Annotated in this window: 55 protein-coding genes (1 of these 55 cut by a window edge); 37 read left to right on the top strand and 18 right to left on the bottom strand. The window is 71.1% G+C overall.

What is annotated here, in order from left to right; genetic code table 11:
* From WYO_RS19830 to WYO_RS19815, 4 genes are all read left to right on the top strand, one after another.
* On the top strand, positions 1–31 hold the 3' portion of the coding sequence (locus WYO_RS19830; RefSeq protein WP_007565797.1) for a DUF2163 domain-containing protein. Its footprint begins 845 nt before the window's first position; the window shows 31 of its 876 coding nt (coding positions 846–876); its start codon lies beyond the left edge, outside the window; it ends in the stop codon at positions 29–31.
* Entirely contained in the window at positions 28–555 is a 528-nt protein-coding gene (locus WYO_RS19825) for an NlpC/P60 family protein (protein ID WP_007565795.1), read from the top strand. Before WYO_RS19830 ends, WYO_RS19825 begins: the two co-directional genes overlap by 4 nt.
* A gap of 217 nt (positions 556–772) precedes the next feature.
* Entirely contained in the window at positions 773–4,669 is a 3,897-nt protein-coding gene (locus tag WYO_RS19820) for a glycoside hydrolase/phage tail family protein (RefSeq protein WP_007565794.1), read from the top strand.
* Positions 4,670–4,781: 112 nt separating this feature from the next.
* Positions 4,782–6,038: a DUF2793 domain-containing protein gene (locus WYO_RS19815; RefSeq protein ID WP_007565792.1), complete on the top strand. Its 1,257-nt coding sequence runs from the start codon at positions 4,782–4,784 to the stop codon at positions 6,036–6,038.
* A gap of 240 nt (positions 6,039–6,278) precedes the next feature.
* Here WYO_RS19815 and WYO_RS19810 read toward each other — a convergent pair whose 3' ends face one another.
* Positions 6,279–6,842: a GDSL-type esterase/lipase family protein gene (locus WYO_RS19810; protein ID WP_128755060.1), complete on the bottom strand. Its 564-nt coding sequence runs from the start codon at positions 6,840–6,842 to the stop codon at positions 6,279–6,281.
* A 44-nt stretch (positions 6,843–6,886) separates the two neighbouring features.
* Here WYO_RS19810 and WYO_RS19805 point away from each other — a divergent pair, with 44 nt between their 5' ends.
* From WYO_RS19805 to WYO_RS19710, 21 genes are all read left to right on the top strand, one after another.
* Complete coding sequence (locus WYO_RS19805; RefSeq protein WP_007565787.1) at positions 6,887–7,435, top strand: phage tail tip lysozyme; 549 nt, start codon at positions 6,887–6,889, stop codon at positions 7,433–7,435.
* Complete coding sequence (locus WYO_RS19800) at positions 7,432–7,956, top strand: hypothetical protein (protein ID WP_007565786.1); 525 nt, start codon at positions 7,432–7,434, stop codon at positions 7,954–7,956. Before WYO_RS19805 ends, WYO_RS19800 begins: the two co-directional genes overlap by 4 nt.
* A gap of 213 nt (positions 7,957–8,169) precedes the next feature.
* Positions 8,170–8,490: a hypothetical protein gene (locus tag WYO_RS19795; protein ID WP_039903452.1), complete on the top strand. Its 321-nt coding sequence runs from the start codon at positions 8,170–8,172 to the stop codon at positions 8,488–8,490.
* The gene (locus WYO_RS19790) at positions 8,487–8,687 is read left to right on the top strand and encodes a hypothetical protein (RefSeq protein WP_007565781.1); all 201 of its coding nucleotides are present in this window, start codon (positions 8,487–8,489) and stop codon (positions 8,685–8,687) included. Before WYO_RS19795 ends, WYO_RS19790 begins: the two co-directional genes overlap by 4 nt.
* 212 nt (positions 8,688–8,899) lie before the next feature.
* On the top strand, positions 8,900–9,271 hold the full coding sequence (locus WYO_RS19785) for a PepSY domain-containing protein (RefSeq protein WP_007565779.1): 372 nt from the start codon (positions 8,900–8,902) through the stop codon (positions 9,269–9,271).
* A gap of 35 nt (positions 9,272–9,306) precedes the next feature.
* The gene (locus WYO_RS19780; RefSeq protein WP_007565778.1) at positions 9,307–9,984 is read left to right on the top strand and encodes a response regulator transcription factor; all 678 of its coding nucleotides are present in this window, start codon (positions 9,307–9,309) and stop codon (positions 9,982–9,984) included.
* The gene (locus tag WYO_RS19775) at positions 9,981–11,144 is read left to right on the top strand and encodes a PrpF domain-containing protein (protein ID WP_007565776.1); all 1,164 of its coding nucleotides are present in this window, start codon (positions 9,981–9,983) and stop codon (positions 11,142–11,144) included. The genes WYO_RS19780 and WYO_RS19775 overlap by 4 nt, the downstream gene beginning before the upstream one ends.
* Before the next feature lie 69 nt (positions 11,145–11,213).
* The gene (locus WYO_RS31080; RefSeq protein WP_039903449.1) at positions 11,214–11,438 is read left to right on the top strand and encodes a hypothetical protein; all 225 of its coding nucleotides are present in this window, start codon (positions 11,214–11,216) and stop codon (positions 11,436–11,438) included.
* A gap of 58 nt (positions 11,439–11,496) precedes the next feature.
* Positions 11,497–11,874, top strand: coding sequence for a DUF2335 domain-containing protein (locus WYO_RS30055; protein WP_165486570.1), 378 nt, complete (start codon positions 11,497–11,499; stop codon positions 11,872–11,874).
* On the top strand, positions 11,871–13,289 hold the full coding sequence (locus WYO_RS19765) for a sensor histidine kinase (protein ID WP_007565774.1): 1,419 nt from the start codon (positions 11,871–11,873) through the stop codon (positions 13,287–13,289). Before WYO_RS30055 ends, WYO_RS19765 begins: the two co-directional genes overlap by 4 nt.
* 175 nt (positions 13,290–13,464) lie before the next feature.
* Positions 13,465–14,952 carry a c-type cytochrome biogenesis protein CcmI gene (gene ccmI / locus WYO_RS19760; protein WP_007565772.1) on the top strand — a complete coding sequence of 496 codons (1,488 nt, stop codon included), beginning with the start codon at positions 13,465–13,467 and terminating at the stop codon, positions 14,950–14,952.
* Between the two features lie 147 nt (positions 14,953–15,099).
* On the top strand, positions 15,100–15,615 hold the full coding sequence (gene ccmE / locus WYO_RS19755; RefSeq protein ID WP_007565769.1) for a cytochrome c maturation protein CcmE: 516 nt from the start codon (positions 15,100–15,102) through the stop codon (positions 15,613–15,615).
* 10 nt (positions 15,616–15,625) lie between these two features.
* Entirely contained in the window at positions 15,626–17,632 is a 2,007-nt protein-coding gene (locus WYO_RS19750; protein ID WP_007565767.1) for a heme lyase CcmF/NrfE family subunit, read from the top strand.
* Positions 17,633–17,877: 245 nt separating this feature from the next.
* Positions 17,878–18,300 (top strand): cytochrome c-type biogenesis protein, encoded by a 423-nt coding sequence (locus WYO_RS31075; protein WP_039903445.1) that lies wholly within the window; start codon positions 17,878–17,880, stop codon positions 18,298–18,300.
* A 97-nt stretch (positions 18,301–18,397) separates the two neighbouring features.
* Positions 18,398–19,054 carry a glutathione S-transferase family protein gene (locus WYO_RS19740; protein ID WP_039903464.1) on the top strand — a complete coding sequence of 219 codons (657 nt, stop codon included), beginning with the start codon at positions 18,398–18,400 and terminating at the stop codon, positions 19,052–19,054.
* 257 nt (positions 19,055–19,311) lie between these two features.
* Positions 19,312–19,797: a formate dehydrogenase subunit gamma gene (locus WYO_RS19735; protein ID WP_007565762.1), complete on the top strand. Its 486-nt coding sequence runs from the start codon at positions 19,312–19,314 to the stop codon at positions 19,795–19,797.
* Positions 19,794–21,353 (top strand): formate dehydrogenase beta subunit, encoded by a 1,560-nt coding sequence (locus WYO_RS19730; protein WP_007565760.1) that lies wholly within the window; start codon positions 19,794–19,796, stop codon positions 21,351–21,353. Before WYO_RS19735 ends, WYO_RS19730 begins: the two co-directional genes overlap by 4 nt.
* 10 nt (positions 21,354–21,363) lie before the next feature.
* On the top strand, positions 21,364–24,225 hold the full coding sequence (gene fdhF, locus WYO_RS19725; protein WP_007565758.1) for a formate dehydrogenase subunit alpha: 2,862 nt from the start codon (positions 21,364–21,366) through the stop codon (positions 24,223–24,225).
* A gap of 4 nt (positions 24,226–24,229) precedes the next feature.
* A complete protein-coding gene (locus tag WYO_RS19720) occupies positions 24,230–24,523 on the top strand; it encodes a formate dehydrogenase subunit delta (protein ID WP_007565756.1) in 294 nt (97 codons plus the stop codon).
* Between the two features lie 137 nt (positions 24,524–24,660).
* Positions 24,661–26,322, top strand: a complete 1,662-nt coding sequence (locus WYO_RS19715; protein WP_007565753.1) for an OFA family MFS transporter — start codon at positions 24,661–24,663, stop codon at positions 26,320–26,322.
* Positions 26,323–26,404: 82 nt separating this feature from the next.
* A complete protein-coding gene (locus WYO_RS19710; RefSeq protein ID WP_007565751.1) occupies positions 26,405–27,325 on the top strand; it encodes a LysR family transcriptional regulator in 921 nt (306 codons plus the stop codon).
* Positions 27,326–27,332: 7 nt separating this feature from the next.
* On the opposite strand, the gene WYO_RS32425 is transcribed toward WYO_RS19710, so the two are convergent.
* The 7 genes from WYO_RS32425 to WYO_RS19680 all read right to left on the bottom strand — a co-directional run bounded on the left by WYO_RS32425 (position 27,333) and on the right by WYO_RS19680 (position 33,095).
* Complete coding sequence (locus WYO_RS32425; RefSeq protein WP_007565749.1) at positions 27,333–27,461, bottom strand: hypothetical protein; 129 nt, start codon at positions 27,459–27,461, stop codon at positions 27,333–27,335.
* A gap of 180 nt (positions 27,462–27,641) precedes the next feature.
* Positions 27,642–27,809, bottom strand: a complete 168-nt coding sequence (rpmG, locus tag WYO_RS19705; protein WP_007565747.1) for a 50S ribosomal protein L33 — start codon at positions 27,807–27,809, stop codon at positions 27,642–27,644.
* 106 nt (positions 27,810–27,915) lie between these two features.
* Complete coding sequence (locus WYO_RS19700) at positions 27,916–29,106, bottom strand: MFS transporter (protein ID WP_007565745.1); 1,191 nt, start codon at positions 29,104–29,106, stop codon at positions 27,916–27,918.
* Positions 29,103–29,852 carry an NUDIX domain-containing protein gene (locus tag WYO_RS19695; RefSeq protein ID WP_007565742.1) on the bottom strand — a complete coding sequence of 250 codons (750 nt, stop codon included), beginning with the start codon at positions 29,850–29,852 and terminating at the stop codon, positions 29,103–29,105. Before WYO_RS19695 ends, WYO_RS19700 begins: the two co-directional genes overlap by 4 nt.
* Positions 29,803–30,273, bottom strand: coding sequence for a DUF983 domain-containing protein (locus tag WYO_RS19690; RefSeq protein ID WP_007565741.1), 471 nt, complete (start codon positions 30,271–30,273; stop codon positions 29,803–29,805). Before WYO_RS19690 ends, WYO_RS19695 begins: the two co-directional genes overlap by 50 nt.
* A gap of 23 nt (positions 30,274–30,296) precedes the next feature.
* Positions 30,297–32,618: a ribonuclease R gene (gene rnr / locus WYO_RS19685; protein WP_007565739.1), complete on the bottom strand. Its 2,322-nt coding sequence runs from the start codon at positions 32,616–32,618 to the stop codon at positions 30,297–30,299.
* A gap of 138 nt (positions 32,619–32,756) precedes the next feature.
* Positions 32,757–33,095 (bottom strand): hypothetical protein, encoded by a 339-nt coding sequence (locus tag WYO_RS19680; protein ID WP_007565736.1) that lies wholly within the window; start codon positions 33,093–33,095, stop codon positions 32,757–32,759.
* A gap of 115 nt (positions 33,096–33,210) precedes the next feature.
* Here WYO_RS19680 and WYO_RS19675 point away from each other — a divergent pair, with 115 nt between their 5' ends.
* Positions 33,211–36,297, top strand: a complete 3,087-nt coding sequence (locus WYO_RS19675) for an FAD-binding and (Fe-S)-binding domain-containing protein (RefSeq protein WP_007565734.1) — start codon at positions 33,211–33,213, stop codon at positions 36,295–36,297.
* Positions 36,294–37,190: a ketopantoate reductase family protein gene (locus WYO_RS19670; protein WP_007565733.1), complete on the top strand. Its 897-nt coding sequence runs from the start codon at positions 36,294–36,296 to the stop codon at positions 37,188–37,190. Before WYO_RS19675 ends, WYO_RS19670 begins: the two co-directional genes overlap by 4 nt.
* A 59-nt stretch (positions 37,191–37,249) precedes the next feature.
* Here the strand turns inward: WYO_RS19670 and WYO_RS19665 are convergent, their stop codons facing one another.
* The 6 genes from WYO_RS19665 to WYO_RS19640 all read right to left on the bottom strand — a co-directional run bounded on the left by WYO_RS19665 (position 37,250) and on the right by WYO_RS19640 (position 42,545).
* Positions 37,250–37,543 (bottom strand): helix-turn-helix domain-containing protein, encoded by a 294-nt coding sequence (locus tag WYO_RS19665; RefSeq protein ID WP_007565730.1) that lies wholly within the window; start codon positions 37,541–37,543, stop codon positions 37,250–37,252.
* Entirely contained in the window at positions 37,540–37,884 is a 345-nt protein-coding gene (locus tag WYO_RS19660; RefSeq protein ID WP_007565728.1) for a type II toxin-antitoxin system RelE/ParE family toxin, read from the bottom strand. Before WYO_RS19660 ends, WYO_RS19665 begins: the two co-directional genes overlap by 4 nt.
* A gap of 129 nt (positions 37,885–38,013) precedes the next feature.
* Positions 38,014–38,328, bottom strand: coding sequence for a hypothetical protein (locus WYO_RS19655; RefSeq protein ID WP_007565727.1), 315 nt, complete (start codon positions 38,326–38,328; stop codon positions 38,014–38,016).
* Positions 38,329–38,345: 17 nt separating this feature from the next.
* Positions 38,346–39,962 carry a hybrid sensor histidine kinase/response regulator gene (locus WYO_RS19650; protein ID WP_039903438.1) on the bottom strand — a complete coding sequence of 539 codons (1,617 nt, stop codon included), beginning with the start codon at positions 39,960–39,962 and terminating at the stop codon, positions 38,346–38,348.
* A gap of 142 nt (positions 39,963–40,104) precedes the next feature.
* On the bottom strand, positions 40,105–42,078 hold the full coding sequence (locus tag WYO_RS19645) for an AI-2E family transporter (RefSeq protein WP_007565723.1): 1,974 nt from the start codon (positions 42,076–42,078) through the stop codon (positions 40,105–40,107).
* A gap of 86 nt (positions 42,079–42,164) precedes the next feature.
* Entirely contained in the window at positions 42,165–42,545 is a 381-nt protein-coding gene (locus WYO_RS19640) for a response regulator (RefSeq protein ID WP_007565721.1), read from the bottom strand.
* Positions 42,546–42,785: 240 nt separating this feature from the next.
* Between WYO_RS19640 and WYO_RS19635 the strand changes: the two genes are divergently transcribed.
* On the top strand, positions 42,786–43,436 hold the full coding sequence (locus tag WYO_RS19635) for a glutathione S-transferase family protein (RefSeq protein ID WP_007565719.1): 651 nt from the start codon (positions 42,786–42,788) through the stop codon (positions 43,434–43,436).
* Positions 43,437–43,439: 3 nt separating this feature from the next.
* On the opposite strand, the gene WYO_RS19630 is transcribed toward WYO_RS19635, so the two are convergent.
* Both WYO_RS19630 and WYO_RS19625 read right to left on the bottom strand, forming a co-directional pair.
* Entirely contained in the window at positions 43,440–44,357 is a 918-nt protein-coding gene (locus WYO_RS19630; protein ID WP_007565717.1) for a pyridoxamine 5'-phosphate oxidase family protein, read from the bottom strand.
* Between the two features lie 8 nt (positions 44,358–44,365).
* Positions 44,366–44,992, bottom strand: coding sequence for a glutathione S-transferase (locus tag WYO_RS19625; RefSeq protein ID WP_007565715.1), 627 nt, complete (start codon positions 44,990–44,992; stop codon positions 44,366–44,368).
* Positions 44,993–45,089: 97 nt separating this feature from the next.
* Here WYO_RS19625 and WYO_RS19620 point away from each other — a divergent pair, with 97 nt between their 5' ends.
* The 3 genes from WYO_RS19620 to WYO_RS19610 all read left to right on the top strand — a co-directional run bounded on the left by WYO_RS19620 (position 45,090) and on the right by WYO_RS19610 (position 48,394).
* A complete protein-coding gene (locus tag WYO_RS19620; protein WP_007565713.1) occupies positions 45,090–45,986 on the top strand; it encodes a LysR substrate-binding domain-containing protein in 897 nt (298 codons plus the stop codon).
* Between the two features lie 177 nt (positions 45,987–46,163).
* A complete protein-coding gene (locus tag WYO_RS19615) occupies positions 46,164–47,075 on the top strand; it encodes an amino acid ABC transporter substrate-binding protein (RefSeq protein WP_007565711.1) in 912 nt (303 codons plus the stop codon).
* Positions 47,076–47,149: 74 nt separating this feature from the next.
* Complete coding sequence (locus WYO_RS19610) at positions 47,150–48,394, top strand: MFS transporter (RefSeq protein WP_081497009.1); 1,245 nt, start codon at positions 47,150–47,152, stop codon at positions 48,392–48,394.
* Between the two features lie 9 nt (positions 48,395–48,403).
* On the opposite strand, the gene WYO_RS19605 is transcribed toward WYO_RS19610, so the two are convergent.
* Together WYO_RS19605 and WYO_RS19600 are read right to left on the bottom strand one after the other, a co-directional pair.
* On the bottom strand, positions 48,404–49,645 hold the full coding sequence (locus tag WYO_RS19605) for an FAD-dependent oxidoreductase (RefSeq protein ID WP_007565707.1): 1,242 nt from the start codon (positions 49,643–49,645) through the stop codon (positions 48,404–48,406).
* A complete protein-coding gene (locus WYO_RS19600; protein WP_007565705.1) occupies positions 49,642–50,583 on the bottom strand; it encodes a LysR family transcriptional regulator in 942 nt (313 codons plus the stop codon). Before WYO_RS19600 ends, WYO_RS19605 begins: the two co-directional genes overlap by 4 nt.
* 182 nt (positions 50,584–50,765) lie before the next feature.
* Here WYO_RS19600 and WYO_RS19595 point away from each other — a divergent pair, with 182 nt between their 5' ends.
* The 6 genes from WYO_RS19595 to WYO_RS19570 form a co-directional block, all read left to right on the top strand.
* The gene (locus tag WYO_RS19595) at positions 50,766–51,821 is read left to right on the top strand and encodes a class 1 fructose-bisphosphatase (RefSeq protein ID WP_007565703.1); all 1,056 of its coding nucleotides are present in this window, start codon (positions 50,766–50,768) and stop codon (positions 51,819–51,821) included.
* Between the two features lie 22 nt (positions 51,822–51,843).
* Positions 51,844–52,704: a phosphoribulokinase gene (locus WYO_RS19590; protein WP_007565701.1), complete on the top strand. Its 861-nt coding sequence runs from the start codon at positions 51,844–51,846 to the stop codon at positions 52,702–52,704.
* Between the two features lie 207 nt (positions 52,705–52,911).
* Positions 52,912–53,163: an NUDIX domain-containing protein gene (locus tag WYO_RS19585; RefSeq protein ID WP_007565699.1), complete on the top strand. Its 252-nt coding sequence runs from the start codon at positions 52,912–52,914 to the stop codon at positions 53,161–53,163.
* Positions 53,164–53,239: 76 nt separating this feature from the next.
* The gene (rpe, locus tag WYO_RS19580) at positions 53,240–53,926 is read left to right on the top strand and encodes a ribulose-phosphate 3-epimerase (protein ID WP_007565697.1); all 687 of its coding nucleotides are present in this window, start codon (positions 53,240–53,242) and stop codon (positions 53,924–53,926) included.
* The gene (locus WYO_RS19575; protein ID WP_007565695.1) at positions 53,920–54,669 is read left to right on the top strand and encodes an HAD-IA family hydrolase; all 750 of its coding nucleotides are present in this window, start codon (positions 53,920–53,922) and stop codon (positions 54,667–54,669) included. Before rpe ends, WYO_RS19575 begins: the two co-directional genes overlap by 7 nt.
* A gap of 533 nt (positions 54,670–55,202) precedes the next feature.
* On the top strand, positions 55,203–56,776 hold a 1,574-nt coding region (locus WYO_RS19570; protein ID WP_052311435.1), incomplete at its 3' end, for a methyl-accepting chemotaxis protein.

Here is a 56,776-nt window from a genome sequence, read left to right as displayed (position 1 = left end):
CGTCCTCGACGGCGGGAGCCTGTTCCGATGAGCGCGATGCGGCGGGACATCGGCGTGGCGGCGCTGGGCGAGGCGCGGCTGTGGCTCGGCACGCCCTACCGGCACCAAGCCTCCCTGCGCGGCGTCGGCTGCGACTGCCTCGGGCTGCTGCGCGGGGTCTGGCGCGAGCTCTACGGTGCCGAGCCGGAGCCGGTGCCGCCCTACGCCGCCACCTGGGCGGAATCCGCCCCTCCGGGCACCGATCCGCTCACCGCGGCGGCGATGCGCCACCTCGTGCCGGTGGCCGGGTCCATGCCCCGGCCGGGGGACGTGCTGCTCTTCGCCTTCCGGTCCCATCTCCCGGCCCGCCACTGCGCCATCGCCACCGGCGACGGCGCCATGATCCACGCCCACGACCACGCCGCCGTCGCCGAGGTCGCGCTCACCCCCTGGTGGCGGCGGCACCTGACGGGTGTGTTCCGGTTCCCGGAGGATCCTTGCGGAGAGCCCATCGCCACGGTGAGCTTGACGCCGGGGGCGCAGATTGGGGCGTCCCCGCCGTCATCGCGAGCGTAGCGAAGCGACCCAGCGAACCGCTACGGCCTGGGATCGCGCGCTGCCCTGGGTTGCTTCGCTGCGCTCGCAATGACGGCGTGGGACGCGCCGCTCAGTGGTTCAATCAGTGGTTCAATCGGTAGCCGTATCGGGTGGCGGCGCGCATCACGACCAGCGTGTCGATCGCGTCCGGAGGCCCTCGCACCACACGTCGCCCACCCCAACCCCGGAGCCCGCCATGGCCACCCTGATCCTGTCGACCGCAGGCGCAGCGGTCGGGACCGCTCTGGGCGGGCCGATCGGGGCGGTGGTGGGGCGCGTGCTCGGGGCGGCCGCGGGGGCGGGGCTCGACGGGATGCTGTCGGGCTCCGGTCGGCATGCGCGCTTCGTCGAGGGGCCGCGGCTCGCCGATGTCGCCGGCCTGTCCTCCACGGAGGGCGACCCCATCCCGCGGGTCTACGGGCGGGCGAAGATCGGCGGCAGCCTGATCTGGGCGACGCGGGCCCGGGAGGTCGCCAACACGACGGTGGAGCGCGCGGCCTCCGCCTCCAAAGGCGCGGGCGGGCAGAAGACCGTGCGCACCCGCTACGCCTATTTCGCCAACCTGGCGGTCGGGCTGTGCGAGGGCGAGATCGCGATGGTCCGCCGGATCTGGGCGGACGGCAAGGAGATCGACCAGGTCGGGATCACCCTGCGGGTCCATACCGGCGGCCCGGACCAGGCGCCGGACCCGCTGATCGTCGCCAAGGAGGGGGCCGAGAACGCCCCGGCCTATCGCGGCCTGGCCTACGTGGTATTCGAGAACCTGCCGCTCGCCGAGTTCGGCAACCGCGTGCCCCAGTTCGCCTTCGAGGTGGTCCGTCCGGTCAACGGCCTGTTCCACCGGATCCGCGCCGTCGACCTGATCCCGGGGGCGGGCGAGTTCGCCCTCGATCCGAACCTCGTCACCGTCGATCTCGGGCTCGGCCGGACGCAGGCGGCCAACCGGCACCAGCTCCGGCGCGCCACTGACGTCACCGCCTCCCTCGACGCCCTCCAGGCCCTGTGCCCGAACCTGCGCCGGGTCGCCGTGGTGGCGACGTGGTTCGGCACCGACCTGCGCGCCGGATCCTGCCGGGTGGTGCCGAAGGTCGAGACCCGGGCCAAGCGCACCAAGCCGGAGGCCTGGAGCGTCGCCGGGATCACCCGCGACGAGGCCGAGGTCGTCTCGACGCTGCCGGACGGCACCCCCGCCTATGGCGGCACCCCGTCGGATGCCGGGCTGACCCGGCTGGTTGCCGACCTCGCGGCCCGCGGCCTCGAGGTGCTGCTCTACCCGTTCGTGATGATGGACGTGCCGGCCGACAACGGCCTGCCCGACCCCCGCGTGCCCGGCGCGACCCAGCCGGCCTATCCCTGGCGCGGGCGCATCACCTGCGATCCGGCCCCGGGCGTCTCGGGCAGCCCGGACGGCACCGCCGCGGCGGAAGCGCAGATTCAAAACTTCTTCGGGAACGGCTATCGCACGGAGGTGCTGCATTATGCCGGCCTCGCGGCGCAATGGGCGGCGCGCGGCGTGCGGATCGCCGGCTTCGTGATCGGCAGCGAGTTCGTCGGTCTCACCCGGGTGCGCGGCGCCGCCGGCTACCCGGCCGTGCAGGCGTTCAAAAGCCTCGCCGCGGAGCTGCGGTCCCGCTTGGGCGCCGGCGTGACGCTCGTCTACGGGGCGGACTGGACCGAATACGGCGCCCATGTCCGCGACGGCGGCGCCACGATCCGGTTCCCCCTGGACGACCTGTTCGCCGACCCGAATATCGGCGCGGTCGGGATCGACTGGTATCCGCCCCTCTCCGACTGGCGCGACGCGCCGGACCACGCCGACCTCGCGGTCTCGGGCGACATCGCCGACCGCACCTACCTGAAGGCCCGGGTCGCCGCCGGCGAGGCCTACGACTGGTACTATGCCGACGCGGCCGGGCGGGCGGCGCAGGCGCGTCTGCCGATCCAGGACGGCGCCTACGGCAAGCCCTGGGTCTTCCGGCCCAAGGACCTGATCGGCTGGTGGTCGAACCCGCATGTCGAGCGCGACGGCGGCGTCGAGACCCGGGCCACCGCCTGGGTGCCGAAGGCCAAGCCGATCTGGCTCACCGAGGTCGGGGTGCCGGCGGTGGACAAGGGCACGAACGGCCCGAACGTCTTCCCCGATCCGAAATCCGCCGAGGGCGCCTACCCGCCGCATTCCCGGGCCCTGCGCGACGAGCTGATCCAGCTGCGGGGTGTCGAGGCCGTGATCGCCCGGTTCGATCCGGCCGCGGCGGGGTTTTCGGATTCCGACAACCCGGTCTCGCCGGTCTATGGCGGCCGGATGGTCGATCCGGGATCGATCTTCGTCTGGTCCTGGGACGCGCGGCCCTATCCGGCCTTCCCGGACGTCCAGGCGGTCTGGGCCGACACCGCCAACTGGCGGGTCGGTCACTGGATCACGGGGCGGGTCGAGGGCTGCGACCTCGACCGACTGGTCCTGAGGATCCTGGCCGATTTCGGCTTTGACGCGCCGGTCGCCGTGGAGGCCGCCGCCTTCCTCGACGGCTACGTCGTCGACCGGCCGCTTTCCGCGCGCGCCGCCCTGGAGACCCTGGCGCAGGTTTACGGCCTCGACGTCTCGGCGGTGGCCGGCGCCCTGCACCTGCGCGGGCCCCGCCGCGACCGGCCGGTGGTGCTGGCGGACGCCGATCTGGTCCGGCTGTCGGAGGACAGACCGGTCCTGCGCCAGGTCCGGGCCGAGGAGAGCGCCCTGCCGCGCTCAATCGAGCTCGGTCTGACCGAATCCGAGAGCCCGGATTACCGCCGCGCCGCGGCCGCTGCGATCCGCCCGGTGGGCGAGCGGCGCCGCGAGACCCGGATCGAGGCGGCGATCGTCACCCGCCGGGAGACCGGCGACGGCCTCGCCGAGGCGATGCTCGACCGGGTCATCGCCGCCCGGGACAGCGCGGTTTTCACCCTGAGCCCGCGCCGCGTCGAGCTGGAGCCCGGCGACCTGCTGGCGGTGCCGGCCGAGGTGCCGGGCGGGACGGTATTGCGCAAGATCGACCGGATCGACGACGCCCCCACCGGGCGCCGGATCGAGGCGAGCGGCGTGCCGCCCCGGGGCGGCCCCGCGCGCGGCCTGCCCCGCAGCACGGCCCTGCCAATTGGGGCGACGCCGGCCTTCCCGGGGCCGCCCTTCGCGGTGGTGCTCGACCTGCCGGTGGATCGCGGCAGCCCGACGGTGCTGCAATACCTCGCGGTGGCGGCCGAGCCCTGGCCCGGGGCGGCGGCCGTCTGGCGGGCGGAAGGCACAGGCGCGCTCGCGCTTCACGGCCTCGTCGACTACCCGGCCTGCCTCGGCCACACTCTCACGGAGCTGCCGGCCGGGCCGCTCTGGCGGCTGCAGCGGGGCGTGCCGCTCGACGTCACCCTGCGCCGGGGCGGGGCGCTCGGCTCCATCGGCGAGGCCGCGATGCTGGCGGGCGGCAACCTGTTCGCGCTGATCGGGCCGGACGGCGCCGTGGAGCTGTTCTCTGCCGCCGGCGCGGTGCTGACCGGCCCCGACACCTACCGGCTCTCGGGCTTTCTGCGCGGCCTCGCCGGCAGCGAGGCCCAGGCCAGCCGGGCGACCCCGGCGGGCAGCCTCATCGTGCGGCTCGACGACGGCGCATTGGTGCCCCTGGTGGAGCGACTGGACGAGGTCGGCCGGAGCTTCCGCTACCGGGTCGGCCCGGCCGACCGGGACCCGGGCGATCCGGCCTATTCGGAGTTGTCCGCCACGGCCGGGCTCGCGGCTTTGCGTCCGCTGCGGCCGGTCCATTTGCGGGCGCGCCGGGACGCATCCGGCTTGCGCCTCTCCTGGATCCGCCGGGCCCGCCGGGACGGTGATGCCTGGGAGCCCGCCGAGATTCCCCTCGACGAGCCGGAGGCCTACGCGGTCACGGTCTATTCCGGCGCCGGCACGCCCCTGCGCACGATCCGGGCCGAGGCGCAGCAGGTCCTCTACGCCGACGAGGCGGCCGATTTCGGCGGTCCCCAGACCAGCCTCGACGTGGCCGTGGCGCAGATCGGCGCGGTAGCGGGCCCCGGCCCGGCCACCCGCGCGCGCATTCCCGTCCGCTCGGCCTGATTCCGTCTCGCATCAAAGCCCTCACCGTCATTGCTTCGCTGCGCTCGCGATGACGGCAAAGCACATCCGGCCGGGCGATCCGATCGGACACCGCAAGCCTTCCGGAGCCCCCATGACCGACGCCACGCCCCGCCTCGGCCTGCCGCTGATCGCGGCGAGCCAGGCCCAGAAGCACGTCACCCACAACGAGGCGCTCGGCCTCCTCGACGCCCTGGTCCAGCTCGCCTGCCTGGACAAAGACCTCACCGCGCCGCCCCAGAACCCCGCCGACGGCGACCGCTATCTCGTGGTCGCGTCGAATCCGGGGGGCGCCTGGGCCGGGCTCGCCGGCCAGGTGGTGCGCTACGCCGACGGGGTCTGGATCGGCGCCGTGCCCCGGGCCGGCTGGTTCGCCTACCTGATCGACGAGGCCGACCTCTACGTGTTCGACGGGAGCGCCTGGGGCAGCTTCCGCCGGACGCTCACGGCGATCCAGAGCGTCAGCCGGCTTGGCATCAACACCGGGGCGGACGTGACCAACCGCCTCGCGGTGAAGTCCGACGCGGCCCTGCTCACCTGGGACGACGCGACGCCGGGCTCCGGCGACATGCGGATGTCGGTCAACAAGCAGGCGGCGTCCCGGGATGCCGTCCTCATCCTCCAGACCGGCTACTCCGCCCGTGCCCTGCTGGGCCTCCTCGGCAGCGACGACTTCTCCTTGAAGGTCTCGCCCGACGGGTCCGCCTTCGCCACCGCGCTCACCGCCTCTGCGGCGAAGGGCGGGATCGATTTCGCCTCCACGGAGACCGTGCTGGCCTCGGCGGCGACCACGGATCTCGGCAGCAGCGGCACGCGGCGCGTGCTGGTGACCGGCACGGCCCGGATCACCCGCTTCGGCACCGGCGCCGACCGGGAGCGGCTCCTGCGCTTCGCGGGCGCCGCCACCCTGGTCCACGATGCCGAGCAGCTGGCCCTGCCGACCCGGGCCGACATCGTCACGGCCGCCGACGATACCTGCTTGGCCACCTCGGACGGCGCCGGCCGCTGGCGCGTGCGCCACTACCAGCGCGCCGACGGCACCCCGCTGGCGCTCGGCACGCAGGCGCTGGCTCCGGCCGGCTACGCCCGGCTCGCCAACGGCCTGATCCTGCACTGGGGGCTCGCCACGAGCACGGACGCTGACGTCTCCGTGTCGTTCGCGCCGGCCTTCCCCAGCGCCTGCCTGGGCGTCTGGGCGCAGCCCGTCGCCCGGGATGCCGGGACGCTCTACGCCAGCCAGGTCAGCGACGTGACCGCCGCCGGCTTCACCCTCCGCAACCGCCGCACGACCGGCGGCACGGTGACCGGTGCCGGGACTATTTCAACGTATTGGCTGGGATTGGGATCTTGAGGGGGGCGGACGCGCGTCTCGCTTTGAGCCGCCCCATCACCGCCGCTCTGGCAACGTCTGCGCTTCTGGCATGCCGAACTGCCGGATCCCCCGTTTACCGGACGGGGCTCCGGTCCCCTCTCCCGCACGGGAGAGGGAGCGCGTCGCGGTCGGCACAAGCCGATGTGTGAACGTCGGAAGGATGTCGGGCGAGGGGAAACGTCGCCGTCGCGATAGGCCTGTGGATCCGTCAGTCCCGCCTCACCAGTCATCCCCGGGCGCCAACGCCGCCAGCATCACCGGCTCGATCGCCGTGTAGCCGGCTTCGTTGAGGTGGATGCCGTCCTCGGTGAATTCCGGCCGGAGCGCCCCCGAACTCGTGGTGAGCGGCGCGTGATAATCGATCAGCGCCGCGGCGCTGGCGGTGCAATGGGCGCGGATCCAGCGGTTCAGGCCGTGGATGCGCGCCACGGGTCTTAGCTCCGGGCGCCACCCCCAAAAATCGCTCGGCGTCACGGTGCCGATCCAGAGCGGCAGCCCGGCCTCGAAGGCGAGCCGCGCCATGGCGGCGATGTTGTCCCGGATCGCCCCGTCCGAGACCGGGCCGCCGATCTCGGCGATGTCGTTGATCCCGCACAGCAGGTGGATGCCCCGGGCGCCGGCCGCGTCCCGCAGGAACCGGGCGCGGATCTGCCCGCTCGTCTGGCCCGGCACGCCCCGGGCGATGAAGCCGTGCCGGGCGAACGTCTCGGCCCGGGCGAGGCCCCAGCCGGCGGTGATCGAATCGCCGATGAACACCAGCGGCCGGTCCTGTCCGTGTCCCACGTGTCCCCCGTCCGCGTCGCGCGGACCCTGCCCGGAGAAGACCCATGCCCGCAACCACCGGTCCGGCCCGGGGGCCGGGCGACGCCTTCGCGGCCGGGTGCCGGAGCCTCGGGCCGCGCCTCATGCGCGATCTCGGGCTCACCGACTTCCAGGCCGCCGGCCTCCTGGGCAATCTCGGCCACGAGAGCGGCGGCTTCCGCAAGCTCCAGGAGGTCGCCCCTGTGGTGGCCGGGTCCCGGGGCGGCTGGGGGCTGGCGCAATGGACCGGCCCCCGGCGGGTGGCCATGGAGGCCTGGTGCCGGGCCCATGCCTGCGATCCCGCATCCCTCGACGCGCAGTACCGCTACCTCTGCGTCGAGCTGCGCACCACCGAGGCGACCGCGCTCGCCGCCCTGCGCCAGGCCCCGACCCTGGAGGCCGCCACCGAGACCGTGTGCCGGCTCTTCGAGCGGCCGGGAGTGATCGCGCTGGCGAGCCGGCTGGACTGGGCCCGCCGGGCGCTCGCGGCCCTGCGCGACGGCGCCGCGCCGCCCATCCCCGAATCCCGAGCCGGCCGGGTCCGCCGTGCGCGCAACACCGGAGATCGATCATGACGCGCTTTTTCCGTGCCGGGCTGGCGCTCGCTAGCGCCGCGATCCCGTTCGTCGCCCTGGTCTCCCCGGCGCTGGCCGCTGCGCCCACGGGCACTGTGGCGATCCCCTGGGGCGACTGGCTGGTCGGCCTGCTGCAGCCGGTCTCGGCGGTGCTGGTACCGATCGCCGCCGCGGCGGTCACCGCCGGTATCGCCCGTGTCGCGCCCTGGGCGGCCTCGCTCCTGACCCGGGAGCGCGTCGAGGCCGCGATCCGGGCCGGGGCCGAGTACGGCCAGAACGCCGTGGCCGGCGCCGCCCGGGGCCGGACCGTGAGCGTCGATCTCGGCTCCGCCGTGGTCGCGGCCGGCGCCCGGCACGTCCTGGCCACCGCGCCGGCCCATGTCGTCCGGCAGGCCGGCGGTGCGGAGGGCGTCGCGGCCCGGATCTTCCGGGCCCTGCCGCTCGACCCGCAGGCCAGCGTCGGCAACGTCCTGACCCCGGCGCTGGCGGCGCTGCGCGCGGGGGATGAGCATCGGGGCTAGCGGCCCGATCCGCCACGATTGGCGGTAAGCAGCTGAAGCTCCTCGCTTTTCCCCTCCGCTTTGCGGGGAGGGGCAGGGGTGGGTGTGCCGGATCGGGCGCAGCGGTGCCTTCTCCACGACCCCCACCTCCAGCTCCTCCCCGCAAGGGGAGGAGAGCGCGTCGCGTCTTGCATGGAGCGAGGTGCGACCATCGTCGGCCGGGGGCAGAACACTATGACCACCGCCCGTCACCCCGCGCGCCATCCGCCGGACCCCGGCGACCGGGCGCGCACCATCCGGTTTCCGCCCTTCTGGCACGCCTACGTGGCGCGCCAGACCGAGCCGCGGCTCGCCGTCCTCGACGAGCTCGTGGACGCGCATGTCGAGCGGCGGGTGCTGCGCCGCTATCTCCGGCGCCTCAAGCACGCGATCCTGTTCGCCTTCGTCACCGCGGCGGCGGGTGCGCACTGGTTCTCGGACCAGATCGCCTGGCTCACCGAGCGCATGCCCGCCCTGCGGGCGTTCTGGACCCTGATCACGGGAGGCCCGCGATGAGCCCGCATTGGAACCGGATCCTCGACCGAGTCTGGCTGGCCCTGTCCGGGGCGGCCGCGCTCGCGATCACGCTTCAGCTGGGGGCGCAGCTCGGGGCGCGACCCTGGTCGATCGATGCCGTCCTGGCCGCGCAGGCGGCCGCGCCGGCATACCCGGACCCGCCGGAACCCGCGCCCGGATGCCGGCACGCGCGCTAGATCCGGGGCTGCCGGGGTTGCGTCACCGCCTGTGCAGCGTGGCCGGGCCGGTGGAACCCGAAAAGCCCGTCGGCCGTAGAGCCCGCACGATGCCGTCCGCGATCAAACAGCTCACGCTTCCCCGAGGCAGCCAGCCGGCCGATCGCGCGTCGTCGCGCCTACAGCTACGTATTCAGGGCGCATTCAGTGCCCTCGGCGCAAATCTTCTGGCAATGCGCTACGCCATCACCCTCGTTGCCATCAGCCTGACCGCCGCGGCCCTCGCCGCCAGCGGCCTCGGCTCCATGGCCGATGACGGGCCGGCCCCGCAGGCCGCCCCGGTGGCGGATCCGACGCCCCTGCGAATCGAGACCTGCCTGTCGCCCGCCGACATGCGCGAGGAGGTCGGCGAGCGCCGGGTGATCGCCCCGGTGGCGGCGATCCGGGCGGCCCGCACGGTGATCCCCCGGGCCGAGATCCAGCGCGCCAGCCTGTGTCGCCACGAGGACGGCCTCGTCTACATGCTGACCGCCTTGCGCCGGGACGGGCATTTCGTGCACGTGATCGTCGACGCCCGCACCGGCAAGGTCGCGGGCCAATACTGACCGGGCTTCACACCCGCAGTGGAATGGAGTGAGCCGTGCGACTGCTCGTCGTGGAGGATGACCGGGACATCAACCGTCAGGTGGTCGCGGCGCTGGAAGAGGCCGGCTACGTCGCCGACAAGGCCTATGACGGCGAGGAGGGCGGCTATCTCGGGGAGAGCGAGCCCTACGACGCGATCATCCTCGACATGGGCCTGCCCAAGGCCGACGGCGTCTCAGTGCTGCAGAAGTGGCGCCGCGCCGGGGTGAAGACCCCCGTGATCATCCTGACCGCCCGGGACCGCTGGTCCGACAAGGTCGACGGCTTCGATGCCGGCGCTGACGATTACGTGACCAAGCCGTTCCACATGGAGGAGCTGATGGCCCGGGTCCGGGCGCTCCTGCGCCGGGCGGCCGGCCACGCCTCCAGCCAGATCGCCTGCGGCCCCGTCACCCTCGATACCCGCTCCGGCAAGGTCTTCGTCGACGGCGCCCAGGTGAAGCTCACCAGCCACGAATACCGGCTGCTCTCCTACCTGATGCACCATACCGGCCGGGTGGTCTCCCGGGCCGAGCTGACCGAGCACCTCTACGACCAGGATTTCGATCGGGATTCGAACACCATCGAGGTGTTCGTCGGCCGCCTGCGCAAGAAGCTCGCCGTCGACCTGATCCAGACCGTGCGCGGGCTGGGCTACCTCGTGGATCCGAACCAGCCCCCGGCGCGGGTGTGACGAGCTTGGCCACCGGTGGCACGCTGCCGGCCGTGTTCATGCGCGGCGGCACCAGCAAGGCGCTGATGCTGCGCCGGCAGGACGTGCCCGGGGCCATCGCCGCCTGGGAGCCCGCCTTCCTCTCCGCCATGGACAGCCCCGACCCGTTCGGGCGCCAGCTCAACGGCATGGGCGGGGGTGTCTCCTCGGTCTCGAAGATCTGCATCGTCGAGCCCTCGACCCGGCCGGATGCCGACATCGACTACACCTTCGTGCAGGTCGTGGTCCGCGAGGGGCGGATCGACCTGTCGGGCAATTGCGGCAACATGCTCTCGGCGGTGGGTCCCTTCGCGGTGGACGAGGGGCTCGTGGAGGTCGCCGACGGCCCGGTGTGCTTGCGGATCTTCAACACCAATACGCGCAAGCGCATCGAGGCCGGCTTCGAGGTCCGGGGCGGCCGCGCCGTCTATCGCGGCGACCTGGCGATCCCCGGCGTCACCGGCACCGGCGCGCCGATCCGCCTCGATTTCGTCGATCCGGGCGGCGCCACCACCGGAAGGCTGCTGCCCACCGGCGCCGTCCGGCAGGTTCTCGACGTGCCGGGGCTCGGCCCGATCGAGGCCTCGCTGGTGGATGCGGCCAATGCCTGCGTGTTCGTCCGCGCCACCGATCTCGGTCTGACCGGCACCGAATTGCCCGCCGCCCTTGAGGCGGTGCCCGGCCTCCTCGACCGGCTGGCGCGGATCCGCCTGGCCGCCTCCGTGGCGATGGGCATCGCCCCCGATCCCGACGCCGCCGCGCGGATCGTGCACGTCCCCTTCGTCGGCCTGGTCGCGCCGCCCCAGGATTCCTCCAGCCTGTCCGGGGCGGCGATCCGCGCCCCGGACGTCGACCTCACCGCCCGGGTGATCTCGAACGGCGTGCCGCACCAGGCCCTGCCGCTCACCGCCACCCTGTGCCTCGCGGTCGCCGCGCGGATCGCGGGCAGCCTGGTCCGCGAGGTCGCCCGCGCCACCGGCGACGCGGCGCTCCGGGTCGGCATGCCCTCGGGCATCCTCACCGCCGACGCCACCGTGGCGCGGGACGGCACGGGATGGCGGGCGGAGCGGGGCTCGTTCTTCCGCACCGCGCGGCCGCTGATGCGGGGCGCGGTGTACTATGATGCGGTGACACCGGGGTGAGTGCGGTTGTCCCGGTATCGCCGAAGAGTTACATCGCTCAGGGCTTCGCGCCACGGATTTGCCACCGCCATGACTTCCGCCGAAAGACCCGATCCGGCGCCGCGGACACGCTGGTCCCGCTACAGGGTCGGCCTGGATGCCCTCGCTTCGTTCTGGCCCGTCGCATCGGAACCGATCCGGTATCCGCACCGGGACGAAACTGAGGCTCTGCGCGGTGATTTTCGCCGCATCGGCGATGATCTGCGTGGCGTGATCGAGCGTGAGGCGGCGCGTGAGCCGATCAAGCAGGACTAGGACACCCGCGCGCCAGCCAGCTCCCACAGACCAGGGCACACTTACGAATCGCGGTGAGGTGCCGGTCGAGGTCGGACGCAGCAGCTTCTGGCAAGGACCTTTGCCGCCGCCTGCCGTGCTCGAAGGATTTGCCCGGTTGGTCCCTGATTCACCCGAGCGCATCTTTCGGCAATGGGAGTTGGAGGCCGATCACCGTCGGATCTACGAGCGGCAAGCTCTGGAGGCTGCCATTCGGCAGGACGTGCGCGGCCAGATCAGTGCGCTCCTATTTGCGCTCGCTGCTCTATCGGTTGCCGCCTTTGCACTCTGGCTTGGCCAGCCCTGGGTCGCAGGAACGATCGGGGGCGGCACGATCGCTTCCGTGGTCGGAGCATTTCTCTACCAGCGCGTCGCGGCTAAGGCGAAATCGCATCCCCAGTCCCCAGGCGGCCGATGAAAACCCTGATCGGTCTCTTCTCCCTGCGCCGCCGCTCGATCGCGGTGCGGCTGGCCGTGTCGGCGTTCCTGTCGAGCTCGGCGATCCTGCTGATCGCGGCCTGGATCCTCACGACGCTGTACCGGGAGAACACCGAGCGCGCCTTCGACAGCCGGCTCCTGGTCTTCACCAACAACCTCGCCACCGACCTCGTCTCGCCCAACGATCCCGAGAGCCGGACCTTCTCGCTCGGCGATCCGCGCTTCGATCTGCCCCTGTCCGGCTGGTACTGGCAGGTCGGCAAGCCCGACGCGAAGCCCCGGGACCTGCGCACCTCCCGCTCGCTGGTCGGCGTGCCGCTGGGGCCGGCCACCGATTCCGACGGCAAGGTCGGGGTCGGACAGATCCGGCAGGGCTACGGCAAGGCCCAGGACGGGCGGCTGCTGCGCATCATGGAGCGCGACGTCGATCTGGGTGAGGAGGGCCGCTACACCGTCCGGGTGGCCGGCCCCGCCGACGAGATCGTCAACGACGTCGACCGGTTCCGGAACTCGCTGACCATCACGTTCGGGCTGCTCGGCCTGTCGCTGGCGATCACCACCCTGCTGCAGATCCGGTTCGGCCTGGCGCCCCTGAAGAAGATGCGCGCCGCGCTCGGTGCCGTGCGCCGCGGCGAGGCCGACCGCATCACCGGCACCTATCCGCGCGACATCGCCCCGCTCACCGGCGAGGTGAACCTCCTGATCGAGACCAACCGGGAGATTTTGGAGCGCGCCCGCACCCAGGTCGGCAACCTCGCCCACGCGCTCAAGACGCCGCTCTCGATCATCGTCAACGAGGTCGGCGCTTCGGACGCCCCGGAGGAGCTCGCCCAGAAGATCCGCGAGCAGGCGGCAGTGATGCGCGACCAGGTGAATTACCACCTCGACCGCGCCCGCGCGGCCGCGCTCGCCGGGACGCTGGGCACCTCCACGGAGGTCGAGCCGGCCCTGGCCGGCCTCGTCCGGACCTTCGGCAAGATCTACCGGGACAAGGATATCGCCTACGATGTCCACGTTCCTCCGGGCCTGCGCTTCCGGGGCGAGCGCCAGGATTTCGAGGAGATGGTCGGCAACCTCGTCGACAACGCCTCGAAATGGGCCCACGGCCGGGTGGCGATCCGGGCCGAGGCGGTGGCCAAGCACGATTATCCCCACCTCGTCGTGGCCATCGAGGATGACGGCCCGGGCCTGCCCCCGGAGGCCCGCCAGGCCGTGCTCGGCCGCGGCCGGCGCCTGGATGAATCGAAGCCCGGCTCGGGCCTCGGCCTGTCCATCGTGGCCGATCTCGCCGCCCTCTACCGGGGCCGCTTCACCCTGGAACAGGCGAGCCTTGGCGGCCTGCGGGCGGTCCTCGAAGTGCCGGGCGACGCGCCGGTGGGCGCCGCCAGCCACTGATCGGAGGCGGGTTTTCCCGCCGCGGGACGCGGCTTCATGGTCCGGTTGCGCCCCTTGTCATCGCCCGGGAGTTGCGTGACACCGTGCCGCCGCCGGGGGCCGTCGTGGCATCTCGCGGCCGGCTCCACAGGGCGTGGTGACATGCGGGTCGGTCGGGCCCGCTGGCGAAGGTTCGATGACGGCGATCTGGTTCATCCTGGCGGGCATGACCGCGGCGACCGTGCTCGGCCTGCTCTGGCCGATGTCGCGACGCACGGCCGTTCCCGCCGGCGAAAGCGGTGCCTCCAGCGTCGATACCGAGACGGCGTTCTACGAGGACCAGATCGCCGAGATCGCGCGCGATCTGGAGCGCGGCCTCATCGCCCCGGACGAGGCCGAGACCGCCCGTGCCGAGGCGGCCCGCCGCCTGCTGCGGGCGAGCCGCGACGCCCGGCGCGACGCGGAGGATGCCGATGCCGACGAGGCCGCGCGCCCGGCCGAGCCGCGGCTGCGCCGGCGCCGGGCGGCCTCCGCCTTCGCGCTGTCCACGATCCCGCTGGTCGCGCTGATCGCCTACGGCCTCTACGGCTCGCCGGAACTGCCCGCGCAGACCGATGCCGACCGGCAGGCCGCCCGGGGCGGCACCGAGGACCTGATGAAGGCGGTCGGGCAGATCGAGGCGCGCCTCGCCCGCGACCCGAACGATGCCCGCGGCTGGGCCGTGCTCGCCCCGGTCTATATGCGCACCGGCCGGTTCGACGACGCGGCCCGCGCCTTCGCCAACATCGCGCGCCTGAAGGGCGAGAGCGCCGACACCCTGGCCGATTGGGGCGAGGCCCTGACGGCGGCGGGCGAAGGCACCGTCTCGCCCGAGGCCAAGGCCTTGTTCGAGAAGGCGCAGGCCAAGGAGCAGAACGCACCCAAACCCCGCTTCTATCTCGCGCGCGCCGCCGAGCAGGCCGGCGATACCGGCGAGGCGATCCGCCAACTCAGCGCCCTGGAGGCCGCGAGCCCCGCCGACGCGCCCTGGCTCGGGCTCGTCCGGCAGAACCTCGCCCGGCTCAAGGGCGAGCCGGCGCCGGCCGCTATGCCTCCGACGCCCCAGAAACTTCCGGCCGAGCAGCAGGCGGCGATCCGCGGCATGGTCGACGGGCTCGATGCTCGGCTCAAGACCGGGGGCGGCACGCCAGACGAATGGCTGCGGCTCACCCGCTCCCGGGCGGTGCTCGGCGAGCGCGATCAGGCGATCGATGCCCTGGCGCGCGCCCGGGTGGCGCTGGCCGGCGACCCGCAGGGGCTCGCCCAGGTCGAGGCCGGCGCCCGCATCCTCGGGCTCGATCCGGGTGCTCCGGCCCCACCGTCGGCCCCCGGGCCCATGGCGGGTCCCGCGCCCCGCTCCGACACCGAATCGGCTGCCGCGGCCATGCAGGCGATGTCGCCGGCCGAGCGCGACGTGGCGATCCGCGGCATGGTCGACGGCCTCGACCGGCGTCTCACGGCCCGGGGCGGCACGCCGGACGAGTGGCTGCGGCTCGTGCGCTCCTACAGCGCACTCGGCGAGCGCGACCAGGCGATCAAGGCCCTCGACCGCGCCCGGATGGCGTTGGCGACCAACGCCGAGGCGGTGAGCCGGCTCGACGGACTCGCCCGGGAGCTCGATCTGGCCCCGAGATCCAATCCCTGACCGTCGCGGCCGCTGTTCGTACGACAATCGGTCCTGCCCGACGCCCTTGACCGGCGCGGCTGCCGGGCCGACACCCTGCAAGGCTAGAATGAGAACGGTTTAGGTCTGTTCGGGCCCAGACCCGTCGGATCCCGGGGTGGAAGAGTCGTGACGCGTAAGAGCCGCCGCCTGATCCTGATCGCCGCCTGCGGCAGCGTCTTGGCGCTCGCCGTGGGGCTGATCCTGTTCGCCATGAGCGGGTCGATCGTGTTCTTCCGCTCGCCCACCGATATCGCCCAGCAGGGCATCGCCCCCGGCACCCGCCTGCGGCTCGGCGGGCTGGTGAAGGACGGCTCGCTCAAGCGCGGGCCCGACCAGACGGTGGATTTCGCCGTCACCGACACCAACGCCACCGTCGAGGTCCAGTACAAGGGCCTGCTGCCCGACCTGTTCCGCGAGGGCCAGGGCGTCGTGGCCGAGGGCATGCTGGAGCCGGGCGGCCGGTTCCGGGCCGACACCGTTCTCGCCAAGCACGACGAATCGTACATGCCCCGCGAGGTCGCCGACGCCCTGAAGGCGCAGGGGCGCTGGCAGGAGGGGGGCGACAAGGGCGCGCCTAAGGCCGGGCCGAAGCCCGTCACCGCCTCCAACGGCGGGACCCTCGGCCCCCGCAGCGAGCGGTAAGGAATCCGGCATGATCGTCGAGACCGGCCATTTCGCGCTCGCGCTCGCGCTGGCGATCTCCCTCGTCCAGATGGTGATGCCGGTCTGGGCGGCGCGCTCGGGCGACCCGGCCCTGCGCCAGGCCGCCTCGCAGGCGGCACTCGGCGCCTTCGCCTGCGTGCTGTTCGCCTTCGCGGCGCTCACCTGGGCGCACGTCACCTCGGACTTCTCGGTCCAGAACGTCGTCGAGAACTCGCACACCCAGAAGCCGCTGATCTACAAGGTCTCCGGTGTCTGGGGGAACCACGAGGGCTCGATGCTCCTCTGGGTCCTGATCCTGACCCTGTTCGGCGCCTGCGTGGCGGTGGCCCGGAACTCCGTGCCGCCGCGGCTGCGGGCCAACACGCTCGGCGTGCAGGGCCTGATCACCTTCGTGTTCGTGCTGTTCATCATCACGACCTCGAACCCGTTCAGCCGCGTGGTCCCGGCCCCGCTGGAGGGCAACGACCTCAACCCGCTGCTGCAGGACGTCGGGTTGGCGATCCATCCGCCGCTCCTCTACGTCGGCTATGTCGGCTTCTCGATCAGCTTCGCCTTCGCGGTCGCCGCCCTGATCGACGGGCGGATCGACGCGGTCTGGGCGCGGGCCGTGCGGCCCTGGACGCTGGTCGCCTGGTCGTTCCTGACCCTCGGCATCGCGATGGGCTCGTACTGGGCCTATTACGAGCTCGGCTGGGGCGGCTGGTGGTTCTGGGATCCGGTGGAGAACGCCTCCCTGATGCCCTGGATCGCCGGCACGGCTCTGCTGCACTCCACCGTGGTGATGGAGAAGCGCGACGCCCTGAAGGTGTGGACGGTGCTGCTCGCCATCCTGACCTTCTCCCTGTCGCTGATCGGCACCTTCCTGGTCCGTTCCGGGGTGATCACCTCGGTGCATTCCTTCGCCACCGACCCGACCCGCGGCGTCTTCATCCTGGCGATCCTGATCCTGTTCATCGGCGGCTCGCTGACGCTGTTCGCCTGGCGGGCGCCGCTGCTGCGGCAGGGCGGCTTGTTCGCGCCGATCTCCCGGGAGGGCTCCCTCGTGCTCAACAACCTGTTCCTCGTGGCCGCCTGCGCCACGGTGCTGGTGGGCACGCTCTATCCGCTGCTGTTGGAGATGCTGACCGGCGAGAAGATCACGGTCGGCCCGCCCTTCTTCAATGCGACCTTCATCCCCCTGGCGATCCCGCTCCTGCTGATCGTCCCGTTCGGCCAGGCGCTCGCCTGGAAGCGGGGCGACGTGCTCGCCGCCTCGCAGCGCCTGTTCGCGGCGCTCGCCGTCGCCCTAGTGGTCGGCTTCGCGGTCCTGGCCCTGACCTGGGGCGGCCCCGTGATGGCGCCGCTTGGGATCGGGCTCGGCGCCTACCTGCTGATCGGCTCGGCCCTGGAGATCGTCTCCCGGGCCCGGGGCTTCGGCTCCAGCCGGACGCGCGACCTCGGTCAGATCGGGCGCCGGGCCATCGGCCTGCCGCGCTCGGCCTGGGGCACCGCGCTCGCCCATGCCGGCGTCGGCGTGGTGGTGATCGGCATCGCCGCGCAGGGCTGGGCCACCGAGGGGCTGGCGACGCTCAAGCCCGGCCAGACCCTCTCGACCGGCCCCTACACGGCGACCCTCGACCGGGTCGCGCCCCGGGCCGGCCCGAACTACGAGGAGGCCGCGGCCTTCCTGACGATCCGCACCCGCTCCGGCGACGAGGTCGGCCGGGTCGAGACCGGCAAGCGGTTCTACCCGAGCCGCAAGATGTCGGTGACCGAATCGGGCCTGCTGACCATCGGGGCGAGCCAGGTCTATGCCAGCCTCGGCGAGATCGGCCAGGACGGCGGCGTCGGCGTGCGCCTCTACTACAAGCCGCTGGTGCTGATGATCTGGCTCGGCGCCGTGGTCATGGCGCTGGGTGGCGGGCTGTCGCTCACCGACCGCCGGATGCGCGTCGGCGTCCCGGCCAAGGCGCGGGCGCGGGCCATGCCCAACGCGGCCGCGGTGCCGGCCGAGTGATGGGTCGGGATATGGGATTGAGCGCGAGGTTCCGGCGGATATTCCCTCCCCCCTCTGCGGGGGAGGGTACCCTGCGCAGCAGGGGGGAAGAGGGGCAGCGCGACGGAGCGGGTTTCGGCTCCTGGCGCGATCTGCCCTGCACCGTCGCTCCCCTCTCCCGACCCCTGCTGACGCAGGGGCCACCCTCCCCCGCAGAGGGGGGAGGGAGGGCGCGTGGCCGCCTCGTCTTCGCGCTCCTTACCGTCTTGGCATTCGCCGCCCCCGCCCACGCCGTCCAGCCCGACGAGGTGCTGAAGGATCCGGTGCTGGAGCATCGCGCCCGGGAGATCTCGTCGGAGCTGCGCTGCCTCGTCTGCCAGAACCAGTCGATCGACGATTCCGACGCGCCGCTCGCCAAGGACCTGCGCGTCATCGTCCGCGAGCGCCTGCAGAAGGGCGACAGCGATCCGGCGGTGCTGCGCTACGTCGTGGACCGCTACGGCGAGTTCGTGCTGCTGCGGCCGGTCTTCGCCCTCCACACACTGCTGCTGTGGCTGACCCCGATCCTGGCCGTCCTGCTCGGCGGGTTCGGGATCTGGCGCCTCGCCCGCCGGCGGCCGGCCGCGCCGGTCCGGACCCTGTCGGCGGCCGAGGAGGCGGAGGTCGCCGCGCTGCTGCGACGGGAGTAATATTCGGCGCGTCGCGATTCGCCCGGATCGAATCGGCATGAGTCTTGGATCCGGCAGAACTGATCGCATGATCGGCGACGCGCCCGGGGTGAAGACGATGACCGCCGCCACGCTCACCATCTCCAGCCGGAACTACTCGTCCTGGTCCCTGCGGGGCTGGCTGATCTGCCGGATGGCCGGGCTCGCCTTCGACACCGAGGTCCTGTCGGGCACGGATGCCACCAGCCGGGCCGAGCTGCTGCACCTGTCCCCGTCCTTCCTGGTGCCGCGCCTGCGCCACGGCGACGTGGTGGTCTGGGACACCCTCGCCATCGCCGAGTATCTCGGCGAGACCTTCCCGGAGGCGGGCCTGCTGCCCCGCGATATTGCCGAGCGCGCCCATTGCCGCTCCATCGCGGGCGAGATGCATTCGGGCTTCGTCAACCTGCGCTCGGCGCTGCCGATGAACCTGCGCGCCTTCCATCCGGGCTTCCGGGTGTTCAACGGCGCCCGGGCCGATATCGAGCGTATCGTCACGATCTTCGACGATTGCCTGGATCGCTATGACGGCCCGTTCCTGTTCGGCCCGCGCCCGACGCTGGCCGACGCGCTCTATGCCCCGGTCTGCACCCGGTTCCGCACCTACGACGTGGCGCTGCCGCCCCGGTCCGCCGCCTACCGGGACACGATCCTGCACTGGGCGCCCATGGTCGAATGGGCCGAGGCCGCCGCCGACGAGCCGGACGAGATCGAAGAGCTGGACATGGAGTTCTGAGGCGCCGTCTGCCCGGGCGGATGCAATTTCGTGCATGGCACAAAGCGATGTTGCGGTGCACGCAAGATTTTCCGGCCGCCGCCGTGCATCGGAAATGAACGCTTTAAGAAAGACTTATCATGGTTTGTCGCCGCGACCATCGCGCGGGTGACAGTTCGACAGGGATCCTTTGTCGGTCCACCGGACTGCACGATTGATGGGGTTCGGCATTTCTGTTCCACTTCGCTTTAGAAAAGGAACAGACTGGGCTGGAAACCATGGCGCGTCACGAGCCCTGGAGCGCGGAACGCGCCTCCGGGATCATTGCAGAACATACCCATCTCGAAGGCGCGACGCTGCCGATCCTGCACGCGCTGCAGGCGACCTTCGGCTACGTCGATGGCGGCGCCGTGCCGCTCATCGCCGACGCGCTGAACCTGTCGCGCGCCGAGGTGCATGGCTGCATCACCTTCTACCATGACTTCCGCGCCCACCCGGCCGGCCGCCACGAGGTGAAGCTGTGCCGGGCCGAGGCCTGCCAAGCCATGGGTTCGGACAAGATCCACCGCGAGATCCTCGGCCGCCTCGGCTGCGGCTGGCACGAGACCACTGCCGACGGCAGCGCCACGGTCGAGCCGGTCTACTGCCTCGGCCTCTGCGCCAACGGCCCCGCGGCCCTCATCGACGGCGAGCCGGTCGCCCATCTGACCGCCGATTCCCTCGACGAGGCGCTGGCCGAAACCAAGCGGGAGACCCGCCAGTGAGCGTCACCCTCTACGTCCCCCGGGATGCCGTGGCTCTGGGCCTCGGGGCCAACAAGGTCGCCCGGGCCCTGTTCGCCGGCGCCGAGCGCCGCGGCCTCGATGTCACCATCGTGCGCACCGGCTCGCGCGGCCTGTTCTGGCTCGAGCCGATGGTGGAGGTCGCCACGCCGGAGGGCCGGGTCGCCTACGGTCCGGTCAAGGTCTCGGATGTCGACGCGCTGCTCGATGGCGGCCTGACCACCGGCGGCGAGCATGCCCTGCGCCTCGGCGACCCGGAGAAAATACCGTTCCTGGCCCGCCAGCAGCGGCTGACCTTCCACCGCTGCGGCGCGGTCGATCCGGTCTCGGTGGCCGATTACCGCGCCCATGGCGGCTATCGCGGGCTCGAGGCCGCGCTGAAGCTCGATGCCGAGGGCATCGTCGCGGCGGTGCGTGATTCCGGGCTGCGCGGCCGCGGCGGCGCCGGCTTCCCGGCCGGCATCAAGTGGAACACCGTGATGCTCGCCAAGGGCGAGCAGAAATACGTCGTCTGCAACGCCGACGAGGGCGATTCCGGCACCTTCGCCGACCGGATGATGATGGAGGGCGACCCCTTCAACCTCATCGAGGGCATGACCATCGCGGCGGTCGCGACCGGGGCCACGCGCGGCTACATCTACCTGCGCTCGGAATACCCGCAGGCCTTCGCCACCCTGAAGGAGGCGATCGCCAACGGCATCCAGGCGGGTGTCCTGGGCGACGACATCCTCGGCTCGGGCAAGACCTTCCACCTCGAGGTCCGGCTCGGGGCGGGCGCCTATATCTGCGGCGAGGAGACCTCGCTGCTGGAGAGCCTGGAGGGCAAGCGCGGCATCGTGCGGGCCAAGCCGCCGATCCCGGCGCTCAAGGGTTTTCTGGGCAAGCCGACCCTGGTCAACAACGTCATGACTTTCACGGCCGTGCCGTGGATCCTGGAGCACGGCGCCAAGGCCTATGCCGATTACGGCATGGGCCGCTCGCTCGGCACCCTGCCGATCCAGCTCGCCGGCAACATCAAGCATGGCGGCCTGATCGAGCTCGCCTTCGGCGTGACGCTCCGCGAGGTGATCGAGGATTACGGTGGCGGCACCCGTTCGGGCCGTCCGGTGCGGGCCGTGCAGGTCGGCGGCCCGCTCGGGGCCTACTTCCCCGATCATCTGCTCGACACGCCTCTCGATTACGAGGCGATGGCGGCCCAGAAGGGTCTCGTCGGCCATGGCGGCATCGTGGTGTTCGACGACACCGTCGACATGGCCGCCCAGGCGCGCTTCGCCTTCGAGTTCTGCGCCACCGAATCCTGCGGCAAGTGCACCCCCTGCCGCATCGGTGCGACCCGTGGCGTCGAGACCATGGACAAGGTCATCGCCGGCATCCGGCCGGAGACGAACCTGAAGCTGATCGAGGACCTCTGCGAGGTCATGACCGATGGGTCGCTCTGCGCCATGGGCGGGCTCACGCCCATGCCCGTGATGAGCGCGATCACCCATTTCCCGGAAGATTTCAGGCGCGCCGGCGATCTGCCGGTCGCGGCCGAGTGAGGAGACGTCGATGGGCCTGATCAAGGAGATCGACTACGGCACGCCGATCCGCGTGGCGGAGCAGACCGTCACCCTGACGATCGACGGCATGGACGTGACGGTGCCGGCCGGCACCTCGGTGATGGCGGCGGCGATGCATGCCGGCACCCAGATCCCGAAGCTCTGCGCCACCGACTCGCTGGAGCCGTTCGGCTCCTGCCGGCTCTGCCTCGTGGAGATCGAGGGGCGGCGCGGCACGCCGGCCTCCTGCACCACGCCGGCCGAGAACGGCATGGTCGTGCGCACGCAGACCGACAAGCTCGCCAAGCTCCGCAAGGGCGTGATGGAGCTCTACATCTCCGATCACCCGCTGACCTGCCTGACCTGCGCCGCCAACGGCGATTGCGAATTGCAGGACATGGCCGGCGTCGTCGGCCTGCGCGACGTGCGCTACGGCTACGAGGGCGACAACCACGTCGTGCCGACGGCCGAGAAGTATCTGCCGAAGGACGAGTCGAACCCGTACTTCACCTACGATCCGTCGAAGTGCATCGTCTGCAACCGCTGCGTGCGCGCTTGCGAAGAGGTCCAGGGCACCTTCGCGCTGACCATCGCGGGCCGCGGCTTCGACAGCCGCGTGGCGGCCGGTCCGACCAACTTCATGGAATCGGAGTGCGTCTCCTGCGGCGCCTGCGTGCAGGCCTGCCCGACCGCGACCCTCCAGGAGAAGTCGATCCACGAATTCGGCCAGCCCGAGCACGCCGAGGTGACGACCTGCGCCTATTGCGGCGTCGGCTGCTCGTTCAAGGCCGAGATGCAGGGCACCCGCGTTGTGCGGATGGTGCCGTACAAGGGCGGCAAGGCCAACGAGGGTCATAGCTGCGTCAAGGGCCGCTTCGCCTACGGCTACGCCACCCACAAGGACCGCATCACCAAGCCGATGATCCGCGCCAAGATCACGGATCCGTGGCGCGAGGTGTCCTGGGAGGAGGCGATCAACCACGCGGCCTCCGAGTTCAAGCGGATCCAGGCGACCTACGGCAAGGACTCGGTCGGCGGCATCACCTCGTCGCGCTGCACCAACGAGGAGGCCTACCTCGTCCAGAAGCTGGTGCGCGCCGCCTTCGGCAACAACAACGTCGATACCTGCGCCCGCGTCTGCCACTCGCCCACCGGCTACGGCCTGATGTCCACGCTCGGCACCTCGGCCGGCACCCAGGACTTCAAGTCGGTCGAGAATTCCGACGTGATCCTGGTGATCGGCGCCAACCCGACCGACGGCCACCCGGTCTTCGGCTCGCGGATGAAGAAGCGCCTGCGCCAGGGCGCCAAGCTGATCGTCGCCGATCCCCGCAAGATCGACCTGGTGAAGTCGCCCCATATCAAGGCCGACTATCACCTGCCGCTGAAGCCCGGCTCCAACGTCGCCTTCATCAACTCGCTGGCGCACGTCATCGTCACCGAGGGGCTGATCGACGAGGCCTATGTCCGCGAGCGCTGCGATCTCGCCGAGTTCGAGACCTGGGCCCGGTTCATCGCCGAGGAGCGCCACTCCCCGGAGGCGCAGCAGCAATTCACCGGCCTCGACCCGGCCGAGGTCCGCGCCGCGGCCCGGCTCTACGCCACGGGCGGCGCGGCCGGCATCTATTACGGGCTGGGCGTCACCGAGCACAGCCAGGGCTCGACCATGGTGATGGGCATGGCCAACATCGCCATGGCCACCGGCAATATCGGCAAGCTCGGGGCCGGCGTGAACCCGCTGCGCGGCCAGAACAACGTCCAGGGCTCCTGCGACATGGGCTCGTTCCCGCACGAGCTCACCGGCTACCGCCACGTCTCGGACGACGCCACCCGCGAGAGCTTCGAAGCCCTCTGGGGCGCCAAGCTCGACAACGCGCCGGGCCTGCGCATCACCAACATGCTGGACGAGGCCGTCGATGGCTCGTTCAAGGGCATGTACATCCAGGGCGAGGACATCGCGCAGTCGGATCCCGACACGCACCACGTCACGTCCGGCCTCAAGGCGATGGAGTGCATCGTCATCCAGGACCTGTTCCTGAACGAGACCGCCAAATACGCCCACGTCTTCCTGCCGGGGGCCTCGTTCCTGGAGAAGGACGGCACCTTCACCAACGCCGAGCGCCGCATCTCCCGCGTGCGCAAGGTGATGCCCCCGATGGGCGGCTACGGCGACTGGGAGGGCACGGTGCTGCTCTCCAACGCGCTCGGCTACCCGATGCACTACAACCACCCGTCCGAGATCATGGACGAGATCGCCGGCCTGACCCCGAGCTTCACCGGCGTGTCCTACGCCAAGCTCGACGAGCTGGGCTCGGTGCAGTGGCCCTGCAACGAGAAGGCGCCGCTCGGCACGCCGATGATGCATGTGGACCGCTTCGTCCGCGGCAAGGGCCGGTTCATGATCACCGAGTTCGTGGCCACCGAGGAGCGGACGGGGGCGAAGTTCCCGCTGATCCTGACCACGGGCCGGATCCTGTCCCAGTACAATGTCGGCGCGCAGACCCGGCGCACCGAGAACTCGCGCTGGCACGAGGAGGACGTGCTGGAGATCCACCCGTTCGACGCCGAGCTGCGCGGCATCGTCGATGGCGATCTGGTCTCCCTGGAGAGCCGGTCCGGCGACATCGCCCTCAAGGCCAAGGTCTCGGAGCGGATGCAGCCCGGCGTGGTCTACACGACGTTCCACCACGCCAAGACCGGCGCCAACGTCATCACCACCGACTACTCGGACTGGGCGACCAACTGCCCGGAATACAAGGTGACCGCGGTCCAGGTCCGGCGGACCAACCGACCCTCCGACTGGCAGGCGAAGTTCTACGAGGAGGATTTCTCGCTGACGCGCATCGCCCAGACACTCGACGCGGCGGAGTGAGCCGATGAGCGCGCAGACCCAGGAGGACAAGCTCCTCCGGATGGCGAACCAGATCGCCACCTTCTTCCGGTCCTACCCGGAAGAGGAGGCGGTGGCCGGGGTGCACAAGCACATCACGGCGTTCTGGACGCCCAAAATGGTCTCGAAGCTCGAGGCCGCCCTGCCGGAGATGGGCGACCGGGCCGACAGCCTGGTGCAGCGGGCCCTGCGCGGCGCCGAGCCCCAGGCCGAGAGCCCGGTGCGCCCGGCGACCCGCGATCCGCAGAAGCTGGGCGAAGGCGCCAGCGACGCCGGCTGATTGGCAATTCGCGCGCTCCAACCGGGGATTAAATCCCGGGTTGGAGCGTTTCGCGTGCTGGCAACCGGTACCCGGAACCGCTAGGCTTTCCGCGATGCATGACTCAGTCAATGAAGTCGTGCTCGGAGGAAGCTTCGATGCATTCAGAACTGGCGGGCGCGGTCGTGCCCGGAAGCGATCACGGCCGGCTGTCCCGTGAACGCATCGTCGCCAAACCGGGCTTCAACCGCTGGCTCGTTCCGCCCGCGGCCCTGGCGATCCATCTCTGCATCGGCATGGCTTACGGCCTGTCGGTCTTTTGGCTGCCGCTGACCCGCGCCCTCTCGGTCGGCCAGCCCGCGCCCGCCGCCTGCCCCGACATGGGCGTGATGACCGCCCTGTTCACGACGACCTGCGACTGGCGCGTCAGCGACCTCGTCATGGTCTTCTCCATCGGCATCGTGATGCTCGGCCTCTCGGCCGCCCTGTTCGGCGGCTGGCTGGAGCGGGCGGGCCCGCGCAAGGCCGGTATCGCGGCGGCCCTGTGCTGGGGCGGCGGCTTCCTGATCGGCGCGCTCGGCGTCTACCTCCACCAGCTCTGGCTGGTCTGGCTCGGCATGGGCCTGATCGGCGGCATCGGGCTGGGGCTCGGCTACATCTCTCCGGTCTCGACGCTGATCAAGTGGTTCCCCGACCGGCGCGGCATGGCCACCGGCATGGCGATCATGGGCTTCGGCGGCGGCGCGATGATCGGCTCGCCCCTGGCCGACGGCCTGATCAAGACCTTCCGCAGCGCCGAGTCCGTCGGCGTCTGGCAGACGCTCGCGGTGATGGGCGTTGGCTACATCGTGTTCATGCTGGGCGGCGCCTTCGGCTACCGGGTCCCGCCGCCCGGCTGGCGCCCAGACGGGTGGACCCCGCCGGCGTCCAAGAACGCCATGATCGCCTCGGGCCACGTCCATCTGCGGGACGCGCACAAGACCTTCCAGTTCTGGATGATCTGGCTGGTCCTCTGCCTCAACGTCTCGGCCGGGATCGGCGTCCTGGCGCTCGCCTCGCCGATGCTCCAGGAGATCTTCGGCGGCGCCCTGATCGGGCTGCCCGGCACCGGCTTCACCGCCCTCGACTCCGGCCAGAAGGCGCAGGTCGCCGCGATCGCGGCCGGCTTCGTCGGCCTCCTGTCCCTGTTCAACATCCTGGGCCGGTTCTTCTGGGCCTCGATGTCGGACCGGATCGGCCGCAAGCTCACCTACGCGATCTTCTTCGCGCTGGGCGGCGTGCTCTACGCCGCCGCCCCCTGGGCCGCCGGGATCGGCTCGCAGGCGCTGTTCGTCGCCTTCTTCTGCGTGATCCTGTCCATGTATGGCGGCGGCTTCGCGACCATCCCGGCCTATCTCGCCGACGTGTTCGGGACGCAGTTCGTGGGCGCGATCCACGGCCGCCTGCTCACCGCCTGGTCGACCGCCGGCATCGTCGGGCCGTTCGTGGTCACCAAGATCCGCGAGGCCCAGGCCGCCGCCGGGGTGCAGGGCGCGGATCTCTACGGCCGGACCATGTACGTGCTCGCCGCCTTCCTGGCCGCCGGGTTCGTCTGCAACCTGCTGATCCGGCCGCTGGCCGGGCGCTGGTTCATGTCGGATGCCGAGCGTGCCGCCCTGGACGTCCGGGCCGGCACGGCGTCGGTGCGCGCCTCGGGCTCGTTCGGCATCGGCCGGGGCGGGTTCAGCCCCGCGGCCGGGCTCGCCTGGGCGGTGGTCGGCATCCCGATCCTGTGGGGGATCGGCATCACTCTGTCGAAGGCGTTCATCCTGTTCCGCTGAGCGGCCGGTTGTGGCTGGACGGGTGGGTGATTACCTTCTGGCATGCCAAAGCGTGCCGGCATGAGTCGTTCGGAATGCCCCCGTGATCGACAAGCTGGATTTCCTGCTCGCGCTCGCCCGCGAGCAGCATTTCGGCCACGCGGCCGAGACCTGCGGGGTGACGCAGCAGACCCTCTCGGCCGGCGTGAAGCAGCTCGAGAACCGCTTCGGCGTGCAGCTCGTGCTGCGCGGCTCGCGCTTCCAGGGCTTCACCCCGGAGGGTGAGCGGGTCCTGGCCTGGGCGCGCCGGATCGTGGCCGACGCGCGGGCGATGCACGAGGAGGTCACCGGCCTGCGCCGCGGCCTGACCGGGCACCTGCGCATCGCCGCGATCCCCACGGCCCTGCCGATGATCGTGGACCTCACGACCCCCTATCGCGAGCGCCACCCGGACGTGCGGCTCACGGTCGAATCCGCCGCCTCCACCGACATCTTCTCGCTGATCGAGAACCTGGAGGCCGATGCCGGGCTGACCTATCTCGACAACGAGCCCCTGGGCCGGGTCGTGTCCGTGCCGCTCTACCGGGAGCGCTACCGGCTGGTCACGGCCGATGGCGGTCCGTTCGACGGCCGCGCCAGCGTCACCTGGGCCGAGACCGGCCAATTGCCGCTCTGCCTGCTGACCCCGAACATGCAGAACCGGCGGATCATCGACCAGCAGATCCGCGAATCAGGCGCCGAGCCGGCCGCGACCCTCGAATCAAATTCGATGATCGTGCTCATGACCCATGTCCGCACCCTGCGCTGGGCCTCGATCATGCCGGAGATCCTGGTCGACGCCCTCGGGCCGATGGCGGGGGTGCGGGCGATCCCGATCACCGCCCCGGACCTGGAGCACACGATCGGCCTCGTCGCCCCGCGCCGCGAGCCCTCGACCCCGATGGTGACCGCGCTCGTCGCCATCGCCCGGGCCCTGGCGCGGACGCTGGACCCGGACCTCGCCGGGGCGATGCCCGGCCCGTGAGGGTCGCTCAGGCCGGTACCGAGAGGCCCCGCAGCAGGAAGCGGGCAGCGCGATAGGGCAGGAGCGGCAGCTTCAGGACGCAGCGCGCCGCCAGGATCGCCAGGACGGTCAGCGCCATCAGCAGCATTCTCGACATCGCGCGCTCCGCCGCCCGAATCGGCCGAAGCCGGACCCTGGGCGCCCCCGTAAGGTGCGACGCTGGTCTGAAGCCGCCCTCCGATCCATCCGCGCATATGAAAAAGCCGCCCCGTTCCCGGAGCGGCTTGTCGGATCGGCTGAGGCCTGAGGGGGGGCTCAGACCTTACGTGATCCTGCCTTACTTGATCTTGGTTTCCTTGAACTCGACGTGCTTGCGCGCCACCGGGTCGTACTTGCGCATCGTCAGCTTCTCGGTCTGCGTGCGGGAGTTCTTCTTGGTGACGTAGAAGTAGCCGGTGTCGGCGGTGGAGATGAGCTTGATCTTGACGGTGACGGCCTTGGCCATGGCGCGGCGCTCCTGCAGGGTGCGGCATTCCGCGTGAGCGAAACGCAAATGGCCGGGAAAGCCCGGCCGAATACGGGCGGGTCAATGCCCGATCGGGCGGTTCAGGTCAAGACCGGGCGCCCGCGCGCTCCATCGTGACGAGGCTCACGGAGAAGGCGAGGAACAGCGCGAGCAGCGTCCAGGCGAAGCCGTGCGGCGGCACCAGGTCGAGGCCGCCGCCGATCAGGGGCGGTCCCAGCATCAGGCCGACATTGTACAGCACCACGAAGGCCGCGTTGGCGCCGGCGAGATCCGTGGCCGGCACCCGGTCGCCCAGGGTGGTCAGGCCGACCGTGTAGAGCGTGCCGGCGATGCCGCCCCAGGCGAACAGGACGAGGCCGAGGGCCACCGGCGATCCCGACGCCAGCGGGATCAGGGCGGAGCCCGCCGCACCGCCGAGGCTCGCCCCGAGCAGCACGGCGCGCCGGTCGAAGCGGTCGGCGAGCCAGCCGAACGGGATCTGGAACAGCACGTTGCCGAGCGCGATCAGGCTGACGAGGCCGGCCGCGCCCTGCGCGTCGTAGCCCAGGCGCAGGCCGTAGAGCGGCAGGATCGCGAAGATCCCGGTCTCGACCGCCCCGTAGGCGAGGGCGGCGAGCAGCGCCCCGGGGGCGAAGCGCAGATAGGCCAGGATGCTGCGGCCGGAGCCGTGCGCGATCGTCGGCGAGAGCCCCCGGGCGAGGACGATCGGCAGGCCGCCGGCCAGCATCAGGCCGGCGCCGGTCAGGTAGGGCGCCAGGCCCTCGGTCCCCACCAGCGCCAGGAGTGCCGGGCCGACCGCGAAGCCCGCCGCCAGCACGGTAGCGTAGATGCCCATCACGAGGCCGCGGCGCTCCGGCGGGGCGGCGGCGTTGATCCAGTACTCGGACAGCACGAACAGCGCGCCCAGCGTCGCCGAGAACACGAAGCGCAGCGGGAACCACAGGGCGATGCCCGGCAGGATCGGGAAGGCCGCCAGGCTCACCGCCCCCACGACCAGCGCCAGGCAGAGCAGCCGCGCGACGCCGATCCGCGCGGCGAGCCGGGGCACGAACGGCACCGTGCAGATGCTGGCGATGCCGGCGACCGCGGTGTTGAGCCCGATCAGGGTGCTGGACGCGCCGCGCCGCTCAAGCTCGATCGACAGGAGCGGGATCGACAGGCTCAGCCCGATCCCGACCACGGTGACGCAGGCGATGGCGGCGGTGATCGCCGCCACGGTGTCCGGCCCGATCCCGCTTCCCGCGACGATCCGGTCCGGCCTCTCGGAAACATTCACAACGCAACTCGTTCGCGGCGGCCGTAGCGCTCGTAGTGGAAGGGGATCATCCGGTATGGCGCGAAGTCGACGGCGATCTGCGCCTCGAGATCGTCCAGGATGGCCCGGGTGATGAACGGCAGGTCGAGCTTGCGCGCCGCATCGAGGCGGACCCAGGCGAGCTCGGTGAACTCGGAATCCGGGCTCACCCGGCCCAGCTCCTCGGCCGCGACCATCCGGCGGTCCACGGCGAAGAACCGCGTGTCGAACCGGCGCACGCGCTTGGGCGGGGTGATCGCCCGGGCCACGAGGTGCAGCGCCTCGAGGTCCGGCAGGATCTCATGGCGGGCGAAGGCTTCCCAGCCCGCCGGGGCGGTCTCGGGGGCGCCGTGCTCGCGCGTGCCGAGCAGCAAACCGGTCTCCTCGTAGGTCTCCCGGATGGCGGCGAGCGCCAGCGCCCGGCCGAGATGATGCGGCGGCCGGGAGACCTGGCGGGTGAGCGCGGCCTCGGCATAGTCGGGCAGGGCGCCGGCCACCGGCATGTGGCGGTCGCCGAGCTCGATCCGGCCGCCCGGGAACACGAACTGCCCCGGCATGAAGGCGAGCCGCGGGTTGCGGCGGCCCATCAGGACCTTGGGGCCGCCCTTGCCGCGCCGGTCGAGCACAATCAGGGTCGCGGCATCCCGCGGGCGCAGGCGCGCCGGGGAAGGCTTCGGCTCAGGGCTGTTCGGGATCTCGGATTCCTGCTGCGGCTCCGGCTGCGGCAAGGCGTGTCTCCTTCAGCCCCGAGACGGGGCCGCCCCGCGGTAACGTGGCGAAGCCGTGCATGCCAAGGGCGTATTGCAGCCCGACGACGGCCCCCTTGACCGGCTGGAGCAGGACGAGGGCGAACAGGAGCGTGAAGACCGGCCAGACGCCCATCTCGACCCAGAGGGGGACGTCGTAGGCGCTCTCGGTCTCCAGGATCAGGTAGCCGACCACGTGGGCGACGATGAAGATCACCACGTAGGGCGGCAGGTCGTCGGCCCGGTGATGGTGCAGCTCCAGGCCGCAGAGGTCGCATTCCGGGCGCACCTTGAGGAAGCGTCCGAAGATCCGGCCCTGGCCGCAATGGGGGCAGCGGCCGATGAAGCCGCGCGCCATCGCGGGGATCAGGCGGGTGCGCACGGGAATCGCGTCGATGGCCATGTCCAGGGTCTACACCGGACGGGTCACCGGCGCGAGCCGCGATGGCGCGTACCGGAGTTGCGGATGCCGGGCGGACGACCCGACGGCGCGGCCTTGAACGGGCGGCCGCCGGGCTTCCGGCCGCCGCTGTCCTTGCCGGACCCGGCGCGGGTCTTGCCCTCGCTGAGCAGCTCGAAGCGCAGCGCGCCGGCCACCGGGGCGGCCTCCACCAGCCGGACCTCGACCCGGTCGCCAAGCCGGAAGGTCTCGCCGCTGCGCTCGCCCACCAGGGCGTGGCGGGCCTCCTCGTGGCGGAAATAGTCGGCGCCGAGCTGCGAGATCGGCACGAACCCGTCCGCTCCGGTCTCGTCAAGCTTGATGAACAGGCCCGACCGGGTGACGCCCGCGATCTGGCCCGCGAAGGTCGCGCCGATCCGGTCGACCAGATGGTGGGCGATCAGCCGGTCGATGGTCTCGCGCTCGGCCGCCATGGCGCGGCGTTCGGCCGCCGAGATCTGCTCGCCGATCTGGGCGAGCTCGCCCAGGGACACCGCCGCCGGCAGGCCGTCGGAGCCGAGACGGCAGGCGGTGATCAGCGCCCGGTGGACGATCAGGTCGGCGTAGCGGCGGATCGGCGAGGTGAAATGCGCGTAGCGGCGCAGGTTCAGACCGAAATGGCCGAGATTCTCGGCGGCGTAGACGGCCTGCGCCTGGGAACGCAGCACCACCTCGTTGATGAAGGTCGCGTGCTCGCTGCCCGCCACCGAGCCGAGGATGCGGTTGAACAGAGCGGGGCGCAGCGCGCCCTCCTTGGGCAGCTTGATCCCGACCGAGGCCAGGACCTCGCCCAGAGCCTGCATCTTCTCCTGCGCCGGCTCGTCGTGGACCCGGTAGATCAGCGCCTGCTTGGCCGCCTCCAGGGTCTCGGCGGCGGCCACGTTGGCCTGGATCATGAACTCTTCGATCAGCCGGTGCGCGTCGAGGCGCTCCGGCACGATCACCCGGTCGACCGCGCCCTCGGGCGACAGCAGAACCTTGCGCTCGGGCAGGTCGAGGGCGAGGGGTCCGCGGCGGTCGCGCGCCGCGCGCAGGGCGGCATAGGCCGTCCAGAGCGGGCGAAGTGCCGGCTCGAGCAACGGCCCCGTGGCGGCGTCCGGCTGGCCGTCGATGGCGGCTTGCGCCTGCGCGTAGGCGAGCTTGGCGCGGGAGCGCATCATCACCCGGTGGAACGTGTGGCGACGCTTCTCGCCGTCGGCGGTGATCACCATCCGGACCGCGATGGCCGGGCGGTCCTCGCCTTCGCGCAGGGAGCAGAGGTCGTTCGAGATCCGCTCCGGCAGCATCGGTACGACGCGGTCGGGGAAGTAGACCGAGTTGCCCCGCTCCAAAGCCTCGCGGTCGAGGCTCGAGCCGGGGCGGACATAGGCCGCGACATCCGCGATGGCGACGGTGAGGATGAAGCCGCCCGGATTGGCCGGGTCGGGATCGTGCTCCGCCATCACGGCGTCGTCGTGGTCCTTGGCGTCCGGCGGGTCGATGGTGAGCAGCGGACGGTCGCGCCAATCCTCGCGGCCCGCCAGCGCGGCCGGCTCCGCCTGGTCGGCCTCGGCCAGGGTCGCGTCTGAAAAAACGTGCGGGATGTTGTGCAGGTGGAGCGCGATCAGGCTCACGGCCTTCTCGGAGCCGAGCGAGCCCAGCCGTTCCCGGACCCGGCCCCGCGGCAGGCCGAAGCGGGTCTCGCGCTCCAGCGACACGGCGACGAGGTCACCGTCCCGGGCCTGGCCCTCCTCGCCGGGCGGGATCAGGATCTCGCGGCCCTGCGAGCGCTTCTCCACGGGCACGATCCGGCCGCCCTGCGCGCCGGCGCGGTAGACGCCGATGATCTCGGCCTTGTTCTTCCCGATGACCTTGATGACCCGGCCGGTATAGCCGCCCTCGGCGTCGCGCTCGACCCGGACCAGGGCGCGGTCGCCGATCCCGGCGGCCGGCCGGTTGCCCTTGCGGGGGCCGCGCGGCTGGGTCAGCACGATGGATGGCGGCTTGCCGGTGCCGGTCCATTCCACCGGGATCGCGAGGAAATCGCCGTGCCGGTCGCGGCTGCGGATATCGGTCAGCACCACCGGCGGCAGGCGGCCCGCGGTCGCGAGCCCGCCGCGCCCGCGATCGACGGCGCCGTCCTCCTCGATCTCCTTGAGGATCCGCTTCAGGTCGATCTTGGCGGCACCCTTGATGCCGAACGCCTTGGCGATCTCCCGCTTGCCGACGGGTTCGGTCGCCTCCGCCACGAAGGCGAGGATCTGCTCGCGGGTGGGGAAGGGCGGGGGAGCGGCGGGCTCGGCCGCCTCTGCGCTGATGCGTCGTGCCAAAAGGTGGTGCCGGACAGTTCTCGAAAACGATGTGCGCCCGAAATCGGGCGCCGGACCGCTGATTCGGTCTTGTCATCCCAAGATGGGGTTCCGGTCGGTCCGCGGCAACGGCGGCACGCGCGTCCTCAACAGGCGCGATCAGCCCGTGGAGGCGGACTTCCGAATGCGATCGACCGCGAGATCCAGGTCGAAGCCGGGATCCAGGATCTCGTCGAGGGTGAACGGGCAGGCGCGCGGCAGCGTCAGGTTCACCTGGCCCTCCTCGGGCGCCAGCTCCGGCGTCTCCGCCTGCTGGATCGCCAGCGTCCAGGCGCCGTCCATGCGCAGGCTTCCGGCCTCCGGCGGCTCGGCCGCCAGCGCGGCGAGCTTGTCCCGCCCGGCCTCGCGGCAGGCAAGGCTCTTGCCGTCGTCGGAGATGAGGGCCGCCTTGATCAGTTCGGCCAGGGCATCCCGGACCCGTTCGACGCTCGCGTTCATGGGCATCCGCTCCGCATTCGCGCCCGCCGGGGCAAGCGCGGTGCCAGCACCCATCGGGGCGGCGCGACATAATCGCGGACCTTCCCTCGGGACCCGCCCAGTGTAGAACGCTTCCATGATCCCGGTCCTGACCCGCCAAACCGAGGCCGTGCCGCTCTACGAGGCGGCTGTCGCCGAACTGCGCCTGCGCGGCTTCGAGGGCGACCTGACCCTATCGGCCGCCGACCGGACGGTCTTTTCCACCGACAACTCGATCTACCAGGTCGAGCCAGGGGCCGTGGCCTTCCCGCGCTCGCGCGACGACCTCGTGCGGATCGCCAAGCTGCTGGACGACCCGCGCTTCACCGAGATCGTGATCCGCCCGCGCGGCGGGGCGACCGGCACAAACGGCCAGTCGCTCGGCCACGGCCTCGTGGTCGACACCTCGCGGCACATGAACCGCATCCTGGAGATCGACGTCGCGCGCCGCACCGTCCGGGTCGAGCCCGGGGTGGTGAAGGACCAGCTCAACCGGGCGTGCGCCGCCCACGGCCTGTTCTTCGCCCCCGAACTCTCGACCTCGAACCGCGCCACCATCGGCGGCATGATCTCCACCGACGCCTGCGGGCAGGGCTCCTGCCTCTACGGCAAGACCCGCGACCACGTCCTGGCCCTGACCTGCGTGCTCGCCGACGGTACGGTCTGGGAAGCCGAGCCGCTGGACGAGGCCGGGCTCGCGGCCGCCAAGGCGCGCAACGACCGGGTCGGCGAGATCCACCGCACCGTCGACACCGTCGTCACCGAGAACGCGGCGCTGATCGCCGAGCGCTTCCCCAAGCTCAACCGCTGCCTCACCGGCTACGACTTGGCCCATCTGCGCGACGCGTCCGGGCGTTTCGACCTCAAGAGCGTGATCTGCGGCTCGGAGGGCACCCTGGCGCTGATCGCCGAGGCGCGGCTCAACGTGCTGCCGATCCCGAAGGCCTCGGTGCTGGTGGCGCTCTCCTACGTGGATTTCGATGCCGCGCTCCGCGACGCCCAGGCCCTGATGCCCTTCGGCGCGGCCTCCGTGGAGACCATCGATTCCACCGTGCTGGGGCTCGCCCGCCAGGACCCGATCTGGGCCGAGGTGCAGGCCTTCTTCCCGGACGATCCCGGCGGGCGCCCGGTCCACGGCATCAACCTCGTGGAATTCGTCGGCGACGACGCGCAGGCCGTGGACGCCGCACTGGCGCGGCTCACCGCCATGCTGGAGGCCGAGCGCGGCACGGAGACCAAGCGTCTGGGCTTCACCATCGCCCGCGGCGCGGCGATCGAGAAACTCTGGACGATGCGCAAGAAGGCGGTGGGCCTGCTCGGCGCCGCCAAGGGCGACGCGCGCCCGATCCCGTTCGTCGAGGATACCGCGGTTCCGCCGGAGCGGCTCGCCGACTTCATCGCCGAGTTCCGGGCGCTGCTCGACGCCAAGGGCCTGCGCTACGGCATGTTCGGCCATGTCGATGCCGGCGTGCTGCATGTCCGCCCGGCCATCGACCTGAAGGACCCGAACCAGAACGCCCTGATCCGCGAAGTGACCGAAGGCGTGGTCGCGCTCACCGCCAAGTATGGCGGCCTGCTCTGGGGCGAGCACGGCAAGGGGTTCCGCTCCGAATTCGTGCCCGCGACCTTCGGGCCGCTGATGCCGGCGCTGGAGGCGGTCAAGCGCGCCTTCGACCCGGGCGACCGGATGAACCCGGGCAAGATCGCCTCGGCGCGCGGCGGCGCGCTCACCCGGATCGACGGCGTGCCCCGCCGGGGCGAGCAGGACCGCACGATCCCGCCGCCGGTCCGGCAGGATTTCGACGAAGCCCTGCACTGCAACGGCAACGGCGCCTGCTTCAGCTTCGACGCGGACGAGGCGATGTGCCCGTCCTGGAAGGCGACCCGGGAGCGGCGGCACTCGCCGAAGGGCCGGGCCTCGCTGATGCGCGAGTGGCTGCGCCTGGCCGCCCAGGCGGGGATCGACCCGGCCGCCGAGCTGAAGCGCCAGCGCGCCGGCTGGCTGCCCGATGTTTTCGCGACTTTGCGGCGTGGTTTCCGGCATCGCGCCGAGGCGGATGACTTCTCCCACGCCGTCAAGGAGGCGATGGACGGCTGCCTCGCCTGCAAGTCCTGCACGGGCTCCTGCCCGATCAAGGTCGACGTGCCGACCTTCCGGGCCAAGTTCCTGGCGCTCTACCACGCCCGCTACGCCCGGCCCCTGAAGGACCATCTGGTGGCGGCGCTCGAGCCGCTGCTGCCGCTGGCGGCCCGGATGCCGCGCCTGAGCAACGCGGCCCTGGCCAACCCGCTCGCCCGGAAGCTGCTGGCCAAGGCTGGCCTGGTCGGGATCCCGGCCCTCTCCTCCATCGATCTCACGGCGCGACTCGCCGGGCTCGGCGTCGCCGCCGCGACCCCGGAGGCGCTGGCCCGGCTCGCCCCGGCCGAGCGGGAGCGCGCGGTGCTGCTGGTGCAGGACGCCTTCACCAGCCATTTCGAGGCGGCCCTGGTGGTGGATGCCTGCGCGCTCCTGATCGCGCTCGGCTTCAAGCCCTGGCTCGTGCCCTACCGCCCGAACGGCAAGCCGCTGCATGTGCACGGCTTCCTGGCCCGCTTCGCCGCGGTGGCGCGCTCCAACGCCGCGATGCTGCGGGCGCTCGCCCGCTCGGGCGTGCCGCTCGTCGGCCTCGACCCCTCGATGACGCTGACCTACCGGTCGGAATACGCCCAGGCGCTGGGCGGCGACGACCTGCCCAAGGTCCAGATCCTGCAGGAATGGCTCGCCACGCAGCTCGACCGGATCGCGCCCCGTCACGGCGGCGCGACCCTGCGGCTGCTGCCCCATTGCACCGAGCGCACCAACGCCCCCGGCGCGGTGCGCGACTGGCAGGCCGTGTTCGCCCATCTCGGGCTGCGGCTCGACGTGCCGGCCGCGGGCTGCTGCGGCATGGCCGGGACCTACGGCCACGAGACGCGCAACCGCGCCACCTCCGAGGCGATCTACGGCTTGAGCTGGGCCCGCCACGTGGCCGATGCCCCCGCCGGCACCCTGCTGGCGGACGGCTATTCCTGCCGGTCGCAGGTCAAGCTCGTCGACGGCGTGCGGCTGCGCCACCCGGTCCAGGCCCTGCTCGACCACGTCCGGACGAGCGCGGTGGGTGCCGCGCCGTTCCATCCCGAGCGCGCCGCGGCTTCGGCCCGATGAAGGTCGCCATCCTCGGGGCCGGGGCGGTCGGCTGCTATTACGGCTTCCTGCTGGCCCGGGCCGGCCACGCGGTGACGCTGATCGGCCGCCCGGCCCTGGTCGAGGCGGTCCGGCGCGGCGGGCTGGTTCTGGAGAGCGTGGCCGGGCGCGAGACCGTCCCCGTCGAGGCGACCGCGTCCGGCGCGGGCGTCGCGGGCGCCGATCTGGTTCTGGTCTGCGTGAAGTCGGGCGATACGGAAGCGGCCGGGGCGACGATCGCTCCACATCTCAGCCCCGCGGCCACGATCCTCAGCCTCCAGAACGGCGTCGACAATGCCGAGCGCCTGGGCGCCGTGCTGGGGCGGCCCGTGGTGCCGGTGGCGGTCTACGTCGCCACCGAGATGGTCGGGCCGGCCTGCGTCCGCCACAACGGAAGGGGCGACCTGGTGCTCGGCGCCTCGGAGGCGAGTGAAACGATTGCCGTTGCGTTCGGCGCGGCCGGGATCCCGACCACGGTCTCGGAACGCGCGCTGGACGCCCTCTGGGGCAAGCTGATCCTGAACTGCGCCTACAACGCCCTCTCGGCCCTGACCCAGCTGCCCTACGGCCGCCTGGTGCAGGGCGAGGGCGTGATCGCCGCGATGACCGACGTGGTGCAGGAATGCGTCGCGGTGGCGAACGCCTCGGGCGTGTCGGTGCCCGACGACATCCGCGACACGGTGCTCGCGCTCAGCACCAGCATGGCCGACCAGCGCTCCTCCACGGCCCAGGACCTCGCCCGGGGCCGGCCCAGCGAGATCGACCACCTCAACGGCTATGTGGTGCACAGAGGCGCGGCGCTGGGCATCCCGACGCCGGCGAACCGGATGCTGCACACGCTGGTCAAGCTCGCGGAGCGGCAAAATGAAAGCTGAGGGATCGGGGTGAGATCCGGCGCGGGGTGCTGTCTGTTTCACGCCGCTTGCAGAAAGATTTAGACCGGCGCTGGTTCGCGCAGCTCGATCACCAGCTTTCGTCCAACAGCCTCTGCCGCTTTTTGGATGGTATCAATCTGAACAGCCATATTTGTTGGATCGAGCAGCCGGTCGAGCTGGCTACGGCTGGTTTTCATCTTCTTCGCCATCTGCGTTTTGGACATGTTCTGCGCTTCCATGGCCTGTTCGATCTGCCATGCCAGAACACGCTTGGTTGCCGCCGCGTAGATGTCTTCCTTGCTTCCCGTTTCGTTGAGGAAGCTCTCAAAAGAAGATCCGATGCGTTCGCTCATCGCTGAAGCTCTTTCTGGCGCTTGGTGGCGATACGGATGTCGGACAACGGGGTCTTCTGCGCCTTCTTCACGAACCCGTGCAGTAGGACCATCTGACCCTGATGCATGACGAAGATGACTCGCCCAATCTTCCCGCCGGTCAGATCGCTGCGGACCTCCCAAAGCCCATTGCCGAGCGATTTGCAGGTCGGCATCCCGACAAGCCAGCCGAACTCGACGATCGCGATGTCAGTACCGACAATCTTCCGGTCGTCAGCCGACAGGCTAAGGATCCAGTCTCGCACCGGTTCGGTGCCGGTGGTCGTCCTATAGAATGAAGCGGGAACTTTTTTCTGCGTCACTGACGGTCCGTACCGTACGCGGTACACAGTGCCGTATACGGTACAAATCCGTCAAGCAATTTCGTGCCCGGTTTGGCTGGTTCCAGACATTGAGAATGAGCCGCTGACCCTTCGGCTCACTTCAGCCCATCACGCGCTCGCCGCGGCATTCGCCTTGCGCGTCGCCGCCGCCTTCTTGGCCGAGGCCGAGCGCTGTTCCGGTGTCCGGCTGGCTGCGGCCTTGCCGCCCGTGGCGCCGCCCTTGTGGGCCGCCGGGTGTCCCGTATCCTTGCCGCGGCCGGAGCCGCCCGGCTTCTTGCCGCCGCCGTCGTCCTTGTTGACGGTGGCCCAGGCGCGGGATTCCGCCTCCTTCTCCGGCACGCCGCGCGCCTCGTAGGACTCGGCGATGTGCTCGGCCTTGCGCTTCTGCTTCTCGGTGTATTTCGCCTTGTCTCCCTGCGCCATCGCGCCTCTCCTCACGCTCAGCCTACGCCGGTCGGACCGTCGAGGATCGCCCGCACGCGGCGGACCAGTTCCGTGCGCCGGTAAGGCTTGTTGAGAAGGTCAAACTCCGAACCGCCGATATCGGTTCGCTCCAAACTCGCCTCCGCGTAGCCCGTGGCGAGCAGGACCTTGAGCTTGGGCTGGCGGCGGCGCGCTTCCCGGGCGAGCAGCACGCCGTTCATGCCGCCGGGCATGATCAGGTCGGTGAACAGCAGGTCGATGCGCTCGCTGGAATCGAGGATCTCCAGCGCCTCCCGGGCATTGCCGGCCATCAGGGTGGTGTAGCCGAAATCCCGCAGGATGGTGCGGGCGAGCTCGGCCACGTCCTCGCGGTCGTCGACGATCAGGATCGTCTCGGTGCCCTGGCGGTCCACCGCCCGGTGCGAGACCTTGGACGGGGCATGCGCGTCGCCATCGGTTGCCGGGAAGGACAGGCGTACCGTCGTGCCGGCGCCGACCGCGGACTCGATCTGGGCGGCGCCCCCCGATTGCTTGGCGAAGCCGTAGACCATCGACAGGCCGAGTCCGGTGCCCTTGCCCTCCTCCTTGGTCGTGAAGAACGGGTCCATCACCCGGGCGAGCACGGCAGGCGGGATGCCGGTGCCGGTATCCTGGATGGCGATGCTGACGTAGCGGCCGGGGCGGAGCGGCCCGATCTCGCCGCTCGACACGACCTCGGTGTTCTTGGTGGTGATCCGGACGGTGCCGCCCTCCGGCATCGCGTCGCGGGCGTTGATCAGCACGTTGAGGATCGCGACCTCGGCCTGGGTCGGGTCGACGCGGCAGTTCCAGAGGTCCTGGGCGAGATCCAGCTCGATCGTCACCACTTCGCCCACCGAGCGGGCGACCATCTCGCGCATCCCCTCGATCAGCGTGTTGAGGTTGACCGCGCGCCCGTCCAGCCGCTGCTTGCGGGCGAAGGCCAGGAGCTGCTGCGTCAGCGTCGTCGCGCGCTCGGCCGCCTGGCGGATGTTGTCGGTGGCGCGCCCCAGCCGGGCGCGGTCGGCATCCGGCTTCTCCAGCCCGGACGCCAGGATGTCGACATAGCCGACGATCACCTGCAGCAGGTTGTTGAAATCGTGCGCGATGCCGCCGGTGAGCTGGCCCAGCGCCTCCATCTTCTGCGCCTGGCCCAGCGCCTCCTCGGCGTCGCGGCGGCGCGAGACGTCGAGCTGCGAGCCGAAGAAATACACCAGCTCGCCGGCCGAATTGTACACCGGCGAGACGAACAGGGCGTTCCAGAAGCTCGAGCCGTTCTTGCGGTAGTTCAGGATCTCGGTCGCGAATTCGCGCTTCTCGGCGATCGCCGTGCGGATCTGGTCGACGGTCTCGCGGTCGGTCTCGGGCCCCTGCAGGAACCGGCAATTGCGGCCGACGAGCTCCTCCGGCGTGTAGCCGGTCATCGCCAGGAACGCGCGGTTGGCGAAGATGATCGGGTTGTCCGGCTGGCGCGGATCGGTGACGATCATCGGCATCCGGGTGGTTTCCACCGCGGCGAAGAAGATGTCGCTGGTGCGGTCGGAGACGTCGCTGGCCGCGCCGTCCTGGACCACGGCGCTCGGTCCGATCGGGGGTTTTTCGGGAGAGTCGGACATGCCGCGCGGTCTTGATTCTTTCGGACTTGGACGGAGCGGATGTCGGTAGCGACCGACATCCGGCAGCGACTCTAGGGGGCCCATCGACGTTGTCGACGGCGCCAATGTCGCGCTTGCCGCGCGAGGCGCAGTCGTGGGCCGGCTAGGCCGCCGCCGTCCGGGCCGGGCCGGGCAAGGCCTTCACGGGCGCCGCGGCGACCCGCGTCGGCGCCGGCTCGCGGCAGGCGGTGAGGACTGCCGAGAGCGCCTCGTTCAGCGAGGTGACCAGAAAATCCGCCGAGGTCGCCCGGCGGAGGCGGTCCAGGGTGGCCGGGTCGCGCTCGCGCCAGAAGCCCACCAGAATGCGCACGCCCGGCACCGCTGCGCGGGCCTGCCGCACGGTGAAGCGGATCTGCGACAGGCTGACCGGCTCCAGATAGGAGAAGCAGATCAGCGCGAGGCCCTCCGGCTTCTCCGGCCGCTCGCCGGCGCGGATCGCGGCCATCGACAGGGTCTGCGAGGCGAGCCCGTGCCGGGCCAGGATCTGGCTGAGCATCAGCGTCGCCGCCTCGTCGAACGGGCCGCGGCTCGACACGCACAGGACCGGCGTCTCGCTGCGCCAGGCCGGTGCCAGATCCTCGCGGGCGAGCACGATGCCGGCCACCTGCCGGTCCGGACCGATGGCCGCCAGAGCCGCGGCGGTCTCGGTGTCGGGCGAGCGCGCCGATCCGCGCCAGGTCCGCCGCGCCACCGGCGCGGTCCCGAGCCGCGCCACCACGGTGCGGATCGCGGCGCCGACCTCGTCCTGGCGGGCGCGGTCCAGGGTGCCGCGTGAGAGGTCCTCCTGCGCGAGCAGCAGGCCGGCAAGCGCCACCTCATCGTAATAGGTGACGAGGGCGCGCTCCTTGAGGAACTGCCAGCCCTGGTCGATCGCCTCGGCCGGGTCGCCCGCGAGCATGCGCTGATAGAAGATCTCCGGCGGCGCCAGGGCGGGCCGGTCGCCGAGCAGCACGTCGAGATACCAGAGCCGCTCGACGTGCCGGCCGAGCACGACCAGGCAGACGGTGAGCGGGGTGGCCAGCACCAGGCCGATCGGCCCCCACAGGAAGGTCCAGATCGTGGCCGCCAGGATCACGGCGATCGGCGACAGCCCGGTCGAGTGGCCGTAGAGCAGCGGCTCGATCACGTGGCCGGCGATCGGCTCGACCACCAGGAACAGGGCCGCGGTGGCGATCACCATGGTCCAGCCGGGATCGACCGCGGCGGCGAGGATCAGCGGCAGCAGGGCGCTGATCGCGGCGCCGATATAGGGGACGAAGCGCAGGATCGCGGCGAGCACGCCGAACAGCGTCGGGCTCGGCACGCCGATCAGCCAGAGGCCGACCCCGATCACCACCCCGAAGGCGATGTTGAGGGCGAGCTGGGCCAGGAAGAACCGGCTGAGCCGGCTGGTCGCGTCGTCGATCGCCGCCGTGACCCGGCGCAGGTCCCCTGAGCCGCCCGCCAGCCGGATCGCCCGGTTCCGCAAATCCTCGCGCTGGAGCAGGATGAAGATCGTGAAGATCAGGATCAGCCCGGTGGTGGCCAGCGGGTGCAGGATCGGGCCCGCGAAAGTCTGAAACGTCTCGACGACGCTCGCCCGGGCGGGGCTGATCTCGACGGTGAGCGGGTGCGTGCGGGTTCCCGGCTCGCCCTTGACCTCGATGGCCGGGGGCGGCTGCAGCGTGGCGCTCAGGTCCTGGACCATGTCCACCATCCGCGACAGCGTCCCGGCTCCCGCGGTGGCGCCGCGCAGGTCCTTGATCTTGGTGCGCATCACCTGGGTGTAGCGCGGCAGGTCGGAGGCGAGCTGCGACGCCTCGGTGGCGATGAGGCTGCCGATCCCGAACAGGGCGCCGAACACGATCACGACGACCAGCAGGACCGCCGCCGCCCGCGGCACGCGGATCCGCCGGAGCACCCGCACCGCCGGCACCAGGACGAAGCTCAGCAGGATCGCCAGCGTCACCGGCACCAGGATCTCGCGCCCGAGATACAGGGCCGCCATGATCGACACGACGAGGAGCGTCGAAGCCAGCGCGACGATGACCGGCAGGCCCTGCTTGAGGCGCTGGGCGGTGACGGGATCCTCGCTCACGGGTACGCTCCACTCTTGATCGAACTCTGGGACATGGCCGCCCGCGGAAGCGGTGCGGTTCGGGGAGCCTGCCGTGCCGGCCGAGCTCAGCCCGCTTGCGCGGTCTCGCCCAGGGCGGCGCTGATCTGGCTGAGCAGCTTGGAGAAATCGACCGGCTTGGGATGGTAGTCGTCGCAGCCCGCCTGGATTGCCTTGTCCCGGTCCCCGGACATGGCGTGGGCGGTGAGCGCGATGATCGGGATCGCCCGCGTGTCGGATCCGGATTTCAGCGCCCGCGCCGCCGACCAGCCGTCGAGGATCGGCAGGTTCATGTCGAGCAGGATCACGTCGGGCTGGCCCGACCGGGCCTGCTGGACGCCGGCCTCGCCGTCATGGGCCAGGATCACCTCGTAGCCACGGCGCTTGAGGCGTCGGGACAGGAAGTCCCAGATCTCTTCATGGTCCTCGACCAACAGTATCTTCGCCATCAGAACTCGAATCCCCGGGTCGCGCTGAGCCGGCCGGCAGCCCAACGCGCGGCAACGCACAAACGCCCAACGTCCCTGCCGCGATTCCGGTCCCTGCGGAAGAGAGGTCCCCGTACAGAACGGCATCGGCCACGCCGGGATGTTCTGCCGGGCCGGATCGGCGCGCTGCACGATTGACCCGCCTCGCCCGCGGGACGAAGCGTGTCGCGCCGCGAGTCAGAGAATTCTGGAGGATCATCCATGACGCTTACGCCGGAGATCGCGTTCTATCACGCGCCCAATACGCGCTCGACCGGTGTCCGCGTGCTGTTGGAGGAACTGGGCGCGCCGCATCGCCTGCACGTGCTCAACATGCGGGCGGGCGAGCATCTCGGAGACGCCTATCGCGCGATCAACCCGATGGCGAAGGTGCCGGCGATCCGCCACGGCGAGGCGCTGGTGACCGAGCAGGCGGCGGTCTACCTGTATCTGGCCGACCTGTTCCCCGAGGCCGGCCTCGCGCCCGCCCTCACCGATCCCGCCCGGGGGACGTATCTGCGCTGGATGGTGTTCTACGGCTCCTGCTTCGAGCCCGCCGTCATCGATCGCCATCTCAAGTGCGAGCCCGGGCCGCGGGCCATGTCGGCCTATGCCGATTACGACAGCGTCATCGCGCGCATCACCGAGGCGCTGAAGCCGGGCCCGTACCTGCTGGGCGAGCGCTTCAGCGCCGCCGACATCCTGTGGGGCAGCGCGCTCGGCTGGACGATGGGCTTCGGCCTGGTCGCGCCCGATCCGGTTCTGTCCGCCTATGTCGCCCGTGTCCGCGGCCGCCCGGCCTTCCAGACCGTCGCGGCCGCGGATGCGAAGCTCGCCCAGGAACACGAGGCTGCGGCTGCCGGCGCGGCCTGACGATCAGACCCGCTCGGCCTCGGCCCAGATGCCGGTGCGCGCGAGTTGCGGCGCCGGCTCGGGCGCGCTCCAGCGCAGGGGAACGGAAGCCCGGCGCCGCCAGCCTCCCGTCACCGTGAAGGACCAGGAGCGCTGCGCGCCGAGGAGACCCGTCGCGCCCGTCCAGTCGATCTCGGTGCGCCCCTGCAGGACCAGCAGGTCGCCCCTGGTGAAGTCGAGGAACAGAAGCGCCGCCCGCGGCTCGCCGATCAGGTTGCCCAGGGTGTTGAAGTAAAGGTTGCCGGAGAAATCCGGCACCGTCAGCACGTCGCCGCGGCGCCGGACGAAGCCCGGCCGCCCGCCCCGATGCGAGATGTCGGCGCCGCCCTCCCGAAGGCCGTCCCGCGACCGGGTCGCCACGAACAGCGTGTCGGCGGCATCGATCAGCGCTCCGGCTTCCGGATCCAGGGCCGACAGGATCTCGGTCGGGCCCGGCTCGCGCCGCACCGGCTCGACCACGCGCCGCTGGATGTATTGCGGGCAATTGCCGAAGCTCTGGTCCACCGCCACGGTCAGGCCGCCCCGGTCGCGGCTCACGATGCGGCCGTTGGCGCGGTTGCGCCGCCGGGTCGCCAGATCGATGCCGAGGATCCCGGCCTCGGAACCCGGCTTGAGGAACTCGGCCGCCGGATCGGCGGGGTCGAGCACCGCCGTGATGGCGAGATGCGTCGCGTCCGGGCTGTGCACGAAGCCGGGCGGCCCTGTCAGGAGGGTCGCGACCGGCGCGCCGGCGGCGTCCGCGGTCCCGATCAGGAGATAGGGGAGTCCCGCGAAGAACAGGCGATGCTGATCGGGCATGAACGGCCGGATCGCCGGGGTCCCGCCCAGGATGTGCCCGGCATGGGCCTGGGCGATGAGTTCGTCTGCGTGGAAATCGGCCATGGCGCACCTCACGCCTGTTCGGGGATGGCAGAGGCCGGCATCGGGATGAAGCCCGGCAGGGCCTCCACCCGGGCGATCCAGGCCGGCACGGCCGGATAGGGCGCGAGCGAGACGCCGCCCTCGGGGGCGTGGGCGACGTAGGAATAGCAGGCGATGTCGGCGAGCGTCGCCCGCTCGGCGGCGAGATACCGGCGCTCGGCCAGATGCCCGTCCATGAAGGTGAGGATCCGGGCCGCGGTCGCGTGGACCGCCGCCCGGTCGGCGGTCGCGCCGAACACCACCATCAGCCGGGCCAGGGCGGGCCCGGTGCGGACCTCGCCGGAGGCGATCGAGAGCCAGCGCTGGACTTCCGCGGCGGCCAACGGATCGGCCGGCATCCAGCCGTTCTCCGGCGCGTAGCGCGCGGCCAGGTAGACCAGGATCGCGTTGCTGTCAGGGATCACCGCCGCGCCATCGGTCAGGACCGGGATCTGGCCCAGCGGGTTGAGGCGCCGGAAATCGGCGGCGGCCCGCTGCTCCGCGCCCGCCACCTCGACGAAGCGATAGGGCAGCCCCAGCAGGGACAGGAACAGTTCCGCGCGGTGCGAATGGCCCGAGAGGCGCAGGCCGTAGAGGGTCAGGTCGGGGTCGGACATGGTCGGGGTCTCCAGCGAGGCCCGAATATGGCTCTTGCAAAGTGCAGCGATAATCCGGAACCTGTGGCAGTCAGAATTTCACCTTGTAAAATGATCCATGGACCGGCTGGACGAGCTCGCCCTCTTCGTCGCGATCATCGATGTCGGCAGCCTCGCCGGGGCTGCGCGCCGGTCGCGCCGCTCGGCCGCCGCCGCGACCCGAGCCTTGGCGAGCCTGGAGACGCGGGCCGGGACCCGGCTGGTGGAGCGCACGACCCGGCGCCTCGCCCCGACCCCGGCGGGGCTCGAACTGGCCGAGCGGGCGCGCAGCCTGCTTGCGGGCTACGAGGCGGCCGTCTCCGGCGCGGCGGGCGACGCGGTCCGCGGCCTGGTGCGGGTCACGGCCCCGGTCCTGTTCGGGCGCAAGCATGTCGCGCCGATCGTGTCGGGCTTCCTCGACGCCTACGCGGAGGCACAGGTCGAACTGGTGCTGGCCGACCGCAACCTCGACCTGGTGGAGGAGGGCATCGACGTCGCCCTGCGGATCGGGCAGCTGGCCGAATCCCGCCTCGTCGTGCGCCGCGTCGGGCAGGTGCGCGAGGTCGTAGTGGCGAGCCCGAGCTACCTCGCGGCGCGGGGCACGCCCCGGACGCCCGCCGACTTGAGCGACCACGATACGATCCTGGGCATGGTCCGGGCCAATCTGCGCGAATGGCGCTTCGGGGCCAACCGCGTGCGCTTGGCACCACGGCTGATCGTCAACGAGATCGAGGCGGCGCTGATCGCGGCCCGAGCCGGCCGGGGCATCGCCCGGGTGCTCTCTTACCAGACCGCCGAGGACATCGCCGCCGGTCGCCTCGTGCGCCTGCTCGCGGCCCACGAACCGCCGCCGATGCCGGTCCAGCTCGTGACCCCGAGCCAGGGGCTCCGGCCCGCCCGGGTGAACGCCTTCCTCGATTACGCCACCGCGGCCCTGCGGACGTTGCCGGTGCTGCACGCGGATGAATCCGGGTGATAACCGGCATCAGGCGGCCCGATGTGATCGGAAACGGGTCTTCGGCCGACCGTTCGGCATTGTCGCGGCCGGACTCTTGCTGAGGGATGGACGGGCGCCCGTTCCGGCACGCGGTCGGGCACCCCGCCGGCCAGCTCGGACGGCGCCCCGATGCACGATCCCGGAGCCCGCCAGCCCATGCGCCTGCTCACCCCGATCCTCGCCGTGCTGCTCGCGATCCTACCCCCGGCGGCGCAGGCCGACCCGCTGACCGGCACCCTCAAGAAGATCAAGGACAGCAACCGGCTCGTGCTCGGCGTGCGCGATAGCTCGCCGCCGTTCAGCTACCTGGACCAGAACCAGAAGGTGGTCGGCTTCGCGGTCGATATCTGCCGGACGATCGCCGATGCCGTGAAGCGCGAATTGAAGATGCCGGGGCTCGAGGTCGCGATGGAGTTCGTGAATTCCTCGTCCCGCATCCCGCTGATGACCAACAACACCACCGATCTCGAATGCGGCACCACGACCAACAACGCGGAGCGCAAGAAGCAGGTCGCCTTCACCAACACCCACTTCCTGACGGCAACCCGGTTCGTGTCCCGGAAGGACCAGAAGTTCGCCAGCCTGGATGATCTGCGCGGCAAGGTGGTCTCGTCGGTGGCCGGCTCGACCAACATCCTGATGCTGATCAAGGCCAACAACGAGCGCAAGCTCGGCATCACGGTGATCGCCGCCAAGGATGTGCCGGAAGCCTTCCTGATGGTCGAGACCGGCCGGGCGGCGGCCTTCGTGATGGACGACGTGCAACTCAGCGTCGTGGCGGCCCAGTCGAAGGATCCGGCGGCCTACGTGATCAGCCAGGAGACCCTGTCCGATCCGGAGCCCTACGGGATCATGCTGCGCCGGGACGACCCGGCCTTCAAGGCGGTGGTCGATAAGGCCACCGCGGATCTCTACCGCAGCCCCGCGATCATGACGATCTACGAGACCTGGTTCCTCAAGCCGGTGCCGCCGCGGGGGCTGACCTACAACATCCCCCTGTCCTCGGCGCTCCGCTGGGCGTTCGAGCATCCGAGCGACAATTCGGACCCGGCCTTCTACGTGCACTGATCCCGGTGGGGTTCCGCTTCGGCCAAGGAGATGCGATGCCGCATCGAGTTCCGCCCGCCTTGCGAATCCGCCCTATGCTCGACCGCCAAGAGCCGGCCCTCACGCCGCCCGCGACCCGCGCGCCGGAGCCGGCAGCCGGCTCGATCCCGCGCCTGATCGTCGTGCTGGCCTGCGCCGGGTTCGGCAGCACCTTCGCGCTGCGCTCGGTCGAGCCCCTGGTCGGCGTGCTGGCCCGGGACCTCGGCAGCGACGCGCATACGGTGGCGCTGCTCTCCACCGCCTTCGCGCTGCCCTACGCCTTCATCCAGCCGGTGCTCGGCCCGGTGGGCGACGCGCTCGGCAAGGAGCGGGTGATGAGCGTCTGCCTGGCGGTGCTCGCGGGCGCCCTCGTCCTGTGCAGCCTGGCCCCCAATATCGGCGCCCTGTTCGGCCTGCGGATGCTGGCGGGGGCGGCGGCGGGCGGCTGCATCCCGCTGTCGCTGGCGCTGCTGGGCGACCGGGTGCCCATGGACCGGCGGCAGGTGGCGATCGGGCGCTTCCTGGTGGCGGCGATCCTCGGGCAGCTCACCGGCTCGACCTTCGCGGGGCTGATCGAGGTCGCGATCGGCTGGCGGGGCGTGTTCGCCGTGACCGCGCTGGTCGCCGCCATCGCCTGCGCCGCGACGGTGTTCGGCTTCGACCGCACCGGCCGCGCCCCCGCCCGCCGCCCGGCCTTCGGGCAGGCGGTGCGGCGCTACCGCACCATCCTGGCCAATCCGCGCGCCCGGATCCTGTTCTCGGCGGTGTTCATCGAGGCAATCGCGATCTTCGGCGTGTTCCCGCATCTCGCCCCGCTGATCGAGGCCCGCGGTGAGGGCGGCCCGCGCGAGGCCGGCCTGGTGCTCGCCGGCTTCGCCATCGGCGGCCTGCTCTACTCGGCCCTGGTCGGCCTGCTGGTGCGGCTGCTCGGCATGCCCCGGATGCTGATCGGCGGCGGGCTGATCTGCGGCGCCGCGCTCACCGTGGTCGGGCTGGCCGGAAGCTGGCAGGTCGATTGCGCGGCGCTCACCGCCATGGGGCTCGGCTTCTACATGCTGCACAACACCTTCCAGACCCAGGTGACCGAGGTCGCGCCGACCGCCCGCGCCTCCGCGGTGGCGCTGCACGCCTTCTCGTTCTTCTGCGGTCAGGCGCTCGGGGTCGCGGTCCTGGGCCAGGCGCTGCTGCAGCTCGGGCAGTTCGGGGCGCTCGCCACCTGCGCGGTCACGATCCTGGCCCTCGGGATCGCCACGGCGGCGGCTCTCCAGCGGCCGGGCCCGAAGATCGCCTTCTCGGATTGACCGGGCCGGTCAGGGCCGCGCCATCGCCAGCGCCTTGAGGTCGAAGCCGGGATCGGCCGCCTGCTCGGGGGTGAGCCGCGTGCCCGCCGCCAGCAGGCGCCGGGCGATCATGTGGTCGGCGGCCCGGTCGACCGATTCCACGGCGCTCAAGGCCCCGTCCCGGAAGCGGAACACCGAGAATGCCGGGCCGGAGCCCCGGACCACGCTGGTATCGCCGGGCCCGGACAGGCCGGCGATCTGCAGCTTGTGCGGGCCCTGGTCGCTCCAGAACCACGGCAGCGCCCCGTAGGCCGCCGGCTTGCCGTTGAGGCGCGCGGCGAGGCAGCGACCCTGGTCGATGGCGTTCTGCACCGACTCGATCCGCACGGTGCCGTCGGGGCTGAGCCCGTGGGCGAACGGGCTCGGGAAGCGGACGCAATCGCCGATCGCCGAGATCGCCGGATCGGGCGTCGCCAGGAACGCGTCGACCCGCACCCCGTCCTCCGCCGGAAGTCCGGCCTCCGCGGCGAGCTCCCGGTTCGGCAGCACGCCGATGCCGATCAGGATGAAGTCGGCGGGCAGCTCCCTTCCATCGGCCAGGGTGATGCCGGTGGCGCGGCCGTCCCGTCCGGTGACCGCGGTCACGCCGGCCCCGAACGCGAAGCGCACGCCCATCGCCTCATGGGCGCTGCGGAAGAACTGCGCGATCTCCGGCGAGACCGCCCGGGCCATCGGCCGGTCGGCCGCCTCCACGACGGTCACCGACAGGCCCCGGGCGGCGGCCACGGCGGCGAATTCCAGCCCGATGAAGCCGGCGCCGATCACCACGATCGCCCTGGCCTCGCCGAGCGCCGTCCGGAGCGCGTCGGCATCTGCGAGCCCGCGCAATTGGCGCACATTCGGGAAATCGGCCCCCGGCACCGGCAGCGGCCGGTTGCGGGCGCCGGTGGCCAGAACGAGGTGGTCGTAGGCGAGGCTCTGGCCGTCCGAGAGATGCAGGCGCCGCCCGGCCCGGTCGATCGCGACGGCCCGGATCCCCGGCCGGTGGGCGATGGCGTGCTCGGCGAAGAAGCCGGGCTGGCGCAGGAACAGGCCCTCCGCGTCGGTCTTGCCGGCGAGATAGGCCTTGGACAGGGGCGGCCGCTGGTAGGGCAGGGCGGTCTCGTCGCCGACCAGGGTGATCGGGTCCCGGAAGCCACCCTCGCGCAGGGAGGCGGCCAGCTGGAAGCCCGCCTGGCCGGCGCCGGCCACGACGATGCCGGCCGCGCTCATGCCTTGGCTCCGGCGGCGTCCGGTAGCGCCACGCCCGGCAGCATGCGGGCGCCATCGCTCATCAGGTAGGACCAGACCGCGGAGGCCGCCGGCCCCAGCACCTTGTCGGCCCGGCGCACCGCGTACCAGTCGCGCCGGATTGGCAGGCCCTTGACGTCGAGGAGGGCGAGGCGACCGCTCTCGACCTCGGCCGCCACGGAATGCACGGACAGGAGCGCGATGCCGAGCCCGGCCATCACCGATTGCTTGATCGTCTCGTTGGAGCCGGTATCGATGTCGAGGAGCGCGCGCTTGACCAGGATGCCGCTCATGAACTCCTCGAAGACCGTGCGCGTGCCGGAGCCCTCTTCGCGGAAGAAGAACGGCTGGTCGGCCAGGTCTTCGCGGGACAGGCCGGTCCGGCCGGCGAGCGGGTGGCTGGGAGCGGCCACCAGCACCAGCGGGTGCGGGCCGAAGGTCGCGGCCTCGATCGGGAAGTCCCGGGGCGGGCGGCCCATCACGGCGAAGTCGATCTCGTAGCCGCGCAGGGCCTCGACGGTCTGGCCGCGGTTGCGCACCGACAGGCTGATCTCGACGCCCGGATGCTTCTTGACGAAGCCGGCGATCACCTGGGGCGCGAAGTACTTGGCCGTCGAGACGACGCCGAGCGCGACGCGCCCGCCTTCCGCGCCGCGCAGGGTCCGCAGCCGGTCGGTGCAGGTCTCCAGCACGGTGTTGATGCTGTCGATCGCCCAGAGCATCTCGCGGCCGGCATCGGTGGGCTTGAGGCCGCCCGGCGTCCGGTCGAACAGCAGCAGGCCGGCCTCCTCCTCGAGCTGCCGGATGCGCGCGTAGAGCGCGGCCGAGGTGACGTTCAGCTCCTGGGCCGCCCGGGTCATGGTACCCAGGCGGGCCACCGCCGCCACCGCCTGGAGCTGCTTGAGGGAGAGATTGCGCATGGCGGAGGTCTCGTTTTTTTTGTCCTATGACACAAGATCCCCCAGAAATCTTGAGCGTGGCGTCTCCGGTTCTTGTCGATCGGGGCGCGCCGCCCGCTATCATGGTGATAGAGGGGTCGCTACAGACCCGGCGCGGAACGCGCGATCCCGGCAGGCGGGATCCCAGCAGGAGAGATAGGCCGATGGCAATTTCAGCAGCGATCGGGACGCCTCTCGAGACCTGCCTGGCGCAGGCGGTCGAGGCCAACCCGGCGTTGAAGGATGCCGCCGCGGTGATCCGTGCGATCGCGGGCTCGGCGGTGGAGATCAGCGCCCTGATCGGGCGCGGCGCGCTCGGCGGCGACCTCGCGGCGGCGGGCGATCACAACAGCGACGGCGACGTGCAGAAGGCGCTCGACGTGATCGCGCACGAGAGCGTGACCGCCGCCCTGCAGGGCGCCCCCGTGGCCGAGGTCGCCTCCGAGGAGGCCGAGGAGGTGATGCGGCTGAACCCGGACGCGCCGCTGGCGGTGGCCATCGACCCGCTCGACGGCTCGTCCAACATCGGCGTCAACATGGCGGTGGGGATGATCTTCGGCATCCGCCCGTCGATCAAGGATCCGGCCAACCCGCTGGCCTCGTTCACGACCCCCGGCACCGCCCAGATCGCCGCCGGCTTCGTGACTTACGGCCCGGCCACCGCGCTGATCCTGACCCTGGGCGACGGCACGCAATCCTACGTCCTCGACCGCGCCGAGGGCGTGTTCCGCCTGACCAGCCCGGCCATGTCGGTCCCGGCCTCGGCCAAGGAATACGCGATCAACGCCTCCAACGCCCGGCACTGGGACGCCCCGGTGAAGGCCTATATCGAGGATTGCCAGCGCGGCACCGAGGGGCCGCGCGACAAGGATTACAACATGCGCTGGCTCGCCTCGCTGGTGGCCGACATCCAGCGCGTGCTGACCCGGGGCGGCGTGTTCCTGTATCCGGGCGACGCCCGCAAGAACTACGCCCGCGGCCGCCTGCGGCTGCTCTACGAGGTCGCCCCGGTGGCGATGCTGGTCGAGCAGGCCGGCGGGGCGGCGACGGACGGCCAGACCCGCATCCTCGACCTGGTGGCCACCGGGATCCACGAGCGCGCGCCCCTGGTCTGCGGCTCCACCGAGGAGGTCGATTGCGTGGCCACCTACTATGCCGGCGGCAAGCCCGATGCCGGCCGCTCGCCGCTGTTCGGCCAGCGCGGGCTGATGCGGTCGTAGACGCAACGCGAAGTCCAAAACCATGTCGGCGCGGCACCCCATTATCTCGGTGACCGGCTCCTCCGGGGCCGGCACGACCTCGGTGCGCAACACCTTCGAGCAGATCTTCCGCCGGGAGGACGTGCGCGCGGTGTTCATCGAGGGCGACGGCTTCCACGCCTTCGACCGGGACACGATGCGGGCCATGATGGCGCGCGAGCCGACGCTGTCGCATTTCGCGCCCCGGGCGAACCTGCTGCCCGAGCTGGAGGCGGTGTTCCGCAGCTACGCCGAGAGCGGCACCGGTCGGACCCGCCACTACGCCCACGACCAGCACGACGCCCGGGCCTACGGCATCCCGGAGGGCAGCTTCTCCCCCTGGGAGGCGTTCCCGCCGGATTCCGACCTGCTGTTCTACGAGGGGCTGCACGGCTGCGTGGCCGACCCGGATGTCGACATCGCCCGCTACGCCGACCTGAAGATCGGCGTCGTGCCGGTGATCAACCTCGAATGGATCCAGAAGCTGCACCGGGACCGCTCGTTCCGGGGCTATTCCACGGATGCGGTGACCGACGTGATCCTGCGCCGGATGCCCGATTACGTGCAGACCATCTGCCCGCAATTCTCGTTCACGGACATCAACTTCCAGCGGGTTCCCACCGTCGATACCTCGAACCCGTTCATCGCCCGCTGGATCCCCACCGCCGACGAATCGATGGTGGTGATCCGGTTCAAGGATCCGAAGGGGATCGACTTCTCCTATCTCGTGTCGATGATCCACGACAGCTTCATGAGCCGGGCGAATTCCATCGTGATCCCGGGCGGCAAGCTCGATCTGGCCATGCAGCTGATCCTGACGCCGATGATCATGCAACTCGTGGAACGCCGCCGCCGTCTGGCGTGATTTTCTGGGATGGGGCCTCCCTGATTGCAGGGAGTGGGGCTCGCCTCCATCGTTTCGGAATGACGGAGCCATGCAACTTGCCCTTGGTCCTGCACCGGTCCCTCAGCCAATCATTCCCCGCCGTCATTGCGAGCGCAGCGAAGCAACCCAGGGCAGCGTGCGCTCCCAAGACGTGGCGGATCACTGGGTTGCTTCGCTGCGCTCGCAATGACGATCCTGGCTACCGACAGAGCCGAGCCGGAGGTCGGGCATTGGGGGCTGGCGGGTGGGAAGGTCGACCTGTTCGAGCCCGTGGCCGACGCGGTGAAGCGCGAGGTCGCCGAGGAACTCGGCATCGGGATCGAGCCGGACAAGCACGACGGCCTGGACTGGTTCGCCCTGGAGGCACCGCCCGAGCCCCTGACGCTGGCAGCGAAGACCGCCATCGCGCTCATCCGGCAGGGCCAAACGCGGGGGTAGGAACCGCCGGCGAGGCGACGTAAACGGGGCGAACCCTGTCGGCCTGTATGCGCGCACGCCCGATCCCGGATATCCCATGCTCCCTCCCGTCATCGCCCCGTCGATCCTGTCCGCCGATTTCGCCCGCCTCGCGGAGGAGACCCGCGCGGTGGACGCGGCCGGGGCCGACTGGATCCATCTCGACGTGATGGATGGCCACTTCGTGCCCAACATCACCTTCGGCCCCCCGGTGGTGAAGGCATTGCGCCCGCACACGCAAAAATTCTTCGACGTGCACCTGATGATCGCGCCGGCCGACCCGTATCTCGCGGCCTTTGCGGAGGCCGGGGCCGACGGGATCACGGTCCATGCCGAGGCCGGGCCGCATATCCACCGCTCGCTCCAGACCATCCGCGACCTCGGCAAGCGCGCCGGCGTGGCGATCAATCCCGGCACCCCCGCCGCCCTGGTCGAGCCGGTGCTCGACATGGTCGATCTCGTGCTGGTGATGACCGTCAATCCCGGCTTCGGCGGGCAGAAATTCCTAAAAAGCACCATGGAGAGCGTGGCGCGGATCCGCGCCATGGTGGCCGGGCGCGACATCCGCATCCAGGTCGATGGCGGCATCGACGCCGAGACCGTGAAGGCGGCGAGCCGCGCCGGCGCCGACACGTTCGTGGCCGGCAACGCGGTCTTCAGCGGCGGTCCCGACGCCTATGCGGAGCGCATCGCGGCGATCCGGGCCGGCGCGGAGGGCGCCTCCGGCCGCGACCTCTCGTGCTGAGGGCGCTGATCTTCGACGTCGACGGCACGCTGGCCGAGACCGAGGACCTGCACCGGCAGGCCTTCAACCGCGCCTTCGCGGCGCTGGACCTGCCCTGGCGCTGGGACCCGGCGCTCTACGCCGACCTGCTCACCGTGATGGGCGGCAAGGAGCGGCTCAGCCACTACATCGATACGCGCCATCCCGGCGAGGCCGCGTCCTTCCACGCGCAGGCGCCCGAGATCCATGCCCGCAAGACGATCGCGTATGGCGACCTGATGGCCGAGACCGGGCTGCCCCTGCGCCCAGGGATCGCCCGGCTCATCGCCGAGGCCCGGGCTGGCGGCCTGCGGCTGGCCATCGCCACCACCACCAGCCGGCCGAATGTCGATCGGCTGCTGGCGGCGAACTTTCCGGCCTCCGATGCGCCCTTCGCGGTGATCGCGGCCGGCGACGAGGCCGACCGCAAGAAGCCCGCCCCCGACGTCTTCCTGCTGGCGCTCGACCGGCTCGGCGTGCCGGCCTCGGAGTCGGTGGCCTTCGAGGATTCCGCCCCCGGCATCGCCTCGGCCCGCGCCGCCGGCCTGCCGGTCCTGGCGACCCGAAGCCGCTACACCGACAGCCATCGGCTCGACGGCGCCTTCTCGGCACTCTCCGACCTCGGCGAGCCCGGTCACCCGCACCGGCACCTGGCCGGGCTGGAATGGCCGGACCGGGTGGTGACGCTGGCCGCGCTGAGGGATTGGCACGCGCGACTGCGCTGAGGCGGCGGTCCACCGGCTTGCACGGAGCGCGATGCTTACGCCTCCCGGGGCTTGGCCGGGATCGCTCGAGCGGTTCGGTCATCTCCGGCATGGGCTGCCGAGCGGGAGGCCCGGATCGTAGCGGGGCAGGGGGAGCCCCGTGCATCCGGCACCGCTTCGAGCCGTCATCGCCCGCTTTGCCGCGCGCTTTCGCACGCCCGAAGGTGGGCCGCCCGGATCCGGCTTGGTCCCGCGCGGGTTCCCGGCGACGCCGGATCGCAGAGCAAGGGTGGGCGAAAAGCCCGGCCCGACTCTCGGACGACAAGTTTCCAGCCCCCATCCGATCAATCATGGATGCCGGTTACCCGGATGCGTTTCTATATGAAGTTGTATCTCGATTGGCGTAGTGATAAGTTTTTGCGATATGGCGATCATTACTATCGGATGTTGAAAATAAAGTTGGATCACAAAATTCTAGACATGAGATAAGCTTAGATTTATACGAAGGTATCTACTGAGACGGACGGCCGACCATGCCTAGAATAACGATTCGCATGCTTCTCATGGCGATCGTCTCGCTTGTCGGTCTTCTGGCTATCGTCCTGGCCGCCCTGCAGGTCGGTGGAAACAGGAGGAAATCCGATATTGCGACGCAGGTCGCCCAGCACATGGCGATCGACCGCGACCTCTTCGCCAGCCTCAACCAGCTTCGGACCGAGCGCGGATGGACCAAGATCGCGCTTCTGGATGAAGCCGATGCCCTCCGCCTCCACCGGCAGACCGCCCTCGAGGGGCGCACCGCGTTCGACACGGCCGTCAACGCGGCCCTGGCCGAGCTGGGCGACGTGCGCGACGGCGCCCTCAAGGCCAAGGGCATCGACCTCCAGGGTCTCGTGGACGCGTGGCGGCGGTTGCGTCCGGCCGTGGACGCGGCGTTCAATGTGCCCGTCGCGGCGCGGGACCGGGCCCTGGGCATCAAGCTGGACGAGCTCTGCGACCGCTTCCTGGCCGAGCTCGAAGCCGCATCCGACATGACCGAACGGACGATCCAGGCGCTCGACCCCGCCTTCGGCAGCTTCATCGATGCCCGGGCGGCGACGTGGCTCTCACGGACGAGCAGCGGCCGGACCGCGTCCCTGGTCGGCGAGATCATGGCCAGCGGTCGTGTCCCCACGCCCGCGGATGCGGTCCGGTTGAATGCCGCCGAGACGGAGACCCTCACGGCCTGGCGGGTCGCCGAGCGCGTCATCGCGATCGGAGATTTCGACGCCGCCGTGAAGGAGGCCTATGCCCGCGCGAAGGCGGCCCACGCCAATCCGCAATGGGTCCAGGTCCAGGCGTCGGTCGCGGCCGATTTCGCGGCCGGCCGCAAGATCTCGGTTCCGAGCGCGGACTGGGATGCAGGGATCTTCAGCCGCCAGAAGGCGGTCTCGGAGGCGGCGGCCGCGGTCATCGGCTCTGCCGTTGACAAGGCGCGGGCGGCCGCCGCCGAAGCCAGCCAGGACCTCGCCATCGCCGTCACGGCGATCGTGTTCGCTGCCGGATTGGCCGTGCTGGCAATCCTGATCGTGCAGTTCCGCGTCGTCCGGCGGATCGTCGGCCTGGCGGCGGCCATGCGGCGCCTCGCCGACGGAGAGCTCGGGACGGAGGTGCCCGGCCTCGATCGCCGGGACGAGCTCGGCTCCATGGCCGGGGCCGTGCAGGTGTTCAAGGACAACCTGATCCGGACCAAGGCCCTGGAGGCGGAAACCGCGGAGGCCCGGCGTGTCGCCGAGGAGCAGCGCCGCGGGGCGATGCACCAGATGGCCGACGTGTTCGAGCAGGCCACCAGCGGAATCGTCGGTACGCTCTCGACCTCGGCCGGGGCGTTGCAGGCCACCGCGCAGACCATGGCGTCCACCGCCGCCGATACGGCGGAACGCTCGACCACCGTCGCGGCCGCCGCCGAGCAGGCCGCGTCCAACGTGAACACGGTGGCGGCGGCCGCCGAGGAGCTGGGTGCCTCGGTGCAGGAGATCGGCCGTCAGGTCTCGGGCTCGGCCGATCTGGCCCGGACCGCGGTGGGCGAGGCGGACCACACGGCCGCACTCGTCACCGCGCTCACGAAGAGCGTCGCCAAGATCGGCGA

This window comes from Methylobacterium sp. GXF4 (genome assembly GCF_000272495.1).
GTDB classification, from domain to species: domain Bacteria; phylum Pseudomonadota; class Alphaproteobacteria; order Rhizobiales; family Beijerinckiaceae; genus Methylobacterium; species Methylobacterium brachiatum.
This window is presented reverse-complemented; position numbering and strand designations above follow the sequence as displayed.

Excerpts from the sequence above, each read along its gene's own strand:
- WYO_RS19825 (WP_007565795.1), top strand. The coding sequence starts at position 28 with ATGAGCGCGATGCGGCGGGACATCGGCGTGGCGGCGCTGGGCGAGGCG.
- WYO_RS19820 (WP_007565794.1), top strand. The coding sequence starts at position 773 with ATGGCCACCCTGATCCTGTCGACCGCAGGCGCAGCGGTCGGGACCGCT.
- WYO_RS19815 (WP_007565792.1), top strand. The coding sequence starts at position 4,782 with ATGACCGACGCCACGCCCCGCCTCGGCCTGCCGCTGATCGCGGCGAGC.
- WYO_RS19805 (WP_007565787.1), top strand. The coding sequence starts at position 6,887 with ATGCCCGCAACCACCGGTCCGGCCCGGGGGCCGGGCGACGCCTTCGCG.
- WYO_RS19800 (WP_007565786.1), top strand. The coding sequence starts at position 7,432 with ATGACGCGCTTTTTCCGTGCCGGGCTGGCGCTCGCTAGCGCCGCGATC.
- WYO_RS19795 (WP_039903452.1), top strand. The coding sequence starts at position 8,170 with ATGACCACCGCCCGTCACCCCGCGCGCCATCCGCCGGACCCCGGCGAC.
- WYO_RS19790 (WP_007565781.1), top strand. The coding sequence starts at position 8,487 with ATGAGCCCGCATTGGAACCGGATCCTCGACCGAGTCTGGCTGGCCCTG.
- WYO_RS19785 (WP_007565779.1), top strand. The coding sequence starts at position 8,900 with ATGCGCTACGCCATCACCCTCGTTGCCATCAGCCTGACCGCCGCGGCC.
- WYO_RS31080 (WP_039903449.1), top strand. The coding sequence starts at position 11,214 with ATGACTTCCGCCGAAAGACCCGATCCGGCGCCGCGGACACGCTGGTCC.
- WYO_RS19765 (WP_007565774.1), top strand. The coding sequence starts at position 11,871 with ATGAAAACCCTGATCGGTCTCTTCTCCCTGCGCCGCCGCTCGATCGCG.
- ccmI (WP_007565772.1), top strand. The coding sequence starts at position 13,465 with ATGACGGCGATCTGGTTCATCCTGGCGGGCATGACCGCGGCGACCGTG.
- WYO_RS19750 (WP_007565767.1), top strand. The coding sequence starts at position 15,626 with ATGATCGTCGAGACCGGCCATTTCGCGCTCGCGCTCGCGCTGGCGATC.
- WYO_RS19740 (WP_039903464.1), top strand. The coding sequence starts at position 18,398 with ATGACCGCCGCCACGCTCACCATCTCCAGCCGGAACTACTCGTCCTGG.
- WYO_RS19735 (WP_007565762.1), top strand. The coding sequence starts at position 19,312 with ATGGCGCGTCACGAGCCCTGGAGCGCGGAACGCGCCTCCGGGATCATT.
- fdhF (WP_007565758.1), top strand. The coding sequence starts at position 21,364 with ATGGGCCTGATCAAGGAGATCGACTACGGCACGCCGATCCGCGTGGCG.
- WYO_RS19720 (WP_007565756.1), top strand. The coding sequence starts at position 24,230 with ATGAGCGCGCAGACCCAGGAGGACAAGCTCCTCCGGATGGCGAACCAG.
- WYO_RS19715 (WP_007565753.1), top strand. The coding sequence starts at position 24,661 with ATGCATTCAGAACTGGCGGGCGCGGTCGTGCCCGGAAGCGATCACGGC.
- WYO_RS32425 (WP_007565749.1), bottom strand. The coding sequence starts at position 27,461 with ATGTCGAGAATGCTGCTGATGGCGCTGACCGTCCTGGCGATCCTGGCG.
- rpmG (WP_007565747.1), bottom strand. The coding sequence starts at position 27,809 with ATGGCCAAGGCCGTCACCGTCAAGATCAAGCTCATCTCCACCGCCGAC.
- WYO_RS19690 (WP_007565741.1), bottom strand. The coding sequence starts at position 30,273 with ATGGCCATCGACGCGATTCCCGTGCGCACCCGCCTGATCCCCGCGATG.
- WYO_RS19680 (WP_007565736.1), bottom strand. The coding sequence starts at position 33,095 with ATGAACGCGAGCGTCGAACGGGTCCGGGATGCCCTGGCCGAACTGATC.
- WYO_RS19675 (WP_007565734.1), top strand. The coding sequence starts at position 33,211 with ATGATCCCGGTCCTGACCCGCCAAACCGAGGCCGTGCCGCTCTACGAG.
- WYO_RS19670 (WP_007565733.1), top strand. The coding sequence starts at position 36,294 with ATGAAGGTCGCCATCCTCGGGGCCGGGGCGGTCGGCTGCTATTACGGC.
- WYO_RS19665 (WP_007565730.1), bottom strand. The coding sequence starts at position 37,543 with ATGAGCGAACGCATCGGATCTTCTTTTGAGAGCTTCCTCAACGAAACG.
- WYO_RS19655 (WP_007565727.1), bottom strand. The coding sequence starts at position 38,328 with ATGGCGCAGGGAGACAAGGCGAAATACACCGAGAAGCAGAAGCGCAAG.
- WYO_RS19650 (WP_039903438.1), bottom strand. The coding sequence starts at position 39,962 with ATGTCCGACTCTCCCGAAAAACCCCCGATCGGACCGAGCGCCGTGGTC.
- WYO_RS19640 (WP_007565721.1), bottom strand. The coding sequence starts at position 42,545 with ATGGCGAAGATACTGTTGGTCGAGGACCATGAAGAGATCTGGGACTTC.
- WYO_RS19635 (WP_007565719.1), top strand. The coding sequence starts at position 42,786 with ATGACGCTTACGCCGGAGATCGCGTTCTATCACGCGCCCAATACGCGC.
- WYO_RS19630 (WP_007565717.1), bottom strand. The coding sequence starts at position 44,357 with ATGGCCGATTTCCACGCAGACGAACTCATCGCCCAGGCCCATGCCGGG.
- WYO_RS19625 (WP_007565715.1), bottom strand. The coding sequence starts at position 44,992 with ATGTCCGACCCCGACCTGACCCTCTACGGCCTGCGCCTCTCGGGCCAT.
- WYO_RS19620 (WP_007565713.1), top strand. The coding sequence starts at position 45,090 with ATGGACCGGCTGGACGAGCTCGCCCTCTTCGTCGCGATCATCGATGTC.
- WYO_RS19615 (WP_007565711.1), top strand. The coding sequence starts at position 46,164 with ATGCGCCTGCTCACCCCGATCCTCGCCGTGCTGCTCGCGATCCTACCC.
- WYO_RS19610 (WP_081497009.1), top strand. The coding sequence starts at position 47,150 with ATGCTCGACCGCCAAGAGCCGGCCCTCACGCCGCCCGCGACCCGCGCG.
- WYO_RS19605 (WP_007565707.1), bottom strand. The coding sequence starts at position 49,645 with ATGAGCGCGGCCGGCATCGTCGTGGCCGGCGCCGGCCAGGCGGGCTTC.
- WYO_RS19600 (WP_007565705.1), bottom strand. The coding sequence starts at position 50,583 with ATGCGCAATCTCTCCCTCAAGCAGCTCCAGGCGGTGGCGGCGGTGGCC.
- WYO_RS19595 (WP_007565703.1), top strand. The coding sequence starts at position 50,766 with ATGGCAATTTCAGCAGCGATCGGGACGCCTCTCGAGACCTGCCTGGCG.
- WYO_RS19590 (WP_007565701.1), top strand. The coding sequence starts at position 51,844 with ATGTCGGCGCGGCACCCCATTATCTCGGTGACCGGCTCCTCCGGGGCC.
- WYO_RS19585 (WP_007565699.1), top strand. The coding sequence starts at position 52,912 with ATGACGATCCTGGCTACCGACAGAGCCGAGCCGGAGGTCGGGCATTGG.
- rpe (WP_007565697.1), top strand. The coding sequence starts at position 53,240 with ATGCTCCCTCCCGTCATCGCCCCGTCGATCCTGTCCGCCGATTTCGCC.